Consider the following 57,671-nt stretch of genomic DNA (forward strand, 5'->3'; position numbering starts at 1 on the left):
GAGGGAACCCAATAAACATTTATTAAGATTTGTGATTACTTTCACGTTTGTCAGCAGTCTGTGGTAAAGAAGTAGTATTACGCCTTTATCTTTTCTCCTATTACCTCGACACTCCATTCTAGTTATGTTATACTGCATCCGCCTAAATAATAGGCATTTTTCTTATTTAATTTTTACTTAGAAGGAAATATAACGATGAAAAAATTAATTTTATCATTATCTTTACTTGGTGTAGCAATGAGTGCGTCTGCAGCTGATTTAGCGCCTTCTTGCAAAAAATATTTTGAAGAATATGAAGGTATGCTTAAAGCAATGCCACAAGCACAAGCTGACGCATATAAACAACAATATGAAGCTGCAAAACAACAATTTGCTGCATTACCTACCTCTGCACAAGATCAAAGTTGTACTCAAGCACTTGAGCAACTAAAACAATCTAAAGCTGCAATGGGCATTAAATAATTAAGATATATTTCTTAATTCGCCCCTCGCACGTATTTGCCTTAGTGGGGGGGGGTATTTTCACTAACCTATTATCTATAATTCTTGTTTTATTAGCTCTTTTTCTAAGTTTCTTTAATTACTTATTTTTCATCTATCTATAAATCTATTTTTACCTCTACCCTAACCAAATTCAGAAAATAAAAAAATCAGCCAACGATTTACGCCAGCTGATTGTTCAATAATAAAGATAATAATGAATAATTAGTTTTGGGTTGCTTGAATTGCTGTTAAGGCAATGGTGTAAACAATATCATCCACTAATGCACCACGAGATAGGTCATTTACTGGTTTACGCATACCTTGTAACATCGGTCCAATAGAAATTAAATCTGCTGAACGTTGTACTGCTTTATAAGTGGTATTACCGGTATTCAAATCTGGGAAGATAAATACAGTGGCTTTACCCGCTACTGGTGAATTTGGTGCTTTAGAACGCGCCACATCTTCCATAACTGCCGCATCATATTGTAATGGACCATCAATAATAAGATCTGGACGTTTCTCTTTCGCTAAACGAGTTGCTTCTTTCACTTTATCTACATCTGCACCTTTACCCGATGTTCCAGTTGAATAAGAAATCATTGCAACACGTGGGTCAATACCAAACGCTTTCGCAGAATCTGCTGATTGAATCGCAATTTCTGATAACTCTTCTGCGGTTGGATTAGGATTAATCGCACAGTCACCATATACCAATACTTGATCAGGTAATAACATAAAGAAGATAGATGATACTAATGAGCTACCCGGCGCAGTTTTGATTAATTGAAGTGGTGGGCGAATTGTATTTGCTGTGGTATGTACTGCACCAGAAACAAGACCATCAACTTCATTCGCTTCAAGCATCATAGTACCAAGAACAACGGTATCTTCGAGTTGTTCACGAGCTAATACTTCTGTCATACCTTTGTTTTTACGTAATTCAACTAAACGTGCGACATAATTTTCACGAACATCAGCAGGATTAATAATGGTAATACCTTTACCTAATTGAATACCTTGTGCTTCTGCGACACGTGCTACTGAAGTTGGATCAGCCAATAACACACACTCTGCAATACCACGTTCTGCACATAATGCAGCCGCTTTTACAGTACGAGGTTCATCCCCTTCTGGTAACACAATACGTTTTTTCGCATTACGCGCTAATTCAGTTAATTGGAAACGGAATGCTGGTGGTGATAAACGGTGTACTCTTGAAGTAGTTTCAATTAAAGAGTTAATCAATTCTTTATTGAATTGTTGTGCCATATAGTCTTTGATTGCTTCAATACGTTCTTTATCATCAGTTGGCACTTCAAGATTAAAACTTTGTAGGTTTAATGCTGTTTGCCATGTGGTACCTTCAACACGGAAAATTGGTAAGCCCGTTTCAAATGCACGTTCACAAAGTTTCGCTACATGATTTTCTAAACGATAGCCACCAGTTAATAACATTGCACCAATTTCGATACCATTCATTGCGGCTAAAGCAATCGCAACAATTACATCTGGACGATCGGCAGAAGTTACTACTAAATTACCTGGTTTAAGGTGTTCAATAACATGTGGTAAACTTCTTGCACAGAATGTAATACCACGGATACGACGTTTATTAATTTCACCTTCTCTTAAGATTGATGCACCTAAATGACGTGCAATATCAATCGCACGGCTCGCAATCAATTCTGGATTCCAATCAATACATGCTAATAGACGAATTGGGCTTTGCTCAAACAATTTGTGTACAGCTTGTGCATTCACACGGCTATGTTGGAAAGAGTCAAAAATTTCTGCAAGATCTGGACGAGTACGCCCATTTTCATCAGTTGGTGCGTTAAATTTATTAATAACCACACCTAATAAATTAGGATTATATTTACCACCAAATTGAGAAGCTGCCGCTTCAACACGTTCTTTTAACTCTACCGGTGTATCAGTTGCTGGTGCAGAAACTAAGATGATCTCAGCATCTAATGCTTGTGCAATGCGGTAGTTAATACTATTTGCATACGAGTTTTTACGTGTTGGAATCAAACCTTCAACAACAACAATTTCATTGTTTTTCGCTAATGTTTGATGACGCTCTACAATTTTTTCTAATAAAACATCAGTTTGATTTTGACCGATCATATTTTCTGCTTCACTTAACATAAATGTTTTTGCAGTATCAATAGTCGGGCTTTGATAAAGAATAGAAGTTGTTCTGTCTAATGTATCTTCACCACTAATTGGTTGAGAGATTGGTTTCATAAAACCAATTTTTGCCCCTTGTTGTTCAAGCGCTTGGATTAAACCTAAACTAACACTGGTTAAACCAACACCAGTACTGATCGGGATAAGAATAATTGTTCTGGACATAATAACCTTCTTACTAAGGAATAAAAAATAAACTGCCGATAATATTATCGGCAGTTACGAGAATTATTTTTTGATACAAAGGCGTGCAGTATCTTGCGCAATCACTAATTCTTCATTAGTTGGTAGAACCATTGCTACTGGAGAATCATCAGTGGTAATAATACCTTCATTACCAAAACGTGCTGCTAAATTACGTTCGTTATCTAATTTATAACCGAATACTTTCAAGTGATTTAAGGTTAATTCACGAACGTGTGCAGAGTTTTCACCAATACCACCAGTAAAGATAATAGCATCAAGTGGCTCACCCACAGCAGCCATATAACCGCCGATATATTTCGCTAAACGGTAACAATAAACGTCTAAAGCACGTTTTGCAGGTTCTTCTTTATCATAATTATCTTCTGCATAACGACAGTCACTGGTTACTTCTGTTAAACCAAGTAAGCCTGATTTCTTGGTAAGAGTTTGTTCAATTTCATCCATACTCATACCTAATGTTTTTGACATAAAGAAAGTTACTGCTGGGTCAACATCACCGCAACGAGTACCCATTACTAATCCTTCTAATGGTGTTAATCCCATAGATGTATCAACACATTTACCATAGCGAATTGCGGAAACAGAACCACCATTTCCTAAGTGGCAAGTAATTGCATTAATTTTATCTTCTGCAATATTTAAGCGTTTTGCAGCTTCTTTAGTCACATAATAATGGCTAGTTCCGTGTGCACCATAACGACGAACACCATGTTCTTTATACATTGAATATGGTAATGCATAAAGGAAGGCTTCTTCAGGAATAGTTTGATGGAATGCAGTATCAAACACGACCACATTTTTATCTTTTAACTCAGGGAACATTTTGAAAGATTCTTCGATCCCAATTAAGTGTGCTGGGTTGTGTAATGGCGCAAATTGAATTGCATCACGGATACCTTCAATAACGCTTTCATCAACGATAGTTGATGCTGTGAAACGTTCGCCACCATGAACAATACGGTGTCCAATAGCAGCAATGCTATCTTTAAGAGATGGATCTAATGGAAAAATGTGGTTTACGATAAAATCAAGTGCTTCACTATGTGCTGCGCCTGCACCTAATTCTGCATTTCCTTTTTCACCATGTAATTTCCATTTAATACGCGCATCTGGAAGATGGAATGCTTCTGCTAAACCAGATAGCTTCTCTTCTCCAGTTTCAGGATTTAAAATAGCAAATTTTAAAGAAGAACTTCCACAGTTAAGAATAAGAATAAGATTTTGCGTCATTGAAATAACCTATCTCTTGTTGAATGAATAGTAACCTGTTTTAATAAACTAGGCGTCTGTTTTTATTGGCGGATAGGATACACTGTTATAGTCAAAAAATAAATTTCCTCCACGGCAAAAATAAAAAATTTTTTAATTTATATAAAATAAATATAGGTTAATTCAGTAAAGTTGCTAATTAATACATCAATCTTTACCAAATTAACCAAATCTATTATTTTGTAACACTAAAATAGATAGCTTAAATTTGCTATATAGCGGTTAGATTTAACACTACTTCCTTTTTGGTATTCATATCCTAAACTATATACAAAATTGCCTCGTTTTGCTTCAATACCTACTTTACCAACAAAGTTTCCTTTATCGACAACATTATAGGTAAAACTATCTGCCACATTTGCATAGCGAACTGTTTGTTTTGCTTGACGATTACCAATATTCCAAGCATAACCTAACTCAAGTGATGGATTAACTTTCCATTCACCAGCCCTTAATGTTGCTTGATATTTCACCCCAACTGGAAGAACAAACAGATTTTGTTTATCTTGAGAATAAGATAACCCAACACTATTTGTATAATTTCCACTATCTAAATTGAGATAACGTACTCCAACATAAGGGATTAATGTATGGCTATCTGCAACTTTCCATGTTTTCTCAACAGTGGTACCAACACTAATTACCGCAGTATCTTGCGTACCCATTAAGCGATAACCTGAATTATATTGAGTAAGATCATTATCTCCTTTTACATAAGAAGCATCTGCTAATACAGCAAGACCTGCAATATTTGCTCGACCATACGCACTAAAACCGAAATATTTCGCTTTGTTGGTAGTCTCTGTTGCTAAAGTGCTATTCTTATATTTGCTATTTATATGAGTAAATGCTAATCCAACTGCATTACCCGCTTCTCGATATAAATCTAGCCCTAACACTAAACCATGATGTCTTGCATTACCATTTTCTCTAACAACACCATTTAATCCTGAAATATCGTCTTTCGTATGGATATAACGCACCCAAACGTTTTTACTATATTCAGTATCCTCGAGGGTAGAAAGATGATTTGTTAATGTTTCATTCATCAATTCTGCTGCTTTATATGCACCATATGTCACATTACCTAACGGACTCATTGCTGCCGCACTATTAAAGGCATCAATTTGCGCTGATAGTGTCGTATTTACTAAACTATTCATTGCTTTATCAAAGAACGCCTTAGCGGATGTGCCAGAATGATTTGCTAAAGTATTATTAACCACATTTTGGATTAATAAACCATTTGAACCATATACCGCACTTGCGCTTTGCAATTTTGCAGTTAAGCCAAAGCTATTTGCATTGTTATTAGCAGCACCAATTAATTTATAAAGAGATTGATAGGTTAATACATTACCATTTGCATTTGCATCTGCATTTGCTGCAACATACCAGCTATTATTTGTCTCAACATCAGTTCCACTCATAATGTTATAAGTTTCCCCATCTGAAACATTATCTAAATAAAGTTTTGCATCAGCGCCCACATTCGCTGTAACAACATTTGTTAATGCCACTGCTTGTGAACCACTCACTTTACGTCCATCTACCATTAATAATGCATTATTGCCAATGCTTAACGCCCCATAACTCACACCACTACTTGCCGTAGCTAGAGGATCAACTACAAGGCTATTATTCGCTAAATCTAAGCTACCCGCTAAATAAGCTGCTGATAAAATTGCACCATTGCCCCAAGATAATCCTGAATTATTAAATGCATTATATGCTGTCGTTGCATCAGTACCATACACAAATACCGAGTTATTACCCACAACCACTTTTGTATTATTTAGGCTATTTGTTGTAAACGATGTACCGTCAGAAATTGTTTGTCCACTTAGCCATTGAGGATCTAAGAATAATGTTGCTCCAGCAAGATCTGCTTGTTTTATACTAACTTTCCCTGCTTTAGATGATGTACCGATATTAACAACATCACTAGCAGATGCAGCAGCTAATTTATCTGCCTTAATCGTGCCCGTTAATGAGCTATTACCTTTTACCTCTAATGTTTTTCCTAAAGATAAAGTTAATGTTCCATCTTGGGTATCTAATGTGGAATCTGACAAAGAAACATTTCCATTAATGGTTGTGGTGCCTCGAGTGTTTAATTGGCTATGATTTTTAACAATCACATTTGTAGTTAAAGCTAATTGTGTCGCTGCTGTTACCTGATCATTACCAAGGTTAAGAATACCAGCATCTTTATCTGAACTACCCACAACTACATTCAAATTAGGATTAGTTTGATTACTAACTAGTAAAACCTCACCACCCTCAGTACCACCTAAGGTCACTTCATTATTTTGATTAATTGATACCACTTCTGAACCCGTTTGTAGGTCTAATTTGCCTACATTAAATCCAGAACTGACTTTCTCGGCTGAAGCGTTAATTGCTCTAACTTCTGAATCAGTTGATTCATTTGAACCAACAATTAAATTGGCAGAAGATGTTGTTACAGTGACTTTGTCTAAAGCAACATCTTTACCTAATTCAGCCATATCATTTACGGAAAGATTTTTATCGACTAACTCCCCCGTCATCACAACAGAAGAATGGGTATCCCCCGCCAAATTGTTAAATACTGTTTTAGCTTGTTTCACATAATTAATTGAATATTTTGCATCATCAAGTTTGACAATCCCACCTACAAAGCTAATTTTACCTTTGATATCCTCTTTTACAGCTAAGGTGTCGAGGTTTTCAGCTTTTGTAGCATCGCCATCATTGAAGATTTGCCCTGCAAGCGTTTTTAGCACACCGTTATCTTTTAATACCAATTTACCATTTTTACCTGCAGTGATAGTGAGATCATTGGCTAAATCTTGGCTAGTATAGCTTGCTCCAACTAAATTAACATTGCTATCACCATCAATCTTCAATAAACCACTAAAATCACCTTTGTTTAAATTAATTTGACCATTAGCAACTCCTCTAAAAGTCATACCAGTTAAAGTAGATACCTTATCATTACTAATGTTAATTATGCCTAGTTGATCATTTGTAGTTTTCCCGCCAACTTGAATACTATGTTCCTTACCACTCTTAAACATAACATTGTTTAAAGATACGATTGGAGCAGCAGTTTCACCACCTGCATAAATATCACCATCAAGGGTAAGATCGGATCCATTTAATATGGATCGATCAATACTAGCAAGAGAACCAGTAATGGTGTGACGATTCCCACTAATTGTTGCTATTGATTGTGCATCAGCCACAATATCACTGGTTAAATCATTATATAGGTTAATAATGGAACGTTCTGCAATCGCATCGATTCCACTTTTCACAACATCTTCTTCTACTGATATTTTTGTACGTAAAATCTGACCACCATAATAATTTAAGGTAGCTTGTTTAACAGGCACTTTTGAAACAGAAAACTTATTAACCCCACCTAACAGAATTGCTCCAACTTTACCACCTTTCATATTAATAACAGCGTTTTCTACTACAGATTTACTACTATCTTGTGACGCAAGGTGAGTTCTAGCATCTTTATATTCACGTTCAGACGGAATAGTAATATCATTATATATTTCTTCTTGGCAATCACCGTTACAACGCGTCATATCATCACTATCAACATCAGCATGACCTCCTGCAACTAATGAACCTTTAATTTCACCTTGATTAACAGTAATGGTGCTATTTTTTACTAATGCTTGTCCTGATTGTTCAACATAAGCACCACCAAAAATCGCTTCTGATTCATCAAATACCCCATCATTAATTGTGATATTAACATTCTCAACCGTTGATTTAGTATTCTGACCTGTAGCTCCACTGGCATATATACTCTCACCAAAAGTTCCACCATTAATCACTAAATTAGTATTTTTATCAATTACTTCAGCTTTAGCAAGGGTATGAGGAAACTCTATATAATTTGATGCCACAGACCCTACAACAATAGAATCAGGAATTTCACCACCGTTGATAATTAGCGATGTTTCCTCTGTACTCATGATGCTGGTGAATTCTTGATCAATCATATTCTGTTTATGTATGATTTCTGCAATATTTCCACCTAGAATTAGACGATTTTCAGGACTAATATTATCATCACTATCATGATCTACATCTTCTGGAGTTTTATCATAGCGATAACCATTAATCACTAAAGATGTTTTTTTAGCGATTACCGTTGCAGCACTATTTACCATTTTACTGCCGCCACTAACAACATCATCATTATATGTCATTCGTTTTAAGACAGCTTCTGTACCAATAGTTAATAATGAATTACCTAATTGAATAGGACGATTAAAAGTAAGTTGTTGATTTTCATCATCACCAATAAAGCTATTAGCAATCATTTCTTCATATAAGCCTGATTGGAGAGTAACGTTAGTATTAATACTTGAGAGTTGTTCTGTAACATCAGTTTCTGATTTAATCCACCAACCACCACCAACAGAAGCTGATTGACCGTTAGGAGTATCAGTAGAGAGATAAGTTTTGGTTTCACCTTGAGAGATTAAGCTTAATTCATTTTGTTCTTCTGGGGCAGAAGCCACACCAGTAGGTTCATTCGCTAATGCTAAATTCCCCCCCCCAGAGTAGTAAGCGTTGTGGTAAATAATGCTAAAGAAATTTGTTTACTCAAGGCCGTAGGCATCAGCAACTTATGTAATGTTTTCATATATTTTCCTTTGAGAGATTTATAACCAAAAAATTAAGATACAAGAAAAAATTATTTATTATTCAATAGTATAACTATGAATATACTTTCCTATATAAATAATTTTATATAGGTAAATCGTCTATACTCTATCAATATTAATTATCATAAACAATACCTATTTTTTAGTTTTATATCACTTTTTTCTATATTAGAATTACTACCAGAAGATATAATACTTAATCATAGAAAATGAATATAACAACTTTACAACAAGGTGTTTGCTATGCAAATTACTGGCAACAACTTAGCCATAAGTGCAAAAAGTTAAATCTTATTTTTCCTGAACCTCGTATTATCAAGGCTACTCGCTTTGCTCAACAATTATTGATGCCATTACTACTGTTTACCTTAGGTTGGCAATATTTTATGTTAGGTTATTCTATAACTAGTTTTGCAAGCACATTATTAACGATAATATTTCTCTGCTCTTTACCATTACAAGGTTTTTATTGGCTAGGCAAACGGGCTCAGAAACCATTGAATAGTGCAACATTAACTTGGTATGAAAAAATTTATCAGCAAGTGAGTTTATATGAAGCATTACCACCTATGCCTGATAAACCGACTTTTCATCATCTTGTGATGTTATTACAAAGGGCGGAAAAGCGTTTAGATACGTCTTTTTGGGAAGATATTTAGCAACATACCAACCTGTTCGGTTGGTATGTTATCAATAGGATTACCATTTTTCGGCAGCTTGTTCATCGCTGTGTCGGCTATCTAACCAACGATCTCCTGCTGGGGTAGTTTCTTTTTTCCAGAATGGTGCTTTTACTTTGAGATAATCCATAATAAATTCATTCGCTTGATATGCATTACCGCGATGAGCAGAACTTACAGCAACAGCGACAATTTCATCACCAGTATAAAGTTGCCCTACTCGATGCACAATATAAATCCGCTGCAATTCCCAACGTTGTGCTGCTTGTTCCGCAATTTCACGTAACGCTTTTTCTGTCATTGCTGGATAATGTTCTAAATATAATCCTGATACAGCTTCACCCAAATTCATATCACGAACTTTACCAATAAAAATAACTGTTGCACCAGTTTCTGCTAATTCAGAGGCCCAACGATAAATATGTTGTTGATCAAATGGATCTGTTTGAACACTAATCTTGATTTCCGCCATATTAACCTCCTGTGACAGGTGGAAAAAATGCCACTTCATCACCAGATTTAATTGGCGTATTTAATGGAACTAAATTCTGATTAACTGCAGCTAAAATTCTACCTGAATTTAGAGCAAGCTCCCAACGCTCACCACGCTTGCTTAATGCTTGGCGTAATGCTTCCACATCTGCATACACAGCAGGTAAAGATAATTCTGCTTCACCAATTAACTCTCTTGTTTGTGCAAAAAAAACAACTTTTAACATGATGCTTCCGCCTTAAAATGTCCTGATTTTCCACCTAATTTTTCTAGCAAACGGATCCCTTCAATTCGCATATCTTTTTGCACAGCTTTACACATATCATAAATTGTTAATGCAGCGACTGATGCAGCAGTTAAGGCTTCCATCTCTACTCCCGTTTTTGCCGTTAATTTGCAATAACTTTCGATTCTAATTCGGTTATGTTCTGGTTCCGCTGTTAAGGACACTTCAACCTTGCTCAATAATAAAGGGTGACATAATGGAATAAGTTCCCAAGTACGTTTAGCTGCTTGAATACCCGCAATTCGTGCGGTAGCAAATACATCACCTTTATGGTGTTTCCCTTCAATAATCATTGCTAAAGTTTCTGCTGCCATAAAAACATAAGCTTCAGCTCTTGCTTCACGTACAGTATCTGCTTTTGCAGACACATCAACCATATTTGCTTCACCAGCATGATTAATATGTGTAAATTGACTCATAATTGTTCCGTAATTGATTTTTATCCACCGATTGAAGCAAGATGATTACGAATCCCGCTATCACCTTGATGGAGGAAATGGTGTTCTCTTTTACCTTGTAAAGCGGTAATTAACGCTTGTTGTAATTCAAACTGTTGATCATCATCTTGTAACCATTGGCGAATATCAATTCCTTCCTCACCAAATAAACAGAGATGTAATTTGCCTTGCGCGGATACACGAAGTCGATTACAACTTGCACAGAAATCTTTCTCATACGGCATAATCAAACCGATTTCACCGACATAATCTGGATGTTTAAATACTTGCGCTGGTCCATCAGTATGATGTTTACGTTGTAATTGCCAACCTGCATCGAGTAATTTTTGTTTAAGAATTGCACCTGACAGGTGATGTTTAGCAAAGAAGTGATCCATATCTCCAGTTTGCATTAATTCAATAAAACGCATTTGGATGGGTTGATCTTTGACCCAATGCAAGAACTCATTAAAACCTTTCTCATTTAGGTTTTTCATTAATACCGCATTGACTTTAATTTTGTCATAGCCAACTGCAAACGCTTTTTCAATACCTTGCAAAATATCCGCTAATTTATTTTCACCTGTAATTAAATGAAATAAGCGTGGATCTAAGCTGTCCACACTCACATTGATTGAATCAACGCCTGCTGCTTTCCAAGCTGCGACATCTTTTGCCATTCGATAGCCATTAGTAGTCAATGCAATTTTTTTAATATTTTGCTGTTGACGAATCGCTTCTACAATCGGTAAAAAATCTTTACGCAAAGTCGGCTCACCGCCAGTAATCCGAACTTTTTCTGTTCCCAAATGGGCAAATGCTCTGACTAAACGTTCAATCTCAACCACACTTAAAAACATACGTTTATCGCTTGGCGGTTGATATCCATTAGGTAAACAGTAATTACATTTAAAATTACAAACATCGGTAATGGAAAGGCGAAGATAAAAATATTGTCGATTAAAGGTATCAACAAGGCGATCTTCGGTAGGGATAATAATGTGACTATTATATTGTTGCATAAACACCTTTCTAAATACGAGGGGATAGACCGTTTCCAATCTATCCGTGAAACACTTTCGTGTTTGGCATAGCCACCATATCAAAAAGACTTAGGTCAACTAGCTCGGAGTATGCTAAAAAAACTTAAACTGATTTTAAAATTTTGGATAAACGCTTGCAATAACCTATTGATGTTATCCGCAAAGGAATTATCCAATATCAAATTATTTTTTACGTTCTATCCATTGCCCATCAATATAATCCACAATCCATTTTGTGGCTTTACCATCTTTTTCTGAATTTACGTATTGACGTTTTTCTTTACGGCTAAAGCGAATTAATGCTGGATTACCTTCTGGATCAAATTGCGGTGCGTCTGCTAAATATTGTAGTTTTTCCGGTAAACGCTCACGATATTGCGCTAACTCAGCCACTTTTGCTGGACGAGTTTCACGTGATTTCGGGAAGTTATGTGCTGACATAAACACGCCACTCGCCCCATCACGTAAAACAAAATACGCATCCGCATTTTCACATTTCAATTCTGGGAATGGAATCGGATCTTCTTTTGGCGGTGCAACTTCACCATTTTTCAAAATTTTACGTGTATTATCACATTGCGTACACGCCATATATTTACCAAAACGACCTAATTTAAGATGCATATCTGCACCACATTTGTCACATTCAACAACGGGGCCATCATAGCCTTTAATCTTAAATTCGCCTTTTTCTACAATATAGCCATCGCAATTTGGATTATTACCACATACGTGTAATTTTCGATGAGCATCAATAAGATAACTATCCATTGCAGTGCCACATTTTGGACAACGTTTGCGTTCCATCAATGCTTTGGTTTCTGAATTATCATCAAGTACATTCAATAACTCTGCTTCTGGAATTAAATTAATCGTTGTTTTGCAGCGTTCTTTTGGTGGTAACGCATAACCAGTACAACCTAAAAATACGCCTGTACTTGCAGTACGAATTGCCATTGGACGACCACAAGTTGGGCAAGGAATATTAGTTTCCACCAAATGATTTAACTTCATTCCCCCTTCAAGTTCATCCAATTCTGCTTGCGATAATTGAGTAGAAAAATCTTTAAAGAATTGATTAAGTTGTTGTTTCCAATCTGCTTTACCTTCTGCAATCTGGTCTAACACATTTTCCATATTTGCAGTAAAGTCATAATTCATTAAATCTGCGAAAGATTCATTCAGACGATCGGTAACAATTTCCCCCATTTTTTCCGCATAAAAGCGACGGTTTTCTGTACGCACATAACCACGTTCTTGAATAGTAGAAATAATCGAGGCATAAGTTGATGGACGGCCAATACCGCGTTTTTCTAACTCTTTCACTAATGCCGCTTCCGTATAACGTGCTGGTGGTTTAGTAAAGTGTTGGCTTGGATTAACCGCAACCAATGTTAAGATTTCCCCTTGTTTTACTTCAGGTAAAACGCGATCTTCTGCATTTTTTCCCATTGGCGGCAATACTTTCGTCCAACCATCAAAACGCAATACACGCCCTTTTACTTTCAACGTATAATCTGCTGCACTCGCGGTTAATGTCGTCGAGTCATAATTTGCTGCTGTCATTTGACAAGCTAAGAATTGACGCCAAATCAAATCATATAAACGAATAGCGTCTTTTTCCATTCCTTGCAAATCATCTGCTTTTAAATTGATATCAGAAGGACGAATCGCTTCATGTGCTTCTTGTGCATTCTCTTTGCTGGAATAGAAGTTTGGTTTTTCTGGTAAATACGCAGCACTAAAATGTTCAGTAATATAATTTCGTGCCATTGTTAATGCATCTTGACTCAAATTAGTTGAGTCAGTACGCATATAGGTGATATAACCTGCTTCATACAAACGTTGAGCTAATAACATGGTCTTTTTCACACCAAAGCCTAAGCGTGTACTTGCAGTTTGCTGTAAGGTTGAAGTGATAAATGGTGCTTTTGCTCGAGATTGTGTCGGCTTTGTTTCAACTTCTGTGACAACGTAATTTGCTTTTTCTAACTGCGCAACAGCTGATTGTGCTGCTTGTTCATTCGCAATTTGTAATACTTTGCCTTGGTAATGTGTAACTTCAAATGGTAAAGGTTGTTGGTTAGAATTTTGTGTATCAACCGCAATTTCCCAATACTCTTCTGGTTGAAATGCTTTAATTTCACGTTCACGCTCTACCAGCAATTTTACTGCTACTGATTGTACCCGCCCGGCGGATAAGCCTCTAGCGACTTTCTTCCATAATAAAGGGGAAACCATAAAACCAACTACACGATCTAGGAAACGACGTGTTTGTTGTGCATTAACCCGATCCATATTTAATTGTTCTGGTTTGCTAAAGGCTTGGGTAATTGCATTTTTAGTAATTTCATTAAATACAACTCGGCTAAAACGTTCATCATCGCCACCAATCACTTCTCGCAAATGCCATGCGATAGCTTCTCCCTCTCTATCCAAGTCGGTTGCAAGATAAATATGGTCTGATTTTTTAGCCAATGCTTTAAGATCAGCAACAACTTTTTCTTTATCAGGCAAAATTTGATAATTCGCTTTCCAATTATGATAAGGATCAACTCCCATGCGTTTGACTAAAGCATCTTGTTCTTTTTGTTGTTTGATTACTGCTTTTTCTTCCGCACTCAGTCCTTTTGTTGAAATAGCTTTTGCTTTTTCGCCTGTTGCGCTACCAGAAGTGGGCAAATCTCGAATATGCCCAACACTTGATTTCACAACATAATTACTACCTAAATATTTATTAATTGTCTTGGCTTTTGCTGGTGATTCAACAATAACTAATGACTTGCCCATAATAAAACCTGATTTAACTCTTTCTTCTATAATAAAAACGTCAGCACTTTTAGCCTCATCTCGTTTCTACTGCCCAAGATGTTCTATCAAATTCTTTGTATGATTAATATTGAGATGAAGTTCAAAGGAAAAATTTAGTTGGCAACAATAACAGCAAACATTCAAGATAACAAGATAAACAACAGCAAAATCATGAAAGTTAGCTAGTAATTCACCAAAAACAGTAGATTTCTGCTAGGATACGCTGCGAGATAAACACCCTACAGTGAGGTTTTTCATGAAAAATGTGATCATTATTACAGGTGCTGGACGTAGAATTGGGTTAGCCTTAACACAAACTTTTGCGATGCGTGGCGAAAATGTTCTTATTTCCTATCGTCACCCTTATCCAGAATTACAACAATTACCTGCTAATGTAACACAAATTCAAGCAGACTTCTCTACCCTTGAAGGCATTGAAACTTTTATTCAATACATAAAAGCAAAATGTCATTCTATTCGAGCAATTATTCATAATGCTTCCGCTTGGCAGGCAGAACAAGATCATAATACGTTGCAACAGGACAACCAGCTATTTCACACTTTGATGAGAATTCACGCTGAACTTCCTTATCTATTAAACCGCCAACTGGCACCACAATTACAACAATTTGCTCAAGAACAACATCGTCCAGCAGATATTATTCATTTAACTGATTTTGTCGCCCTTAAAGGAAGTAAAAAACATCTCGCTTATGCAGCCAGTAAAGCAGCATTAGAAAATTTAACACTTTCATTTGCCACAAAATATGCACCACTGATTAAAGTAAATAGTATTGCGCCTGCATTAATTGCCTTTAATGATGATGATCTCGCTGAATATCGACAACAGGCTATACAAAAATCTGTGATGCAGAAAGTTGGCGGTTATCAAGAAATGATTAAAGCTGTTGATTATTTGTTATCAAGCGAATATATCACTGGTGAAACATTACAAATTACTGGTGGTCGGCACTTAAAATAAATATTAAATAATATTAATTCTTATTTTATTAATATAAATATATAAAAATTGAGATTTATTCTTTTTTAATTTCTAAATAAAAATTATTCCTATTGTTTTATATAAAAATAATTAAAAAATTGTTTTATTTTTGCTAAATAAATCGTTAAAATTCTCCTGAATTATTTACTAGAGGAATTAACTATGTTAACACCAGCAATGCTTAATAAACTAAATCAACAAATTAATTTAGAATTTTATTCTTCTAATCTCTATCTACAAATGGGAGCATGGTGCAATGAAAAAGGCTATGAAGGTGCAAGTGCATTTCTCCTTCGCCATGCAGAAGAAGAGTTACAACATATGCAAAAACTCTTTGCTTATGTTAGTGAAACCGGTGGATTACCAATCCTTGGTGAAATTGCTGCACCAAAGCATGATTTCCAATCTTTAAAACAATTATTTGAAGTAGTATTAGAACACGAAAAATTTATTACCGAACAAATTAATCAGTTAGTTGAAGTCAGCTTCACTGAAAAAGATTACTCTACTTTTAATTTCCTACAATGGTACGTAGCAGAACAACACGAGGAAGAAACTCTATTTAAACGTATCCTAGCGAAATTTACGCTTGTAGGAGAGGATCAACGTGGTCTTTATTTTGTCGATAAAGAATTGGCTGCACTTTAATTAAAGGAGAAATAGAATGTTATCGCAAAAAATTGTGAATATGCTGAATGCACAAATGAATTTAGAACTTTACTCCTCAAACCTCTATTTACAGATGAGCGCATGGTGTACTTATCAAGGCTTTGAGGGGGCTGCAAAATTCTTACGCGAGCACGCGAATGAAGAATTACAACATATGCGTAAATTATTCACTTACCTTAATGAAACTGGTGCAACTACACGTTTAGAAAAAATTGAAGCCGTACCACACGAATTTGCAGGATTAAAAGAAGTGTTTGAATTAGCTTATAAACATGAAAAACATATTACTGCAAAAATTAATGAATTAGTGTCAGCGACATTTGAAGAAAAAGATTACTCTTCATTTAATTTCTTACAATGGTACGTTGCTGAACAACATCAAGAAGAAACCTTATTCAACAGCTTCTTAGATAAACTTAACTTATTAGGCACTGACCGTAGAGGACTTTATCATTTCGACAAAGATGTATCTTCTACCTCTGCCGAATAAATCTCACTAAAAATTATTTAAGATAATCTGCACTTGAATCAAGTGCAGATTTTTTTATCCATTTTTCTGATGTGTTACAACAATACTTGCTTGTTTTTCAGATATTTCCGCTTTTTGATAATGACAACTGCGATAAAAAAACGCACTCAGTAAAATCGCCAACATCACTAAAATTTGAATTAATCGTTTTTTGGTTAATTTTTCTGCCGCCATAAAATTTCGTTTTACCTCAAAAGATGTATTTTAATACTTCTTAATAAATTTCTTTTATGATACCATTTCTTGCGTTAGATCAAAATTTTTTAGATAATGCTCGGATTTGATTGCATTATTTTATAATGAGGTTTTATAGATGAAAGGATTAGTTGAAAGCCGTGTTGGACGCAGAATTCAATCTGGCGGATGTGCAATTCATTGCCAAGATTGTAGTATCAGCCAATTATGCATTCCATTTACGCTAAATGAGCATGAGCTTGATCAATTAGATAATATTATTGAACGCAAAAAACCTATCCAGAAATCTCAAATCCTTTTTAAAGCCGGCGATGAATTGAAATCACTTTATGCTATTCGTTCTGGCACAATCAAAACTTATACTATCAGTGAAAGTGGTGAAGAACAGATTACTTCTTTCCATTTGCCGGGGGATTTAGTCGGGTTTGATGCGATTCACAGTATGCATCATCCAAGTTTTGCTCAAGCGTTAGAAACATCTATGGTTTGTGAAATTCCATTTGATATTCTAGATGACTTAGCGGGTAAAATGCCGAAATTACGCCAACAAATTATTCGCCTGATGAGTAATGAAATCTTAAGCGATCAAGAGATGATCCTATTACTTTCCAAAATGAACGCGGAAGAAAAACTTGCTGCATTTATTTATAACCTTTCTAAACGCTATTCTGCTCGTGGCTTCTCTGCCCGTGAATTCCGTTTAACTATGACTCGTGGCGATATTGGTAACTATCTTGGTTTAACTGTTGAAACTATCAGCCGTTTATTAGGTCGTTTCCAAAAAACAGGAATGTTATCTGTACAAGGTAAATATATTACGATTAATGATATGCCAGCATTAGTTGAGCTTGCGGGTTCAACCAAAGTTAAATTGAGATTATCCATTTAATTGATGAAAATGCTTGAATAGCTTGCTTTCACTATTGACCTCCTTATAATAAAAAAGAACAACTCAATAAGGAGGTTTTTTATGCATTTCAATAATATCCTTGTGGTGATTGATCCAGAAAATCAAAAACAAGCCGCCCTAGAACGTGCTTTACACCTCATCAAACAACAAAATAGTTCTCAACCTGTTACCCTTACCGCTTTCCTCACTATTTACAATCTTTCTTATGCCGTCAGTGTTACTCACTCCTCGACTGAACGTGAAGAGATGGTTGCTGCAATAATTGAAGATAAAAAATTGTGGTTAAATGAACTACTTAAAAACTACGATTTACAAAATATCAATCTCAAAATAGAAGTGGTTTGGGAAAGTAATGAAGCAGACGCAATCGAAAAAGAAATTGTCAAACATCATCATGATCTGGTGGTGAAATTTACTCACCAGGAAGATGATCTCTCCTCATTGATTTTTACACCAACTGACTGGCAATTATTACGTAAATCCTCTTCCCCAATTCTGATGGTAAAAGATGGTGATTGGCAACACCAACGCCGTATCTTAGTCGCAGTCAATGTTTCTGATGATGAACCTTATCACGATGATTTTAATAAACAATTAGTCGGATTAAGTATGAGTTTAGCGCAAAGCCTAGATAGAGGTAATATTCACCTTGTTAGTGCTTATCCGAGTGCACCTGTTGGCATTACTTTAGATTTGCCAGAATTTAGCGTACCTGATTATGGCAATAGTATTCGTGGTCAACATTTGATTAATATGAAAGCATTACGCCAACACTTTGGTATTGATGAAGATCATACTCACGTTTATGAAGGTTTGCCTGAAGAGGTAATTCCTCGTGTTGCTCAAGAAATTGGTGCGGAATTAGTGGTATTAGGGACTATCGGTCGTACAGGTCTTTCTGCTGTGTTGCTTGGTAATACTGCAGAACACGTTATTAGTCATTTAAACTGTAATCTATTAGCCATTAAACCTGCAAAAAATATCCCACCAGAAGCATAATTTTCTATGCAAAGGTCTAGCGGTAAAGCTAGACCTTTTTTTCATTAATTAAAACTGATAGCTAATTGACGCGTTAATATTACGCCCTGCTCCATAATAACAATAGTAGTCACACCCTGCTAAATAACGGCGATTTCCTACATTCTCTACATTAACTTGAGTACTCCAATTTGGTGTAAATTGATAACGTACCATTAAATCAACAATCGTTGCTGAAGGAACTTCTTTACCAGAATAAAGAGAGCCTTGGCTAGTTACACTATTACCAATATAACGTACACCAGCACCTAAAGTTAAACCACTGAACATTCCTTGATCAAAGGTATAATCTGTTTTTGCAGCAAATGTATGTTTTGGTACTCTTGGATTAAGCTCATCACCAGCAGATTTACGTGTAATTGATTTTAAATAAGTATAAGCTAAAGTCATATTCCAATTACTTATGATGTTTACATCAGCCTGAATCTCTATTCCCTTACGATAAACAGGATCTTCACTACTTCTGGTTGTACTTCCAGCTTTCATAACTAAAGCTCCCTTATCTTTTGCTCTAAATGCCGCAAATGTAATGGAGCCATCTAACCAGTTTGGTAAATATTTTATCCCTGCTTCATATTGCTGAGTAATCATTGGATTATAAAATCTATTGTCTGAACTTAATCCCATCGGCAAATTAAATGATTCACTATAACTAACATAAGGATTTAGACCAAATGGAGCTTCATACATTGCAGAAGCTGAATAAGAAGTTTGTGCATAAGACGCTGAATGCTGTTTTAAATTAGATTGATTCTGTTGGTAAATTTCTTCCTGCTGTTTTGCTCTATCGTGGCGAATACCAAAATTTAATACTAATTTATCAAAGAAACGGCTTTGATTTTGTAGATAAAGTCCTAATTGGCGAGATGTGATCTTAACGTGTGATGCTTTACTTACATCTTGATTTTGATTATATCCAGCCCAAGAATTAAATATATTGGTTGGAGTTGTTGCATACCAAGGATTTATAGGATCATACACATATCCCATAGAATCATAAATTGCATCAACATATTGATGGCGATAATCTATCCCAATACTTACAATATTTTTAAACCAATTTTGTTCAAATCCCCAATTAATATGGTTATCTAAAGCGTGAGATTTTATGATGCCATTATTATAAACAACACCACGATCTACATCGTAGGTTATTGGATTAACATAAGAGAAAGGATAAGATCCACGATGGAAATTATTGATATAATTATAACGGTAACTACTGTGCAAACTTAAATTATCAGTAAAATTATGACTAAGCTCATAACCAATACTATATTGACGATTATATTCTTTATCGTTAATTGGATCACCTAAGTTTGTTGATCGGCTAATATAACCATTTGGTGTAGAAACTAAAGAGCCAAACGCAGGTACAAAGTTATTGCTAGGAATACCTTTATCAAACTGGTAACTCGTTAATAATGTTAAACGAGTACGATCACTGATGTCCCACTCTACTGTTGGCGAAATATAGAAAGTGCTATTTTTGCTACCTTCCCACTGACCATCCTTTGCACCATATGAACTCACTAAACGATAACGTAAACTTTCATTACTATTGATCATCCCCGTATAATCCGCAGCAAAACCATATTGGGTATTATTCCCCATATTCAGCTTAAATTCGCCTTTGCCAATTTGTTCTTTATGTGGTCGTTTAGTGACATAGTTAAGCAAACCACCTGATTGAGCTGCTCCAAATGTCATTGCATCAGCACCTTTAGTCACTTCGATAGCCTCAAAAGCAAAGGTATTTGTATAAGGCGTAAAAAATCCATAACTAAATAATGGCAAACCATCTATTGCTTGGGTCACTTCTGTACCACGCACTCTAAACCAGTTTGTATTGGTATCTTCACCAAACACTTGATTAGTAAATCCTGCTTGATAACGTCCTATTTCATCAGTTTTTGTAATAGCTTGTTTATCCAACTGATCACGAGTAATCGCAATCGCAGATTTGGCTTGATATATCGGTACTTCACCCATGCGATACATAGAGCCAGCTATTACATCAATCCCCTCTAACTCTTGACTCTCTTCCGCAAATACTGGCTGTAATACCAAACATAATGTGGCAGATAACAAAGATAATTTAAAACGTTGTCCATTCATGACAAAAAAGCTCCTTAGGTTAAATTGTTTTTAGTGAATTATTTAGCGTTTACTTGAAAGGTATAAGTGCTATAAAGCTTGCGTTTTTGGCATACTTTTGCCTCTGGATAAGGCATTTCATAGCTTGCTTTGATTTTCCAAGTCCCGGCTAACGCTGGAATAAAATTGATTTTGCCTTGTGCATCAGTTTTACCTGAGAAGGCTTGTGGTTCACGGTGGTCATATACCGCTTTTTCATCTAATTTTGTGAATTCATTAGTAGTACCAATCACTACAACTTCTTTCGCAGGTTTGCCGTTATAGAGAACTTGAAAAGGCACTGCTTCTAAAGGACGGATATCAGTAGGATCGACTAATGGCACAATTTCTAACGGTAAACCTACTGGCATAATTGAGAAATCACTTACATCTACCCCTGTATTGATATAGGTTGTAGCAAACATACTAGATTCTTCGCAATAAGTCGCATCTGGCATATTTGTTAGGTTTTCTCGTTTCCAACCTTTCTCATTTTTTGACCAAAAAGTTGGTTTATAACTCGCAGAGATTTTATATTCCCCTTTTGCCAAATTTTTCTTCGTTACATAGTGATAATTCTCACCTTGTTGCATTAAGGTTTCTGAACTGCCATCTGATTTATGCAACACTAATGGATTCAAAATATTTAAACGACTTTCCGCAATTTTTTCGCCTAAAGGGAAACGATCACCATAACCTAATACTGCCTGTAATGGCTTATCCACTTCTGCTTGTAGCCCATATGCCCATAAATCATGTGCTTGTACCACAGCTGGGATGGATAATCCACATAACACGCTAATTAATGAAAGTTTTTTCATCTGTTTTCTCCTATGATAGTAAATAAAATGTGTTACAACTTACGCATTAAAATAATGAAATAGCTTCCTCCTAATAAGGTTGCTACTAAACCAGCAGGAATTTCATACGGGAATAGCCATTGCCGCCCTAACCAATCAGCAAAAATCATCACCGTTGCCCCCAATAAACTTGCAGCAATTAATTGTGATTTAGCCGTATTGAAACCGAGAGAATAAGCTAGATGAGGGGCTAATAGACCGATAAAACTTAAAGTACCAACAATTAAGGTTGCTAATAACGTCAAAACAATCGCTAAAGCAAATAGCACAATTTTGGCTAATAACAGATTCATACCAACCGCCTGTGCAACGATTGCATTCAAACTCAATAAATCTAACCAACGAGAAAAAATAAGACTAACAAGTAGCAACCCAAAAGAAAAAATGATCACCCAAACTGCAACTGGCAGTTCTGCATAATAAGTTGATCCTGCACCCCAATTCAGTAGTTGTAACGCTCTTGGATCACCGCTTGCTACTAAAATACGCAATACCGCATCAAATATTGCCGATAAGCTGATCCCAGTTAATAACACTTGTTCTGGTTGTAAGCCATTACGCTGATTAATTAACCAAATTAATCCTATGATTAACACTGCACCCAATGCACCAAATAAGAGAAATGGTTTAATTGCTACTGAACCTACAATAAAAATCTCCAGCAATACACCAAAACTGACACCTGATGTAATACCAAGTAATTCTGGGCTAGCCATTGGATTATGGCTCAAGCGTTGCAACACTACCCCAGCTAACGCTAATAACGTTCCTGCGGCAAACGCATAAGCAATCCGAGGGAAGCGTAATTCAAATAAACTATGATTCAGTGTAAACGACCAACCAATCTGATTTTGCCCAACACAAAATGCACAAACTAAACTGCATAACAGCAATATGGTTAAGAGAAGATAAGTTAAACGAGAATTTCTGATAACTAATCTATTGGCGGGTTGTTGTGCTCGCCCATAATGTTGCCGCTGCCGAAATACCAACCATAATAATAATGGCGTACCAAATAGTGCGGTAACTGATCCTGTTGGTAATTGTATCTGCCACCACTGATTAATTAATTGCAAACTTAAATCTGTGATTAATAGCAGGATTGCTGCAAAAAACGCACTACGCCACCATAAGCTAGTAAAACGATGGTTAGCAGATTGCCGAGCTAAGGTTGTTGCCGCTAACCCGATAAAAGCTAACATTCCTACGCGACTGACAACAATAGCTACCAGATAAGCCGCTAGTATAATTGCTAATAAACGTACTCGTGTAACATTAACGCCTAAACTTTTTGCACTCCCCTCTTGTAATTGTAAAACTTGTAGTGCCGGACTTAATAAATATATGCCAATTAATCCAGGCACAAGTAATGGCAATAAAGTGAGACTTGCTCGCCAACTCTCTTGTACTAAAGAGCCACTCCCCCAAACCAGCAAACCTCGACTTTCTTCTGGATAAAATAGAGTTAATAGTGCAGAAAAAGCACCAACATAAAAACTCAGCACTAAACCAGATAGCACGATTAATAATGGCGAACCTAATTGCCGCCAAGCTAATAACAAAACCAAACCGAGAGTCAATAAAGCCCCAATTACAGCAATGATTGTCGTACCAAATTGTAATAAAGCGGGAAAAAATAGTGTTGCCAAATATAGGGCAAATTGTGCACCGCCACTGACCGCCAATGTACTATCTGATGCCAACGAATTACTCATTGTTTGTTGCAACAATAATGACGCACTACCCAAACTGATCCCTGCTAAAATGGCAATCACTACACGTGGTAAAGTGAAATTAAACAGTAATAATTGTGCTATCGCTTGATCTGCTATTGCATACCATTGCCAGCTCACTACGACACTAAATAGAACAATCGCTAAGATCAACAAACTACGATTTAAATAACTTGTCATTACCATACTAATCCACCATCCAGTAATGCATCTCGTAAAGCTACACTAAATCGTTGCATTGATGGCAATGCGCCAAATGTCCATATAGCAGGTAAAATCAATGGATCTTTGGCTAAGCGTAAAGATTTCCATAATGTATTATTGGCTAACTCAAGTGGTATTTGTTGCGGATAAGGTTTGATCACAATTAAACGAGCATCAGCAAATTGTGCTAACTGATCAATCCCAATTTGAGTAAAACCCCATAGATTAACTGGCTGTTGCCACGCATTAGTTAAACCTATTTTTTCTAATACTACGCCTGGTAAACTCTGCTTCCCATAAACTCGCAAATGCCGTCCATCAATAAATTGCACGACTAATAACGGTCTATGCTTTTGCTTAGTTAACTGCTGTTTTACTGTATTCAATAACTGTTCTGTTTGCTGAATCAGCTGTTCGCCTTGCACAATATGGTCCAAACTTTGGGCTAATTGGCGAGTTGCTTTCATTTGATTATTCCAAAAATCCCCAGATTGATAAAAATTGATACGTGGAGCCTGTTGTAGTGCTGTTAAGTAGTGGCGATTTGCTTCAACCGCAGGCATAAACATATCGCCATTAGGAAATAGTTGAATTGACAATGTTGCTAATAGCTCTTTATTCGGTTGTAACCGTGAACCTAAATCAATGACCTGATCTTCTAACGCCGGCTGATTAACCCAAGTCTGATAACTCTGTTTATCCCCTACTGCAATTGGCGTAATGCCTAGTCCTAATAAGGTTTCGGCGATTGCCCAATCCAAAGTCGCTACTCTCAGTTGCTGATCTGCACGTGCTATGCTGAATATGACGGCCAATATCAACAAGGTACTACTTACCCAAATTACTTTTCGCATTTGATTCTCCCTTAGAAAAAAGCAACTGGTGTTTGATCAACTGGATGTGATTGCACTTGTAAATCAATGTGATAAATCTCTGATAATGCCTCGGGTGTCATAATCTGTTCTGGAGTCCCTTGCATTAATAATTTTCCATGCTGTAATGCGATAATTTGATCACAAAAACGGGCGGCTAGGTTAATATCATGAATAACAATAATAATGCCAAGATTGAGTTCTCGTACTAACTGCTGAATCAACTGCATCACTTCAATTTGATGCGCAATATCTAACGCTGCTAAGGGTTCATCTAATAATAGAAAACGACTTTGTTGTACTAACAACATCGCTAGCCAAACACGCGACCGCTCTCCACCAGATAACGTATCTACTAATTGATCCGCATACTCTTGCATATTAGTACGCTGTAATGCTTCTGAAATAATCTGTTGATCTTGTTTAGAATTACGTCCTAATAGACCATTCCAGGCATAACGTCCCATTTTTAATAATTCAGCAACGGTTAAATGATGTGCTTGTGGTAAATGCTGTGGTAAATACGCTACTTGGCGTGCAAATGCTTTACTTTTCCATTGTTCGATTGGGCGTTGATCAAATAACAATTCTCCAGAACAAATGGCTTGCTGGCGGGCCAGAAGTTTAATCAATGTGGATTTTCCAGACCCATTTTGCCCAATGATGCCATAGATTTTTCCTGTAGAAAAAGTCAATGATAATGGGTGTAACAAGGTTTTTTCTGCTAATGAAAAGGAAACTGAATTAAGTTCAAACACAACACACCTAACAATTAATCATCCATTATTAAAAGTTGGCGGATTTTATTTGATAACAATTCTCATTTCAATAGAAAAATTAGAATTTTTCCTGATTTATTCTTATCTAGCTAAATTATTTGGTGAAATTGGAGAAAAAATGCCCTCTTTGAGTTTAAAGAGGGCTAAGGAGGTTTTATAAGAATTAAGTATCTATGTTCTTATTCTCGCACTAACAATTCTCTGTTTTTAAATAAGTTAGACGATCGAGATTGGTAATAAAATGCCCTAATTCTTGCTGTTCTGGGCGATGAACATAAGGAATTTCGCCTAATAATGGCGCATCAATCACTTGATGTAGCAATTTAATAATTTCCGCATAATGGCGTAAGCAAGGGTTAATCCGATTTGCTACCCAACCTAATAAAGGCACACCGGCAGCCAAAATAGATTGTGCAGTTAATAAAGCATGATTCACACAACCTTCTTTAATTCCCACGACTAACACTACTGGCATTTTGTGTTCTTGTACCCATTTATCAAAGGTCATCTCTTTATTAATTGGCGTTAGCCAACCGTAAGTTCCTTCAACTAAAACTGATTGATAATGTGCAGTGAGATGTTCAAGATCTTGATCCAGTTTCGCAACATCAATATTGTTTACTTCATCTAAAGCAGCCAATACAGGTACGCTGCTTTCAGTAAAGGTATAACTATTAATTTCTTGATAAGTTACCGGCTCGTTGGTACTGCTCATTAACGTTTTTACGTCTTTATTATTTTCAGTATGATCCTCTTCTAACTCATCTTTTAATGCTTCTGTATAAATACTATCTTCTTCACCACAAGCAATCGGTTTATATCCTACGATTTTTATGCCCTTAGCTTGCAACGCTTGAATAATCGCACGACTCACGATTGTTTTTCCAACATTTGTATCCGTACCCGTTACAAAAAAACAGCTCATTATTTCTTCCTTTTATTAAAAAACTGTCGGGCATTATAATGGAGTTGTTTTTTGTAGAATTTGAGCTAACACAATTTTTCGCTGGTTTATTATAAATTCTTGGAGTTTTTTACTATTAAATTCACAATTTATTGATCTAATTAGGCATTTCTCACAATAATGGCTTTATTTTATTGTGTAATTTAACAAAGAATTTTTGCTGCGTTTGATTTTTATTATATGAAAAAATAGATTTTGTGATTATTTAGACTTCGCTCTAAAACCTAAGAGCGAAATCTAATAAATTACTATTATGATTGACGTTTCTTGCGGAAATAGTGGAAGGCTAAATAGAGAGCTAACAAACCTAATAAGATATAGATACCAGTTTGCCCTTTACTCACTTGTTCTTTAATCCAATCAATATTATGTGCACCGTGATAACCTAAATAGACCCAAACTGGTACAGAAATAATTGCTGCACAAAAATCCAAAACAACAAAGCGTACATAACTAATACGACGTGTAATTCCCGCCACCATATAAATTGGTGCTCTTAAACCAGGAAGAAAACGTGCAACAAACAACACCCGATTACCATAACGATCAAATTTTTCTCGTACTGCTCGCATCGTTTTAGGTTTTAAAATACGGCGTAATGGGCGGAAACGTAAAATTTTCACACCATAAATACGTCCGAGCCAATACATGGTACTATCACCAAGCAGCACACCAATCATACTGACTACTAGCATAATATGAGGATTAGCATAGCCTAATCCAGCGATAATCCCCCCTGAAACCAATGTAATATCTTCAGGAATTGGCACACCAAACCCACAGATAATTAATACAAATAAAACTGCGAAATAGCCATAATTGGTAAAAAATTCAACTAATAATTGCACAACAAACTTCCAAATAAAAAATAAAAACTTTACCTAAAATTATTGAGATTTCCTCTTTTTTCGGGGTGTTATTTTGCCCTCTTTAACAAGGAATTACTACCTAAAATCTCTGAATTATTGATGTAGATAACAAAAATTTCTTTCAATAGGATAAAATCATCTCTCTAAATAAGATAAGTCATCCATAAACCAAGAAAAACATTGCATTTTCAATCAATTTCTCTATAATGCCCCCGCTGATTTTGTTCAGCACTTAATTTTGTCAAGCTGCTGGGTCGCCTGTAGCTTGTTTTGTTTAACAACCTAATCGGTTTTAACTAAAAGAGAAATAAAAATGTTTAAATTTAACGCTGAAGTTCGTCAAGCGCAAGGAAAGGGTGCGAGCCGCCGCTTGCGTAGAAATGGTCAAATTCCTGCTATCGTGTATGGCGGTGAAGAACCAGCAGTATCTATCGTATTGAGCCACGATGAATTAAATAATGCTCAAGTACAAGATGCTTTCTATTCTGAAGTAATTACTTTGGTTATTGATGGTAAAGAAGTTGCTGTTAAAGCACAAGCTATGCAACGTCACCACTTCAAACCAAAACTTCTTCACATTGACTTCAAACGTGTTTAATTCACATTGAAAAAAACACCAACAGCAATGTTGGTGTTTTTTTATCTAAAACGTTAATCTTTTTCTTTAAACAATGATGAAAAAAGTTGCTCTCGGCATTAGCTATGATGGCTCTCGCTATTTTGGCTGGCAAAAACAACAATCCGTAGCAAGTATTCAAGGCGAATTAGAACGTGCATTAAGCATTGTTGCTAATGGACCTATTGAAATTTTTTGTGCTGGGCGTACTGATGCTGGTGTTCATGCTACTGGGCAAGTCGTTCACTTTATAACTCAAGCCACTCGTCCACTACAAGCTTGGACATTCGGTACTAATGTGCATTTACCACCTGATATTGCGGTAACGTGGGCTAGCGAAGTTGCCGAAGATTTTCATGCTCGCTTTAGTGCACTTTCTCGACGTTACCGTTATATCATTTATAACCATATTCAACGCCCTGCGATTCTGGCAAACGGCATAACTCATTATCATCAACCACTTGATGCTGAATTAATGCATCAAGCAGGACAGTTTCTATTAGGAGAAAATGATTTTAGTTCTTTCCGAGCTGCGCAATGCCAGTCAAAATCACCTAATCGAAATATTCACCATTTACAGGTTTCACGCAAAGGCCACTATATTATAGTCGATATTCAAGCTAATGCCTTTGTTCACCATATGGTGAGAAATATTGTTGGTAGCTTGTTAGAGGTCGGATCTGGTAAACAACCTCCAGAATGGATTGCTTGGTTATTACAACAAAAAGATCGTACTCTAGCAGCACCAACCGCTAAAGCAGCTGGTTTGTACTTAGTTGAAGTACGTTATCCATCACAATTTGAGCTACCCAAAAATGCGGTTGGCCCACTTTTTTTAGCTGATGCAGTTGGGTAATCTGAATGAAAAGATACTCAATTCATTAAATTTGTGCTTTAATAACGCCGCATTCGCTATCATCCCAACATTGGAGATAAAGTAAATTATGAGCTGGATTGAAAGAATTTTTAATAAAAACCCAATTTCAGGTGCACGTAAATCTAACGTTCCTGAAGGTATTTGGACAAAATGTACAGGCTGTGAACAAGTTTTATATCGTGAAGAACTTAGTCGTAATTTAGAAGTTTGTCCAAAATGTGGTCACCATATGCGAATTGATGCGCGTACTCGCCTACTCGCGCTTTTAGACCAAGATAGCGCAGTTGAGTTAGCAGCAGATCTTGAACCACAAGATATTTTGAAATTTAAAGACTTAAAACGGTATAAAGATCGTCTTTCTGCTGCACAAAAACAAACTGGTGAGAAAGATGCTTTAATCGTTTTTTCTGGAAAATTATATGAAATGCCGATTGTTGCTGCTGCTTCTAACTTTGATTTTATGGGCGGTTCAATGGGATCAGTTGTTGGGGCAAAATTTGTCAAAGCCGCTGAAAAAGCATTAGAAGATAATTGTCCATTTGTCTGTTTCTCTGCAAGTGGCGGTGCACGTATGCAAGAAGCCTTAATTTCATTAATGCAAATGGCGAAAACCAGTGCTGTATTAGCGAAGATGCGTGAAAAAGGCGTGCCTTTTATTTCTGTACTCACTGATCCAACCTTAGGTGGTGTTTCCGCAAGTTTCGCTATGCTTGGTGATATTAATATTGCTGAACCAAAGGCCTTAATTGGTTTTGCTGGTCCACGTGTAATTGAGCAAACTGTACGTGAAAAACTACCTGAAGGATTCCAACGTAGTGAATTCTTATTGGAAAAAGGCGCAATTGATATGATCGTACATCGCAAAGATATGCGTCAAACCTTAGCGAGTATTTTGGCTAAATTAACTAACCAACCTTCTCCATTTAAAACACCTGAAGTGATGGTAGAGGAAGCTGAATAATCATTCTCTTTTTTGCACCACTTAGTTATCCGTGGTGCAAATTTCTCCCTTTCTAATATCAAATAAAGGTAATAAAAACGAGTTTTTGCTCTATTCCTTATTGAGAAATCCGTATACTACTTTATATAATAAGTTCTCATTTCTTTCCTAAAATCATCACTATGTTTGCAATCCAAGAAGCCTATAAAGCCGGGCTATTACAAAAAAAATATTGGCTAAATAATCTTGTCGCTGGCGTGATTGTCGGTGTTGTTGCATTACCTCTTGCTATGGCATTCGCTATTGCATCTGGTGTTAAACCTGAACAAGGAATTTACACTTCTATTATTGCTGGGTTAGCTGTTTCGCTGTTTGGTGGTAGTCGATTACAAATTGCTGGGCCAACAGGTGCTTTTATTATTGTATTATCAGGCATTACAGCACAATACGGTGTAGAAGGATTGCAAATTGCTACCTTGATGGCAGGAATTATTCTGTTTGCATTAGGCATTAGCAAAATGGGAGCAATCATTAAGTTTATTCCTGCACCAGTAATTGTTGGTTTTACTGCTGGGATCGGTGTAATTATTTGGGTAGGCCAATGGCGTAATTTCTTTGGATTGCCAGCAATTACAGGACAACATTTTCATCAACAAGTTTGGCAGCTATTACATGTTTTGCCACAGCTCCATTTAGCGACTACCCTATTAGCGTTGGCTGCCTTATTGCTAGTCTTATACGCACCAAAAATCAAATATCTGCATCGGATTCCCGGCCCATTAGTCGCATTAGTCGTCATCACGTTAGTTCAACAATTCGCACAATTTAATGGTGTCAAAACGATAGGTAGTGTCTTTGGCGGAATCCCGCAAGGCTTACCAAAATTTGAAGTTCCTCGTTTAGAATGGACTCAAATGATTACCTTGATTGGCCCGGCATTTACCATCGCAATGCTTGGTGCGATTGAATCTTTACTTTCTGCTGTTGTTGCAGACGGTATGGCTGGAACAAAGCATCAATCCAACCAAGAACTTATCGGTCAAGGAATTGCCAATATATTAGCGCCATTATTTGGTGGTTTTGCCGCAACTGGCGCAATTGCTCGTACCGCAACCAATATTCGTAACGGTGGTAATAGCCCTTTAGCGGGTATCATTCACGCTATCACTTTAGTCGTGATTTTAGTCGTGTTAGCACCTCTTGCGGCTAATATTCCATTAGCTGCACTCGCCGCTATTCTGTTCGTAGTTGCGTGGAATATGAGTGAAGCTAGACGTTTTATTAATATGGTAAAACGTGCTCCTCGTGCTGATGTGGTGATCTTATTAATTACATTCTTTTTAACTGTTTTTGCTGATTTAGTTATCGCAGTTAATATTGGCGTTATCTTAGCAACACTCTACTTCCTAAAACGTATGGCTTCTAGTGTAGAAATTTCGCCAAGTAGTGCGCATGAAATCAATCAAGAGCTTGCTCGTCAAGGTGAAAAAGATACGTTACCAGAATCTGCATTGGTGTTTGCATTAGAAGGCCCTTTCTTCTTTGGTGCGGTAGAAAATTTTGAACGTGCCTTAGCAGGAACAAATACTGATGCGAAATTTTTGATTATTCGTTTAAAATGGGTACCATTTATTGATATGACCGGTATTCAGGCATTAGAAGATGTCATCCGTTCATTACATCGTCGCAATGTGATCGTTATGTTCTCTGGGGCAAATAAACGGGTTGATCGTGAACTGAAAAAATCAGGCATTATTCAATTAATTGGGGAACAACACTATTTTCCTCATTTTGAGCAAGCCTTGGAACACGTTATTGAATTAGATAAACAAGATAAGCAACAGCAGGCTTAATCAGCAATCATTAGTAGTTAAAGTAATATGGCAGAAAATTCACCTAAACAGGCACCAAAGAAAAAAGGCCCTGTACTCAAGGATAAATTTTTCTCTTTTTCGATTAAATTGGGAATTACCGCCGCTTTTATGATCGGCTTTTATGGTATCTATTTAGATGGCAAAATTCGTTCTAAAATGGATGGCCAAATTTGGCAGTTACCTGCTGAAGTCTATGGACAAATCCCAAGTATCAAGCAAGAAACCCAACCCTCTTTAGAAGAAGTTAAGCAAAACTTATTAGAAAATGGTTATCGTCAAACTTCGCTAATCGCTGCACCTGGTGATTTTAAGATTGATCAGGATACCATTGTTTTAATTCGGCGTGCCTTTGCATTTCCTGATCAGCCAGAACCTCAACGTGTATTACGTTTACGGTTTCAACAGCAAAAATTGAGTGCGATAGAAGATCTTGTTACGCGTAAGATTGTGCCTGATTTTCGGCTCTCTCCTAAATTGATTGCCATGTTAAATTCAGAGGATGAAGAACGGTTAGCTATACCCTTACAACAATATCCACGTTTTCTGATTGATACTCTTATCTTAACCGAAGATCGTAATTTCTTTTCACATGATGGCGTGAGCTTTATTGGAATTGCACGTGCATTAGTGAATAATCTGAAAGCGGGCCATACTGTACAAGGCGGTAGCACACTTACTCAACAACTTGTCAAAAATCTCTTCCTCAGTAATGAAAGAACATTGACCCGTAAATTTAATGAAATCATTATGGCGATTATGCTCGATGCACATTACGATAAAAATCGTATCCTTGAAACTTATCTCAATGAAATCTATTTGGGACAAAGTGGTGATACACAAATTCACGGGTTTGCACTCGCTAGTCAATTCTATTTCGGTCGCCCTATTCAAGAGATCAATCTTGATCAAATTGCTTTACTAGTAGGTATGGTAAAAGGACCTTCGCTATATAACCCTTGGCGTAATCCTGAAAATGCTAAAAAACGCCGTAATACAGTGTTACAGCTGATGTTAGAACACAATATTATTGATAACGCACTATATCAGATGTTGAGCCAACGTCCGCTGGGGGTACAAACACAGCGTCCAATTCAACAACCACAACCGGGCTTTATGCAGGCAGTCCGTCAAGAATTAAATCAATTACTTGGTAATAAGAAACTGAATTATTTGTCAGGTGCTAGAATTTTTACAACACTTGATCCTGAACTACAACGCCAAGCTGAAAATGCCATTATTAGTGGTACAAATCAATTAAAACTACAACATAAAATTCCAGACTTAGAAGCAGCAATGTTAATTGCTAACTATCATACTGGAGAGATTCAAGCATTAGTTGCTGGTACTGATGTGCATTATGCTGGCTTTAACCGAGTTTTATCAGCAAAACGACAAATTGGGTCTTTAGTTAAACCCTCTGTTTATTTAACGGCGCTTTCTTATCCAGAGCGTTTTGCCTTAAATACGCCAATTAAAAACCAACCAATCAGTATTCCATTAAAAGGACAACCTGCTTGGCAACCTCGTAACTATGATCGTAAATATAGTGGTTCTGTTACTTTATTAAGTGCATTGGTACGTTCACTAAATATTCCAACTGTTAATATCGGTATGGCAGTAGGGCTAGATAATATTATTCGCAATCAAAAAAGTATGGGATGGGATCAGGCCAAAATTCCACGCGTCCCCTCTATGCTGTTAGGATCTTATGCAATCTCCCCTTATGATGTAACCAAGTTATATCAAGTCATTGCCAATAAAGGCGCAAAAGTACCTTTAACAACAATTCGCTATATTGTGGAACGTGATGGTCATCAGTTTTATCAACGCACAGTAAATCCTGAACAAGTTGTCGCTGAAGAAGCAACAATCGAAACCTTATTTGCAATGCAGCAAGTGGTTGATCGTGGTACAGCACGAAGTTTACAGCCAGATTTTGCTTCATTGCATTTAGCTGGTAAAACAGGAACAACTAACGACGGGCGTGATACTTGGTTTGTGGGAATTGATGGAAATAATGTCACAACTGTTTGGGCTGGATTAGATAATAACCGCAAAACTAAATTAACCGGTGCTTCTGGCGCATTACAAATTTATAAATCTTTATTAGGCAATATTGACGTTCAACCCTTAAAACTACCATTAACCTCTACATTAAAATGGGTCAGAGTTGATAGTCATGGCAGCTGGGCTTGTAATGGGGGTGGACAAGAGATCCCTGTTTGGATTAATCATCACCCTTGTGGTTCCGCAACAGATACGCCGGCAGAAGATAACCAGCCAAGTATCTGGGATGCGTTACAGCTAAATGATTCTGTTGATGAAGCTACCGAAGATAATACGCCTGATAGTAATCCACCAGATGGCGGTGCACTGGTTGAGGAAGCTGTTCCTGTTCATTGATATTTGGGAGTAGGAGAGGTTATCCCCCTCCTACTCTTTTTTATATACAATTTTGCGACTAATAAACTAGACCTCGTTTTATAATGGGTTACTTCCTATATCTTTAAGCAACATAAAATAACTCGGTCTAATTTTTATTTAAGTCCTACTACACCGCTACATCTTCAATTTATTTTGTACAATTTTAGCCTGTGCTAAGAAACGTTGGCGTTCCTTACTTGCCATTGTATTGTTCATTCCTGGTAATTTAACACGCATTGGATTAACCGCTACACCATTTACATGAAACTCATAATGCAAATGTGGTCCAGTCGAACGTCCGGTATTACCTGACAATGCAATCCGTTGTCCTTTTTTCACTGACTGCCCTTGTTTCACTAACGGTCTGCTTAAATGCATATAGACAGTTTGATACTCTCGACCATGACGTAGCATTATATAACGGCCTGCACCACCAGCTTGATATGACACTTTAATCACTACACCATCCGCTGGCGCAATAACTGGTGTGCCAACTGGCATCGAGAAATCGACACCTTTATGCGGCGCAATTCGACCAGTAACCGGATTTTTGCGTCGTGGATTAAATTGTGAAGAGATTCGATATTGGCGTTGTGTTGGATAACGAGAAAATCCTTTACCAAGCGTTTCACCATGGTTATTGTAATAACGTCCATTTTCCGCTTGGATTGCATAATAACTTTTACCACGGCTAATAATATGAATACCAATGACATTCCCTTGCCCCGTTAATTTATCGTTCAGATATTCACGATTTACTAAAATCGCATAACGGTCGCCTTTCTGTAATTTAGTTAAACTTAACTGCCATTGTAACGCATTGATTAATTGATAAATTTGCTTAGAATCCAAGCCATCTTGGCGTAAATGGGTATAAAGATTACCATCAATATCCCCTTTCAAGACTTCTTCTTTCCAAACGCTTTTCTTTTGAATGACTTGCATCACAAAATGGCCATCTGTATGGCGTTCATAAACGCGTTCTTCTTTACGCGATACTAGCCAATTCAAATATTGTAAATCGCCATCTTTTGATAAAATCCAATAAAATTGCTGCCCAGTTTGTAGATTTTTTAAGGTAGGATCTAATTGATATAATTCGTTAATTACATCCGTATCTAAACCACTTGAACCCAAGACATCATTTAATTTATCGCCATCTGCTACAGTGTAAGCAAATTGATTAGTAATTCTTAAGGCTTCACCTGCTGCATCTAATAGTTCATTTAATGCATCTTTGGCATCTTCTGGTAATTCATCATCACTAAATACGGTTTCATCTGATAATTGATCATCAAAATTCTCACCATGTGTATTCTGATTATCCACATTATCACTGCTAACATCACTCTCCGTACCTTCTGTATTTTGATCTGCTACGGTTGTTTCTGTGTTTTCTTCACTACTACTTTTTTCCGAATTATTTTGTTCTGAACTGTTCTTTTCAGCGGCAATTTCTTTATTTTCTGTTTGTTCTGTCACCGTAGGTTTACTGATATCAACACTTGTTGATGGAATTACTGTTTTAGTATCTGGTGTTTTAGTTTGATGATGTAAAAAATAAATAATCGATGAAAAGCAAAGTAATGCAATCGCAAAAAGCACTATTCTTATTGTTATCTTCTTCTTTAAGCGATCTCTTGCTAATTTAATATGTTGCATTCAAATAACCTAAATGGGTAAAACTTAATCATTTTATAAGAACTAAAATAAGACATAATATTAGCTGAAAAATTCCCAAAAGAATGGATTAATTTTTTTGAATGAATAAATCTTCGGCATTATCGAAAAAATTATTTGATCCGATAAACGATTTGCATAAAATACAGACCGTTTTTTTAAAGGTATCATCATTATGCAACAATTAAACTCTCCTTTAGTTGAACTCAAACATATCTCCGTTCAGTTCAATAATCAAACAGCACTACAAGATATCTCTTTATCGATCCAACCACGTTCAATTACTACCATTGTTGGACCTAATGGTGGTGGCAAATCGACATTACTGAAAGTATTATTAAAATTGATTACACCGCAACAAGGGAGTGTATATTACGCACCAAATACAAAAATTGGTTATGTTCCACAAAAAATTCATATTGATGCTACGTTTCCAATCACAGTTAGCAAATTTCTTTCACTTAAACCAAAAACAAGCAAGCAAGATATTGAACAATCTCTAAAATTGCTCTCTATTAGTCATTTAGCCGATCATACGATGCAAAAACTTTCTGGTGGTGAAATGCAGCGTGTATTATTGGCGCGAGCTATATTAAATAAACCCAATCTTTTAGTATTAGATGAGCCAACACAAGGTGTTGATGTCGTTGGACAGAATGAACTTTATGAATTAATTAACCAAATGCGTGAACGATTCGATTGTGCTGTATTAATGGTTTCACATGATCTGCATTTAGTCATGGCAAAAACAGATCATGTTCTTTGTATTAATCAACATCTATGTTGTCAAGGTGCACCTGATTCGATCAGCTCACATCCACATTTTATTGATTTCTTTAATAATCAACGTGAACAAAATGTTGCGATTTATACACACCACCATAACCATAAACACAATTTACATGGTGATGTTTGTTGCTCTGCAACACACCGTTCACCTGATTGCCAACATCAACAACAATAAGGCATACAAATGTTTGAAATTATTTTTCCTGCTTGGCTAACTGGGATGATTCTCTCTTTAATCACTGCCCCACTCGGTGCTTTTGTGGTTTGGCGGAAAATGGCCTATTTTGGCGATACGTTGTCACATTCTGCTTTACTTGGCATTGCTCTGGGCATTGCATTAAATCTTAATCCTTATCTCGCTATCTTAATTTTGATTGTTATATTGGCACTTGTTTTAGTATGGCTAGAAAACAATACTCACTTTGCAGTTGATACTCTACTCGGCATTATTGCCCACACAAGCCTTTCACTTGGTGTAGTCACTATTGGTTTAATTGGCGGTATTCGAGTCGATTTAATGAATTATTTATTTGGTGATCTCTTAGCAATTAATTATCAAGATTTACTCTGGATTGGCATTGGTGTTGTCTTAGTGCTAGTAATTTTATGCTATTACTGGTCAGCATTGATTTCTGCTACAGTAAATCCAGAATTAGCTCAAATTGAAGGCGTTAATGTAAAAAAAGGGCGAGTCATTTTAATGCTATTAACAGCGATTACGATTGCCTTAAGTATGAAATTTGTTGGTGCGTTAATTATTACATCATTATTGATTATTCCAGCTGCAACTGCTCGTCGCTTTGCCAAAACCCCTGAAAGTATGGCATTTATTGCTATTGCTATTAGTATGATCGCTGTCACTGGTGGTCTTTTACTCTCCGCATTTTATGATACTGCGGCGGGACCATCAGTAGTCATTTGTTCTTCTCTATTATTTGTGCTTTCTCTATTTAAGAAACAACAGGAGTAAGTATGCCGACTAAACTTTTAGAAAATCGTGCAGATATCGAGCTATTGGTTAATACTTTTTATGATCATGTACGCGCCGATCCACGAATTGGCTATATGTTTGATCATCTTAAAGGCAAACATTGGCAAGCGCATTTAGAAAAAATGTACCGTTTCTGGGAAAGCAATATTTTTGACTTAGAAAGTTACCAAGGAAACCCAATGTTAGCCCACATCAAACTGCATAATCGCCAACCTATGAGCGAAGAGATGTTTGCTGTTTGGCTAACACACTGGCAAGATACAGTACATCAATTATTTCATGGTGAGAAAGCGGAAAAAGCACTATTTCGTGCTGCTACGATTAAAGATTTAATGCAGCAACGAGTGCTGACTGATGAACTTCCGATGTTTATGAAGCGGATTCGTCCAACCAAAGGCTAAATAAGGAAATCAAATGAGTTATTGTGATTACGTCAATCAATTAGCCGATGGTCAAGATCCTTTCAATAAACATTATCACGATCACCATTATGGTTTCCCGATTACTGATGATAATGAGCTTTTCGCTCGTTTAGTTTTAGAAATTAATCAAGCTGGTTTAAGTTGGACAACTATCTTAAAAAAAGAAGCTGGATTTCGCCAAGCCTATGATCAATTTGAGATTGCTAAAGTCGCAGCTTATAGCGACCAAGATCGCCAGCGGTTATTAAATAATCCTGAGATTATTCGTAATCGTTTAAAAATAAATGCTGCAATCTATAATGCCCAACAAATTCAGCAATTACAGCAGCAATTTGGTTCTTTTAAACAGTGGCTCGATCTACATCACCCTAAACCATTGACGGAGTGGGTAAAGCTATTTAAACGCCATTTTAAATTTGTTGGTGGTGAGATTGTGAATGAGTTTTTGATGAGTTGTGGCTATCTACCCAATGCACATGATGAAAACTGCCCTATTTATCAAAAAATTTTACAAACTGATGTGCCTTGGAAACAGAAGCAATAATTTTTCTCTATGGAGGTATTTTCAACAAATTTGAAAATACCTCCTTGTTTTTATGTTAAAGATCTACCTTCAATCCAGTCTTTTCTGCAACATCTTCTGCAATTTTTCGCAAATTCTCTGCACTTTGATGTAAATCCACCAACTCTTCATCAGTAAAACGATATTTAGGAATTTTGCCAATCCCATCGCGGTTAATAATCATCGGCACACTAATAACAATATTGTGAATCCCATATTCCCCCGTTAATACTGTTCCTACGGGTAATACAGAATATTCATTGATATTGATAGCACGAATAATTCTAAACACACTAGCGGCAATACCATGATTCGTATTCAGTTTTAAACCAAACACTTTAAGCCCTTCTTGTTTTACTTCATCAAGTAATTGTTGCGGATCAATCACTGGATAACCATTATTACGGCAAAAGTCTTCTACTTTTTGTCCAGCAATATTCATTAAACTCCAAGGTAAAATACTATTCGCCCCATGTTCTCCCAGGATAAAACCAAAAATATTCTTAGGATCGATTTGTACTTTATCTGCTACTAATTTCATTAATCTAGCACTGTCCACAACACAACCAGCACTAATTACACGTTCTCGCGGATAAGAAGTATTGCAAGCAATAAAATGAGTGACAATGTCACAAGGATTACTCACAATAATTAGAATTGCATTTGGTGAATATTTTTCTAATTGTTTTGCAATATCTACTCCAATTTTAGCATTAATTTGCGCTAACTCTAGGCGATCCTGCCCGACTTTAATTTGGGCTCCTGCAGTAATCACAATAATATCGCTATCAGCAGTATCTTCATATTCACCGCTGATGACTCGTGTATTTTTCGCAAAGGTCAATGAAGACATATGGCTGAAATCCATCTGTTCGCCTTTACAGCGATCTTTATTTAAATCAACCAGTACAACCTCACTACATTCTCCCATATTGAGAATAAAACTTGCTATCTCGACCCCGACAGCCCCAGTTCCAATAATAGAAATTTTACGCATAATGTTTACTACTCTGTTGTGTTTACAATTATTATCAAATATTCAATTTAATATTTGAGTTAAAAGAAAATTGGAGTCAATAAATGACATTACTATTATTTAATTAATTTTGTTAAAGGCAAAAATAATGTATCTTGTTTGTCCATAAACTGGATAAATCCTAGTTTTTTATAAAATTCAACAGCTTTAATATCTTTCGCTTCTACCAATAATGCTGCAATTCCTAGCTTAGCCTCTCTTACTTTGCTAATTGCATCAGCAATCAAAAATTTACCAAATCCTTGCCGAGTAAAATTACGATCAATCGCAAGCCTGCCAATTAAAGTTGCCGGTATCATAGGATACCTAATCTGCTTCTTAATCCGAGAAATAGGAATATCTGCTACATTAATTGATGTGGCAGATAACGTATAATAACCGATGATTTTTTCTAGCTTTTTATTAATTAATACAAAACATTTGGTTAATTCTTTCTTCTCGTCTTGTGAAGCTTGTGTCTGAAAATAAAGGTTCAAAATTTGTGAATCACTACAAAAGGCTTGTTTGCTCAAAATAAGATCTGATAAAGCGACAATATCTAAATCAATTAGAATACCTCTATCCATTTCTATTCATCCAGTATCTATTATTGCTTTTGAGAAAGAAATGCATTGTGCATATCCATCGCTTCTTGCATAGACGCATTAAAATCCGTATCTGCGTTTAGTGCATCTACTAATAGTTTTTGATCCTGTATGCTGAGCATTAGAGATTGGTGCTGAGAAATTGTTTTTACTGAAGCTTGATACACAACATCAACTACAAAATCTGTCAATGATCGACCTGTAATCGCGGCTGCTTGTTTAAATAACTCATATAATTCAACATTGACTTTCGCTTCAAGTCTTGCTTTTGTCGTTTTTTTCATAGATTTTCCCCTTTTTCCTGATAGGGTTCTATTATTATACAAACAAAATATACGGTCAATAGCCGTATAAAATTAGTTATTTCCGGATACTCTCAATATAAAATACCTCGCTTAGCATAAAATTATGTTTACTTTTCCTTTTTAAGAGTAAAAAGAAACTCACCAATAATGGTGAGTTTCATCTTCATCAAATAGCATCTAAATAACAGAATTAAGAAAGGTATTTTGCTTTTAATTCTTTTGCAAATGCAACTTTTTCTGGCGTTAACTCTTTTGTCATTGGTTCACGACAATAACCTGCATCCACACCATCTAATTTGAGCAATTCTTTGATAGTGAGGTATAAACCATTTGATAAAATACCTTCAATTAAATCGTTTGTAACGTGTTGAATTACACGTGCTTCCGCAATCTTACCTTGTTGTGCATATTCAAAAATTTGTCTTGCACGTACACCATTAACGTTAAAGGTACTACCAATTGCTCCGTCCACACCTAATACCGCAGCAGAAAGCATCATTTCATCAAAACCAGCCCAAATAAGGTGATCTGGATACGCTTTTTTTACACGTTCTAATAAGTAGAAATCACCTGCGGTAAATTTCACACCAATTACTTTTGGATTTTTGTAAAGTTCACCAAATTGTTCTACACCAATATTAACACCAGTTAAGAATGGAATTGAGTAAACAATCATATTGTTACCAGTTTCTGCAATAATGGTGTCATAGTAGTTCTTAATTTCAGCAAAGCTGAATTTATAGTAGAACGGAGTTACCGCTGACAAGCAGTCATAGCCTAATTCAGTAGCATATTTACCCAATTCCACAGATTCATGTAGATTAACGCTACCTACTTGTGCAATTAATGCAACTTGGTCTTTAGCTTCATCTTTTGCGATACGGAAGATCTCTTTTTTCTCTTCAGTAGAAAGCATAAAGTTTTCGCCGGTACTACCACCCACATATAAACCATCAATTTTCATTTTATCGATGTTATAGCGAATAATTTCACGCAAACCTTTTTCATTAATTGAGCCATCTGCATTGAATGACACTAATAATGCACTAATGATACCTTTTAAGTTTTTCATGTTGTTTCCTTTCCTTATGACAAGAGAGTTATTTGATTCGTTGTTCTAAAATTACATTAATTGTTTTTTGCTTCGCCTGAATTGCACTTTGTTCTTCCTTACGCACTAACAATGCATAAATTAAATCCATCACGAACAGTTGCGCTATTTTGGTACCAATAGAATCGCCTTGCATCTGTCCTTGGCGATTACCATTGATTAATACATAGTCTGCCACTTCGGTAATAGGCGAACGCAAATTGTGCGTTAATGCAATTGTTTTCGCTTCGTTCTTTTGTGCAATCTTCAAAGTACGAATAATTTCTTCGGAATAACCAGAATGGCTAATACCAATCACGACATCCCCTTTCTTCATTAATGACGCTTGCATATACATAAAATGGTTATTGGTTGTTGCATCCACTTGTAACCCAATACGCATCAATTTATGTTTCACGTCTTCAGCCGTAATCCCTGATGAACCTACACCAAATAAGAAAATACGTTTTGCTTGTTGTAATTCATCTACCACACGTTCTAGCTGTTCAAAATCTAATAGATTAATTGTTTCTCCCACAACATTTACTAATGCAGTTTGCAATTTTTTTGCAATTTCCAATGCACTATCTTCAGCAGAAACATCTGTATCTAATAATGTTTGATTTTGTTTTTCTTGAGTTGCTAACTCAATCGCTAATTCAAGTTTAAAATCGGTATAACCTTTAAACCCAAGTGTGCGACAGAAACGAATAAAGGTAGCTTCGCCAACATTTAATTGTGCAGAAACTTCTGATAATGATGATTGGCTAAGTAAATTTGGAGATGCCAATATTGCGGATGCAATTCGTTTTTCTGTTTTAGTTAAACTATTTTGCAAAGCACCAATGGTATCTAGGATTTTACCGCTTTCTGACATTCCGACCTCCTTACAGGATTAAAGTAAACCCACAGGGACTTTTAGCACTAATTTTTTAAGATGTTGCACTTGTTGATCGACATTGCAGCATGGTTTATGCGGCTCATATGGGAAAAAGATAGCAAACATTTTTGGACGCAAAACGACTTCATTTTTAGCTTCAATATCTGGTGTTAATTGATAATCGTCTTGTTCATCATATTCAGTATAAAGTGAAAGATCTGGATAAACTGGACTACATTGAATCGCTTCTTTTCCACTGATCAAAACTTGGATATCTAAATACTTACGATGAATTTCTGCTTTTTTACTTTCTGCTGCGCAAGTATCTAGTTCCATAACGTTCATATAAACTTGATCGGTAATATCATGACGACCAGTTTCTAATCCAGCTAGGTCAATGGTTTGAAGATAATCTAATGCATCACCAATCGCCTTTGGTAAGCCTAATTTATAATCTTGTTTTGTTAAATCACCAATAAACATATTCTGTTATCCTTATTTTAATTTTTCTTGATTTTGTTCAACCCACCATGCAGCGCCAATTAAACCTGCATCTTGTCCATGGAAAGCACGTTCAACTTGGCATTGATAGAATCTAGGTTGTTGCTGTAAATAGGTTTGTACTAATGGTAGATATCCATCTGCTAACCCAACACTACCACCAATAACCACTTTTTGAATATCTAACCCGATCACTAGATCCGCAATTAAATTGGCAATGGTTTTCGCAGAACGGTGTACAACCTCACTCGCTAATGGATCCTGCTGACGGAAACGCTCAAATACTTCTTTCGGTGAACATGAGTTTTCCCACACACTGGCAGCAGCTTCAATCGCACGCCCAGATGCAATCGCTTCTACACAACCACGACGTCCACAACCACACACAGGCCCATTTGGATCCGCTAATGTGTGACCAATATGCCCTGCAACACCATTAGGTTCTGTTAATAATTGACGTTGTAGAATAATACCACCACCCACGCCAGTAGAAACGGTGATAAATACAAAATTTTCTACTTGATTAATGTCCTGTTCTTTATATTCTGCACAAGCAGCTGCTTGAACATCATTTAATAGACCTATTGGTTTATCAGTATGACGAGCAATGCTCTCTTTTAATGGAAATTCAGCTAAACCACCTAAGTTTTTTGGATTTAATGCTGTTAATACACCATTATTAATAATGCCTGTCGAAGCTACTGCCACACAATCAAATTGTCCTTGATACTGTTTTACAACGTGTGCCAATGCTTGATGCATTCCCTCAGCGGCATTTTGTTGTGGAGTAACAATTTGCTGACGCTGTACGACTTTGCCCTCTTTTACTAAAGCTGCTGCAATTTTTGTACCGCCAATATCTAACGCAAGAACTTGCATATCCTTTCCTTATTATTGATTGGCAGATTTCACTGTATTAGCAAACCAGCTCACAATATGCTCTAAACGTGTTAATGCAGAACCAACTGTAACGGAATGCGCGCCGATCTCAATCGCTTTTTTCGCTAATTCAGGCGTATTGTAACGTCCTTCAGCCATCACTCGACAACCTGCTTTCGCTAAATCAATGACTAATTGATAATCCGGTTCTGCTGGTACTGGACCACCAGTATAGCCTGACATAGTACTTCCAATCAGATCTACCCCTAATTTTTGACAAAACATTCCTTCTTCAAAGGTAGAACAATCCGCCATCGAAAGTAATCCTAATTCTTTAATTCGTTTTACTGTTTCTTCAATACTGGTCGGGCGGTTACGGAAAGTACCATCAAAAGCAATAATATCTGCTCCTGCTGCGGCTAACGCTTCAACATCGTCTAAAAATGGGGTAATCCGTACTGGGCTATCTGGTAAATCGCGTTTTACAATCCCAATAATAGGTACATTAACCACTCTACGGGTTGCTTTTAAATTATCAACACCTTCAATTCGTAATCCTGCTGCACCACCAATCACAGAGGCTTGTGCCATCGCAGCGACAATTTCTGGGTGATCCATTGGACCATCATCAACAGGTTGGCAAGAAGCAATTAAGCCGTGCTTAATCACTTCAAGAATATGTTGTTGATCTAAATTTGACATATAAACTCCAGTAAACTTAATAAAAAAGAAGTTAGACTTCATTATGCTGTGTAATTTACTCTTATGTCGTCTTTAGAACAAGAAAAATAATTTTTTTTTGAGATCTAGATCATAAATTTTAGACGGGAAAATGGAGGAAAATTGCTATCAAATGAAGGGAGTTAGACTCCCTTGCTTCATTTTTAACCATTTTATACTGTCGATATAGCAAAAATACGTAATAAACCGATTATAAATAATCTAAATGTACATCATCAAACATCTTACGAATTGCATTGTTATCACGTATTTGCTCTGCTTGCTCAACCTGTGGGCGAGTTAAATGTGGTGCAAATAATTGGATAAAATCATATGTATAACGCCGTAAAAAAGCCCCTTTCTTAAATGCAATTTGCGTCATACTTGCTTTAAATAAATGGCTTGCATCAATAGCCACTAAATCACTATCACTTTCAGCATAAGCCATTGATGCCATAATTCCTACGCCAAGTCCTAGTCGTACATAGGTTTTAATTACGTCAGCATCTGTTGCTGTAAATACCGTATTAGGTAAAATCCCTTCTCGACTAAAGGCTTCATCTAAATCAGAACGTCCTGTAAAGCCAAAAATATAAGTCACTAATGGATATTTACCTAATTCTTCAATAGTTAATTCATCAACTTGTGCGAGTGGATGATCTTTTTTCACAATTACCGAACGATTCCACATATAACAAGGCAATAAAATCGCATCTTCAAACAGATATTGTGCTTCAGTAATAATCGCTAAATCAATTTCACCTGATAACAATAGCTCATAAATTTGTTGTGGTGATCCTTGATGAATATGCAAACTCACATCTGGATAACGTTTGACGAATTGTTTCACCACCTCAGGCAATTTATAGCGTGCTTGAGTATTTGTGGTTGCAATACGTAATGTTCCCACATCTGGGCGTTTATGTTCATCAGCAATTGCTTTGATACTCTGCTCTTTTACCAGTAACTCACGAGCAATCGCCACAATCTTTTCCCCAGTTGAAGTTAAACATTGAATATGTTTGCCGTTACGTTCAAAAATGGGTAATCCTAACTCATCTTCGAGCAATTTAACTTGCTTACTAATACCAGGCTGGGAAGTATAAAGCGACTTTGCCGCATCGGTAATATTCAAATTATGATTTGCAATTTCAACAATATAACGCAGTTGTTGTAACTTCATTGCTTCCCTCTCCTTATTGAATTAGCGTTGTTGATAACGTTTTTTTCTCAACGCATGTTGTTTTACAGCTTTACGAATTTGATTTGATTTAAATTTACGTGGATTTTTGATATCTAATTTACTTTCTGTTTCTAATTGTAAACCCACTAATTGGCGTAAATAATTCACTTTATCTAATGGTAGTTCTTCCCAACCACCACGAGGTAAACCACGCATCAGTTCAATATTGCCATAACGAGTACGAATTAAGCGGCTAACTTGAATCCCTTGTGACTCCCATAAGCGACGCACTTCACGATTACGTCCCTCAGTTAAAGTAACCGAGAACCATTGATTCATACCTTGCCCACCTTGTGGTGTAATTTTTTTGAAACTCGCAGGTCCATCCTCTAACTGTACGCCTTTGCGTAATTGCGCTAACATTTTTTCTGTTACATCACCAAAAACCCGTACAGAATATTCACGCTCGACTTCCTTACTTGGGTGCATTAAGCGATTTGCTAATTCACCATCTGTGGTAAATAGCAATAATCCTGATGTATTAATATCTAAACGCCCCACTGCAATCCAGCGTCCATTGCTAATTTTAGGTAAACGTTCAAATACAGTAGCTCGCCCCTCTGGATCATGACGAGTACATAACTCTCCTTCAGGCTTATAATACATAAGAACTCGGCAAATTTCTTTGCGTACTGGGATCAATGATACCAATTGTCCATCTACACGAATCTTTGTATCTGTTTTTACTTCAACACGTTCTCCCAAAGTCGCAATCACGCCATCAACACTAACACGTCCAGCGGCAATAATCGTCTCAATCTCACGGCGAGAGCCTAATCCTGTTCTTGCTAATACTTTCTGCAATTTTTCGCCAACAATTTTCGCTGGTTTGGTTTGATTTTCTTGGGTCGTTTTTGTTTTTGCTAGTTGCATAAATCCTCTTGTCGTCTTCTCAGACGTCTGCATCAAAATAATCAAAACTTAAATGAAAGGTGCAGTGCTACCACTCCCCTCACGTAAAATAACTGGCGGTTCCACAGTTAAATCCACCACAGTTGTTGGATCTTGACCTAAATAACCCCCATGAATAATTAAATCTACTTGGTTTTCTAATAAATTACGAATTTCCTCTGGATCAGAAAGCGTAAAATACTCCTCGCCTGGTACCATTAATGAGCAAGATAAAATCGGCTCACCTAAAGTATTTAATAAAGCCAATGCAATATTATTATCTGGCACACGAATCCCTATTGTTTTACGCTTTGAGGTCATTAATCGTCTTGGTAATTCCTTCGTGGCAGTCAAAATAAATGTATAACGACCTGGTGTATTATTCTTAATTAAACGATAAACGCTATTAGTCACTAAAGAGTAATTCGATAATTCAGATAAATCGCTACACACTAATGTAAAATTATGCCCTTCTGGTAGCTGACGAATACGAATAATTCGATCCATCGCATGTTTGTCGCCAATCATACACCCCAATGCATACCCAGAATCGGTTGGATAAATAATCACTCCACCATTACGTAAAATCTCAACAGCTTGATTTATCAAACGTTGTTGTGGATTATCTGGGTGAATATAGAAGAATTGACTCATAATACATCTCCTTTGTTATTACAACAAAACGGCTTATTATATAACGCATTTCTTCACAGAATAAGTCTAAGTAACAGAATTAATTTACTTGACGCCAAACGGCTTTCACTGTTTCTGGAATCGTTAAATTCCGTCCTAACTCAATCCAGCCACAGGGATAATGGAAATCTGATCCTACTGATGCTAATAAATCCAGCTCTTCTAACCATTTAATCAACATTTTTTGCTGATTATGATCAACTCCACCAGCAATTTCTACGGCATCTCCTTGCCATTGTTTAAAATCCATAATCAAAGAATGAATTTTATTATTTGTCATTTGATAACGCATTGGATGTGCCACTACCGCCACGCCACCAGCTTGATGGATAACCTTAATTGCCGTAGGAATATCACACCAATTTGCCTTAACATGGCAAGGCTTCCCTTGAGATAAATAACGTTTAAACGCTTGTCCTTCATTACTAACCAAACCAATATTCACCAAATAACGTGCATAATGTGCACGGGTGACTTCTCCTGTGGTTAAGGCTTGTGCTTCAGCGAATGCATTGGGTAAACCAAACTTTTTAAATTTCTCACCAATTTCTACTGCTCTTGCATGACGCAAACGGGCTTGTTCCGCTAATAATGCTGTCATGGCTGGGTGTGTTTCATCAAAATCTAAGCCAACAATATGGATTGTTTTTTCTTGCCATAACGTTGAAATTTCTACACCGCTAATTAATGTAATTTGCTGTTGCTGCGCAGCACGTCGAGCTTCAGCAATCCCATCTATCGTATCATGATCAGTGAGGGCTAATACCTCTAACTGCTGTTCTTTCGCACGTAAAATCAATTCTGTTGGCGTTAATACACCATCAGAAGCGCTACTATGGGTATGAAGATCTAATCTTGTAGTAGAGAGTTCAGATAATCGCATTAGTGTTATATCGTTAATTAAGCGTATTGTTTAAATATCATTTCAGGCACTTCGACTTCAATCATTAAAGCTTCAAGTCGATTAAGATGAATTCGGAATGGATGACCAAAATAATAGGTAGTTGGTGGTAAAACGACTTGTTGTTCGAGCAAAATCACCTCAGCAATATTATCTTCAATATTTGCAACTAGTACGTTTGCCCAAGATTCCATCGCGTTAATAAAACAACGAGCTAAACAAGGCTCTGTAACAATTTGTTGATCATCTACAATTCGGAAAAACCAGTTTTGTGGTTGCTTTGGTAATAAGAAATGTTGGCAGGCAATCGCACTATACGCCAATCGCTGGCAAATTTCTTCTGAGAATTGTAAAGGTTCTAAGAGATCTAAAAACAGCGCAACTTTATCAAGATCAGCTAATAAGAATTGACTTGTCGTTAAACCATCTCCATTTAATACCTGTTTTGTTAATGTTGTTTCAACCAGTGTATCATTTGGCAGAACAGCGGTAAGGCAATCACGCACCGCATCATAACGCCATTTACACATATTATTGAATAACATTAATCCATTCCCTCAAAAATAAATAATAAAATTTTCTAACTGTCTGATTATATGCTAAAAAACCGAATAATGTGATGAAAAAATCACTTTTTTATAAATTTTTTATAAAATTTTTGCCATATTTAGTGCCATTATCAATTAATAAACAGCATTAAGTTCTTTTGATGACTTAATCCCTTCAATTACCCATTTTGTGGTAGGATAACTTACTTATTCTTACTCATTTTGGAGAATTATTGTGTTTCCGATGGAATGGCTCCCTGCGCAAATCAATCCACAACTTTTCATTGTCCTATTATTACTAATTGCAGCAATTTGGCTGTTTATTGCTAACAAAATCCGAATGGATGTCGTTGCTTTATTAGTATTAGTCGTTTTTAGTCTTACTGGTATTTTAACCGTCCCTGAAATTCTTGCTGGATTTAGCGATCCAAATGTGGTGTTGATTGCACTACTATTTATTGTGGGTGAAGCGCTATTACGCACTGGTATTGCTTATCAGGTAAGTGATTGGCTGTTGCGTATCGCTAATAATAATGAAGTTAAAGTTTTAATTTTATTGATGTTAGCTGTATGTGGACTTGGAGCGTTTATGAGCTCCACTGGAATTGTTGCAATCTTTATCCCTGTGGTGCTTGCTATTTGCCGTCGTATGCAAATTTCTCCAAAACAGCTGATGATGCCATTAAGTATTGCAGGGCTAATTAGTGGCATGATGACCTTAATTGCAACGCCACCTAATTTAATTGCTAATGCTGAATTAGTAAAAGCAGGATGGCCAGCATTAAGTTTTTTCTCTTTTACCCCAATTGGCATAATGATTTTAGGACTGGGTATTATTTATCTACTAGTTGCACGCCATCTATTAGATAGTGGAAATCCTGAAGATCTCAAACAGAACTATAATCGTACTTCGATGAATGATTTAATTGAAAGTTATCAACTTTCTACGCGCGCACGCCAAGTTATTGTATTGCCTGATTCTCCATTTATTGGTAAAACCTTAGATGAATTACATCTCCACTCTCGTTATCATATTTTGATTATTGCGATTGAGCGCTGGCGTCGTATCAGACGCATTGTCGTAACACCATCTGCACTCACTGAATTAAGAGCTAAAGATATTTTGTTGTTTGATGTGACCAATACAGAATTAGATTGGCTCGATTTTTGTCAGCAACATCATCTAAAGCCAATTGAAGTAAGAGGCCAATACTTTAGTGAGAAAGCGAAAAGTGTAGGTATGGCAGAAATTTCACCGATTCCTGAAAGTGCTTTACTTGGTAAAATGGTGCGTGAAATTCGCTTCCAAAATAAATATGGTTTAACCATTGCTGGCGTGAAACGAGGACATACCTTGCTACAAACCGATATCGCTGAAGTTGAATTTACTGTTGGCGATCAATATGTCGTGATTGGTGAATGGAAACAAATTCAAGCATTACAAAGTAAAAATCAGGATTTCTTTTTATTAAATTCACCTGCTGAAATTGAGCAAGTAGCACCTGCGCTTAGCCAAGCTCCGCATGCACTCTTTTCCGTTGCCATTATGGTAGGGTTAATGGTTTCGGGCGTTGTTTCTAACGTAATTGCGGCTTTAATTACCTGTATTTTATTAGCAAAATTCCGTTGTATTGATGCAAAAAGCGCCTATAACGCCATCCATTGGCCAAGCCTCATTTTAATTGTTGGAATGATGCCTTTTGCAACAGCATTAACTAAAACAGGTGGAATTAATCTCGCCGTTGATGCGCTATTACAATTCGTTGGTGGTTGGGGTATCCATGCGATTTTAGCCAGCTTATTTATTCTGTGTGCGATTATTAGCTCATTTATCTCAAACACCGCCACCGCTATTTTAATGGCACCAATTGCTGTCGCTATGGCTGCTAAGCTCGATATATCTCCAGTTCCTTTTGTGATTACCATTGCCATTTCTGCTTCTGCTGCCTTTATGACGCCTGTCGCCTCTCCTGTCAATACGATGGTTCTTGGTCCTGGTGGTTATAAATTTAGTGATTTCTTAAAAGTAGGCATTCCTTTTACCATATTGGTAATGCTCGCAACTATTTTTGTTGTGCCTATTTTATTTAAATAAGATGACAAGAGGGGTAATTTCCCCTCTTTTTACTTAATCTGACTTACTAAGTCTTGGATTAGTTTTGGACCGTGATAGATCAGACCAGAATAGAGTTGTAATAATTCTGCACCAGCAGCGATTTTCTGTTGTGCACTTGCAACACTATCAATACCACCACTGCCAATAATCGGGATCTCCCCTTTTAGCTCTTGATATAAGCGGGCAATAATTTTGGTACTTAATTCCTGTAACGGCTTACCACTTAACCCACCTTGTTGTTCTGCATTCGGTAATCCTGTGACATTGTCACGAGATAAAGTCGTATTGGTTGCAATTACGCCATCAAATTGATGACGGCGTAGGCTATCTGCAATCGCTACTAATTCTGCTTCTGTTAGATCTGGGGCTATTTTTAACGCAATTGGCACATATTTATTATGCTTCTCCGCTAATTGGTGTTGTTTCTCTTTGATTCCAGTCAGTAAATCTTCTAATAATTCACCATATTGTAGCTGGCGTAATCCCGGTGAATTTGGCGAAGAGATATTCACTGTAATATAGTCTGCATAGGTATAAACTTTATCTAAACAAAGTAGGTAATCCTCTTTCCCTTTTTCGACTGGAGTAAAAGTATTTTTACCAATATTGATGCCTAATGTGCCGTCATAACGAGATTTCTTAATATTTTCAATAACCTTATCAACACCTTCATTATTAAAGCCATTCCGATTAATAATCCCCTCTGCCGATAGCAAACGAAATTGACGCGGTTTTGGATTTCCCGGCTGTAGTAAAGGTGTAACAGTGCCTACTTCAATAAAGCCAAAACCTAATGCACCAAATCCATCTATCGCTTCTGCATTTTTATCTGCCCCCGCCGCTAATCCAATCGGATTTTTAAAAGTGATCCCCATACACTGCTTCGGTGTACCCACTGTATGCAAATATTTTTCTATTAAGCATTTGGCTGGGCTTCTACCAACTTTCCCTAAAATTTGGATTGTTAATTCGTGGGCAGTTTCCGCATCAAGTGAAAATAATCCTTTACGAATTAATGAATACATACTCGTTTACCTCTCTGGATAGATGACTGTAATGTTTAATAAAATAATCTTATAAAAAAAGAGATACCAATCTGGTATCTCTTTTCCCTATTACTGTAATGCTTTCTCGATTTTTTCAAATAAATCTTTAGAAAGATTTTCCACTTCTCGTAAGCGTTCTAAACCACGTTTCATTAAAGTTTGACGCTGATTATCATAACGGGCAAAACGAATTAATGGTTCGATTAAACGTGCTGCAATTTGAGGATTTGAACTATTTAAACGAATCAAAATATCCACTAAGAAACGATAACCAGAACCATCAATCATATGGAATGCATTTAGATTATGTGCACAGAAACTTCCTACTAATGCACGTAATCGGTTTGGATTATTAAAGTTGAAACTTGGGTGTTCCATTAAATTAATTACTAAATCCAACACATTATCATCTGGTCGGGTCGCTTGAATTGCAAACCATTTATCCATCACCAAGCCATCATGTTGCCATTTCTGTTCAAAATCCACTAAGAGATCATCTCGGCAAGGTAATTGTGCTTGAGCCGCCAAACTTAATGCGGCTAACGTATCTGTCATATTATTAGCGTGTGTATAATGCTTCGCGACTAAAGTATTACCAAAATCGGTGAAAGCAAGATAACTAAGACAAACATTGTTAAAACTGCGTAATGCAATACTTTCACGATCAACCTGATACTGTTCTGTTTGCGTATGATTATATAAGCGGAGGAAGCTGTCTTTCAGGGTTTGTGCAATTGTTTTTTGCATAAAACTACGTACCGCACGAATACCGACAGGATCAATCGTTTTAAATAGTTCTGCAAACTCGGTTTCTTTTGGCAAAGTAAAAATTAATGCAGTTAATTCAATATCTTGTTGGTAATTTTCTAATAAGTGATACAGCGCTTGAATAAATTCAGGTGATAACTGTAATTCTTGATGTTGCTGATAACGTTGTAAATTTTGACGTAATTCATTTGCTAATAACATTTGTACTGCATCCCAACGCACAAAGCCATTTTCTGCAAACTTCATCAAGGTAATTAACTGCGCATTACTATATGGAAAATCTAATTTCACTGGCGCAGAAAACTCTTCTAGCAATGCTGGCACTGGTCGTTGATAGACTGGTGAGAACTCAAATGTTTGTTCATATTGAGTAACATTTAGCACATCATTAGTTAATGCTTGACCTTGTAAATTTAACGGTAATTTTTCGCCTGCTTCACTATACAATGCGATACGTAATGGAATATGCAAATTCACTTTTTCCATTTGATCCATTGTCGGTGGGGTCATTTGTGATACATGCAAACGATAGGTTAAGGTATTTGCATCATATTCATCTGTGATAGTCAATTCTGGCGTGCCTGATTGGCTATACCAACGGCGGAATTGGGTTAAATCAATTCCTGACGCACGTTCCATTGCAGAAACAAAATCCTCACAAGTCGCTGCAGTACCATCATTTTCTGCAATATATAGCTTCATCCCTGCTTGGAATTTTTCTTCACCCAATAGGGTATGAATCATACGAATCACTTCTGCCCCTTTTTCATAGACAGTCACGGTATAGAAGTTATTCATTTCAATCACTTTTTCTGGGCGAATTGGATGCGCCATTGGGCTAGCATCTTCAGCAAATTGCACTGCACGTAAAAACTTCACATTATTAATACGATTGACAGTACGTGAGCCTGTGTCAGAAGAAAATTCTTGATCACGGAAAACGGTCAATCCTTCTTTTAGACTAAGTTGAAACCAGTCACGACAAGTAACACGGTTTCCAGTCCAGTTATGGAAATATTCATGAGCAATCACACGCTCGACATCAAGATAATCTGTATCAGTTGCAGTTTGTGGGTTAGCTAACACAAATTTAGAGTTAAAAATATTTAAGCCTTTATTCTCCATCGCTCCCATATTGAAGAAATCAACCGCAACGATCATATAAATATCTAAATCGTATTCAAGATCAAAGCGTTGTTCATCCCATTTCATTGATTTTTTCAAACTTGCCATCGCCCAATCAGCACGGTTTAAATTGCCTTTATCAACATACAATTCTAAGGCAACTTCTCGACCACTTTTCGTAATAAACGTATCACGTAATAGATCAAAATCACCTGCGACTAATGCAAATAAATAGCTTGGTTTTGGAAACGGATCTTGCCACTCAATCCAGTGATAACCATTATCTAATTCGCCTTGGCGAACACGATTCCCATTAGAAAGTAAGAATGGGTATTTACTCTTATCTGCAATAATACGTGTGGTATAACGTGCTAACACATCTGGACGATCAAGCATATAGGTAATTTGACGGAAACCTTCTGCCTCACATTGAGTACAAAGTGCATCACCTGATTGATAAAGTCCTTGTAATGACGTGTTATGTGCTGGAGATAATAGGGTAACAATTTCTAATTCAAATTTATCTGCTGTTACATCTGCAACATCTAGGGTTAAACTTTCATTGTCTTGTTGGTAATTGGTGAAATCTTGATTATTTAATTTAATCGATGCGAATTGAAAACTGTGGCCATCAAGGCGTAAGCTGGTTGCTTCTGGGTTTAATTTATGTACCAATGTTTTCGCTGTCACCTTGGTCTGTTCTGGGTCTAAACGAAATTCAAGAAAAATATCACTAATCGTAAAATCGGGTTTCTTATAATCTTTTCTATACTTAGCTTTTGGTAACATAAACTTGTCCATCCATAAAACACAAAAAAACGTGTGCTAGGATAAGATTTTCTGGCTGAAGTTGCAATCAACTTTCAAGGATTTCCAATGGTTTCTCTCTATTTTCTCTCTATCTATAACCTATAACAAAATTTCTTACACAGAATTATTCCTGTCATATTTCCCTGTTAGGCAAGAAATGCTATTCTTATCCCCCTCAATGTTCAAAAGGAAAATACTATGGCAAAAACTGAAATCGCTATTGTGATGGGCTCAAAAAGTGATTGGAGTACCATGCAAGAAGCGGCATCTATTCTCGATCAATTACACGTTCCCTACCATGTTGAAATTGTTTCAGCTCACCGTACCCCTGATAAACTATTCCAATTCGCCGAAAATGCTCAACAAAATGGCTATAAAGTAATTATTGCTGGCGCTGGCGGTGCTGCACATTTACCAGGTATGCTCGCAGCGAAAACATTAGTGCCTGTATTAGGTGTACCGGTTAAAAGCTCGATGCTAAGTGGGGTAGATAGTTTATATTCGATCGTGCAAATGCCAAAAGGTATTCCTGTTGGAACATTAGCGATTGGCCCAGCGGGTGCTGCAAATGCGGGGTTACTTGCTGCACAAATTCTTGCTGTTTTTGATGCTCAATTAAGTAATCGTTTGCGTGAGTTCCGTCAGCAACAAACTGACGATGTGTTAAACAATCCTGATCCTAGACTTATCAATCAATAATTATGCAACAGAGTTCTCTTTATCCAACAATTTATGTTTTAGGTAGTGGTCAATTGGGCAGAATGTTACGCTATGCTGGCGCACCACTTGATATTCATGTCGTACCACTTGATTTCCATCAACAACCTTTTCCATTAGATAACAATGCGATTGTGACTGCAGAAATCGAACGTTGGCCCGAAACTGAATTAACTCACCTTCTTGCCTCTCACCCTAATTTTATTAATCAAAAAGTTTTTGCTCGGTTAGCGGATCGATTAACCCAAAAACAATTACTCGATCAACTTGGTCTTGCTACTTCACCTTGGTTACATCTGACTAAAGAAACCCCTTGGTCACAAGTGTGGCAACAAGTTGCTAATAAAGTCGTCGTAAAACGTCGTACTGGTGGTTATGATGGGCGTGGTCAATGGATTGTTGACCAGCATAATACAGAAATAATTACTAAGGATCTTTTTGATCAAACTATTGCCGAAGCCTTTATTCCATTTGATGGTGAAGTTTCTTTAGTGGGTGCTCGTTTTGCTGATGGACGAACTTACTTTTATCCGATAACGCAAAATTTACAGCAACAAGGTATTTTACGTTACAGTGTCATTGCAACAACGAATCCACATCCATTGCAAGCTGAAGCAGAAGCAATGCTCGGTAAAATCATGCAACATCTCGATTATGTTGGTGTAATGGCAATGGAGTGTTTTGTGGTAAATGGTCATCTATTAATTAATGAACTTGCACCTCGTGTTCACAATAGTGGACATTGGACACAATTTGGTGCCAATATCAGTCAATTTGAACTTCATTTACGTGCATTATTAAATTTACCGACACCAACACTTACAGCACGAATGCCAACGGTTATGGTTAATCTGATTGGTACGCCTCATAACCCTGATTGGTTGGCTTTACCTTATTCTCAATTACATTGGTATGGCAAAGAGGTGCGTCCAGGAAGAAAATTGGGGCATATTAATATTGCTCATCAACAACCAGAGCAACTTAGCCAGATCTTGTCTGAGCTTGCACCATTATTACCAGAAGATTATCAATCTGGTCTAGCTTGGGCACAACAACAGCTATTAGTAGATTAAAGTTATCTCAGCACCAAGAAAGTGCTTGTCAAAGCCTTAAGTTTGGCGTTATAAATGACAACCTATTCAAACACAGCAAATGATATTAGAGGAAAATCCGATGTTTAAACATATTGAAGCAGCACCAGCAGATCCAATTCTTGGATTAGGAGAAGCATTTAAAGCTGAAACTCGTAGTAACAAAGTGAATTTAGGGATTGGTGTTTATAAAGATGCCAATGGGCAAACACCAATTGTTAAAGCAGTAAAAGAAGCAGAAAAACGCTTACTGGCAAATGAAAATACAAAAAACTATCTTGGAATTGATGGCTTAGCAGAATTCAATCGTCAAACTCAAATCTTACTTTTCGGTGCAGATCACGACATTATTAAAAATAAACGTGCAAAAACAGCTCAAAGTTTAGGTGGTACTGGTGCATTACGTATTGCAGCAGAATTTATCAAGCGTCAAACTTCAGCCAAAAATGTTTGGATTAGTGCACCAACATGGCCAAACCACAATGCTATTTTTAAAGCGGTTGGTATGAATATCTGTGATTATCGTTATTACGATAAAACCACTCACGGTTTAGATTGGGAAGGTATGTTAGCTGACTTAGCTAACGCACAAGCAGGTGATGTTGTGTTATTCCACGGTTGCTGTCATAACCCAACTGGTATTGACCCTACACCAGAGCAATGGGCAACTTTAGCAAAAATGTCTGCTGAAAAAGGTTGGTTACCTTTGTTCGATTTCGCTTATCAAGGTTTCGCTAATGGTCTAGAAGAAGATGCGATTGGTTTACGTACGTTTGCTGCAAACCACCAAGAATTATTAATTTCTAGTTCATATTCTAAAAACTTTGGTTTATACAACGAACGTGTTGGTGCCTTTACTTTAGTTGCCTCTGATGAAGAAGTAGCAACTCGTGCATTTAGCCAAGTTAAAACAATTATTCGTACTCTTTACTCTAACCCAGCTTCTCACGGTGCAAGTGCGGTTGCAACTGTGTTAAGCGACGCTGATTTAAAAGCACAATGGGTAGCAGAACTTGATGAAATGCGTGCCAGAATTAAGACAATGCGTCAAAAATTCGTTGAGCTTTTAGCTAAACATGGTGCAAAACAAAACTTTGACTTTATTATTCAGCAAAATGGTATGTTCTCCTTTAGCGGTCTTTCACCAGAACAAGTGGATCGTTTAAGAGAAGAATTTGCGATTTATGCTGTGCGCTCAGGTCGTATC

General features: G+C 36.7%; 52 protein-coding genes and 1 riboswitch (1 of these 53 running past the window's edge). Of the genes, 20 read left to right on the plus strand and 32 right to left on the minus strand.

The annotated features are described in order from the left end of the window. The first annotated feature begins 195 nt into the window (after positions 1-195). Positions 196-462 carry a DUF5339 family protein gene (locus QV06_RS01990; protein ID WP_065236715.1) on the plus strand — a complete coding sequence of 89 codons (267 nt, stop codon included), beginning with the start codon at positions 196-198 and terminating at the stop codon, positions 460-462. Positions 463-705: 243 nt separating this feature from the next. Here the strand turns inward: QV06_RS01990 and pta are convergent, their stop codons facing one another. The 3 genes from pta to QV06_RS02005 all read right to left on the minus strand — a co-directional run bounded on the left by pta (position 706) and on the right by QV06_RS02005 (position 8,687). Then, positions 706-2,844: a phosphate acetyltransferase gene (pta, locus tag QV06_RS01995; protein WP_065236716.1), complete on the minus strand. Its 2,139-nt coding sequence runs from the start codon at positions 2,842-2,844 to the stop codon at positions 706-708. Positions 2,845-2,907: 63 nt separating this feature from the next. Further along, complete coding sequence (locus QV06_RS02000) at positions 2,908-4,116, minus strand: acetate kinase (protein ID WP_065236717.1); 1,209 nt, start codon at positions 4,114-4,116, stop codon at positions 2,908-2,910. Positions 4,117-4,343: 227 nt separating this feature from the next. Beyond that, positions 4,344-8,687 carry an autotransporter outer membrane beta-barrel domain-containing protein gene (locus QV06_RS02005; protein WP_065236718.1) on the minus strand — a complete coding sequence of 1,448 codons (4,344 nt, stop codon included), beginning with the start codon at positions 8,685-8,687 and terminating at the stop codon, positions 4,344-4,346. A gap of 356 nt (positions 8,688-9,043) precedes the next feature. Between QV06_RS02005 and yfbV the strand changes: the two genes are divergently transcribed. After that, positions 9,044-9,493 (plus strand): terminus macrodomain insulation protein YfbV, encoded by a 450-nt coding sequence (yfbV, locus tag QV06_RS02010; protein WP_065236719.1) that lies wholly within the window; start codon positions 9,044-9,046, stop codon positions 9,491-9,493. Between the two features lie 40 nt (positions 9,494-9,533). On the opposite strand, the gene moaE is transcribed toward yfbV, so the two are convergent. From moaE to topA, 5 genes are all read right to left on the minus strand, one after another. Then, positions 9,534-9,986 carry a molybdopterin synthase catalytic subunit MoaE gene (gene moaE, locus QV06_RS02015; protein ID WP_065236720.1) on the minus strand — a complete coding sequence of 151 codons (453 nt, stop codon included), beginning with the start codon at positions 9,984-9,986 and terminating at the stop codon, positions 9,534-9,536. A 1-nt stretch (position 9,987) separates the two neighbouring features. Then, positions 9,988-10,233, minus strand: a complete 246-nt coding sequence (moaD, locus tag QV06_RS02020) for a molybdopterin synthase sulfur carrier subunit (protein ID WP_065236721.1) — start codon at positions 10,231-10,233, stop codon at positions 9,988-9,990. After that, positions 10,227-10,712 carry a cyclic pyranopterin monophosphate synthase MoaC gene (moaC, locus tag QV06_RS02025; RefSeq protein WP_065234129.1) on the minus strand — a complete coding sequence of 162 codons (486 nt, stop codon included), beginning with the start codon at positions 10,710-10,712 and terminating at the stop codon, positions 10,227-10,229. Before moaC ends, moaD begins: the two co-directional genes overlap by 7 nt. A 20-nt stretch (positions 10,713-10,732) precedes the next feature. Beyond that, positions 10,733-11,752, minus strand: a complete 1,020-nt coding sequence (gene moaA / locus QV06_RS02030; protein WP_065236722.1) for a GTP 3',8-cyclase MoaA — start codon at positions 11,750-11,752, stop codon at positions 10,733-10,735. Beyond that, positions 11,740-11,874, minus strand: a riboswitch (molybdenum cofactor riboswitch). Its footprint overlaps the gene before it by 13 nt. Positions 11,875-11,956: 82 nt before the next feature. After that, positions 11,957-14,563, minus strand: a complete 2,607-nt coding sequence (gene topA / locus QV06_RS02035; protein ID WP_065236723.1) for a type I DNA topoisomerase — start codon at positions 14,561-14,563, stop codon at positions 11,957-11,959. A gap of 277 nt (positions 14,564-14,840) precedes the next feature. Between topA and folM the strand changes: the two genes are divergently transcribed. The 3 genes from folM (at position 14,841) to ftnA (QV06_RS02050) (ending at position 16,746) form a co-directional block, all read left to right on the plus strand. Beyond that, positions 14,841-15,566 carry a dihydromonapterin reductase gene (gene folM, locus QV06_RS02040; RefSeq protein ID WP_065236724.1) on the plus strand — a complete coding sequence of 242 codons (726 nt, stop codon included), beginning with the start codon at positions 14,841-14,843 and terminating at the stop codon, positions 15,564-15,566. A gap of 183 nt (positions 15,567-15,749) precedes the next feature. Beyond that, entirely contained in the window at positions 15,750-16,235 is a 486-nt protein-coding gene (gene ftnA, locus QV06_RS02045) for a non-heme ferritin (RefSeq protein WP_065236725.1), read from the plus strand. 16 nt (positions 16,236-16,251) lie between these two features. Then, positions 16,252-16,746 carry a non-heme ferritin gene (gene ftnA, locus QV06_RS02050; RefSeq protein ID WP_065236726.1) on the plus strand — a complete coding sequence of 165 codons (495 nt, stop codon included), beginning with the start codon at positions 16,252-16,254 and terminating at the stop codon, positions 16,744-16,746. A gap of 54 nt (positions 16,747-16,800) precedes the next feature. On the opposite strand, the gene QV06_RS11760 is transcribed toward ftnA (QV06_RS02050), so the two are convergent. Continuing rightward, positions 16,801-16,959, minus strand: coding sequence for a hypothetical protein (locus QV06_RS11760; protein WP_167348596.1), 159 nt, complete (start codon positions 16,957-16,959; stop codon positions 16,801-16,803). 139 nt (positions 16,960-17,098) lie between these two features. Here QV06_RS11760 and QV06_RS02055 point away from each other — a divergent pair, with 139 nt between their 5' ends. Both QV06_RS02055 and uspE read left to right on the plus strand, forming a co-directional pair. Then, entirely contained in the window at positions 17,099-17,869 is a 771-nt protein-coding gene (locus QV06_RS02055) for an FNR family transcription factor (protein ID WP_065234123.1), read from the plus strand. Positions 17,870-17,950: 81 nt separating this feature from the next. Beyond that, entirely contained in the window at positions 17,951-18,889 is a 939-nt protein-coding gene (gene uspE / locus QV06_RS02060) for a universal stress protein UspE (RefSeq protein ID WP_065236727.1), read from the plus strand. Positions 18,890-18,937: 48 nt separating this feature from the next. Here the strand turns inward: uspE and QV06_RS02065 are convergent, their stop codons facing one another. The 7 genes from QV06_RS02065 to QV06_RS02095 all read right to left on the minus strand — a co-directional run bounded on the left by QV06_RS02065 (position 18,938) and on the right by QV06_RS02095 (position 27,324). Beyond that, positions 18,938-21,046, minus strand: coding sequence for a TonB-dependent siderophore receptor (locus QV06_RS02065; protein WP_065236728.1), 2,109 nt, complete (start codon positions 21,044-21,046; stop codon positions 18,938-18,940). Between the two features lie 38 nt (positions 21,047-21,084). Further along, a complete protein-coding gene (locus tag QV06_RS02070; protein ID WP_065236729.1) occupies positions 21,085-21,885 on the minus strand; it encodes a DUF4198 domain-containing protein in 801 nt (266 codons plus the stop codon). 32 nt (positions 21,886-21,917) lie between these two features. Continuing rightward, positions 21,918-23,843 carry a Fe(3+)-hydroxamate ABC transporter permease FhuB gene (gene fhuB, locus QV06_RS02075; protein WP_245174225.1) on the minus strand — a complete coding sequence of 642 codons (1,926 nt, stop codon included), beginning with the start codon at positions 23,841-23,843 and terminating at the stop codon, positions 21,918-21,920. After that, complete coding sequence (locus tag QV06_RS02080) at positions 23,837-24,715, minus strand: ABC transporter substrate-binding protein (RefSeq protein ID WP_065236730.1); 879 nt, start codon at positions 24,713-24,715, stop codon at positions 23,837-23,839. Before QV06_RS02080 ends, fhuB begins: the two co-directional genes overlap by 7 nt. Before the next feature lie 11 nt (positions 24,716-24,726). Continuing rightward, on the minus strand, positions 24,727-25,491 hold the full coding sequence (locus QV06_RS02085; RefSeq protein WP_065236731.1) for an ABC transporter ATP-binding protein: 765 nt from the start codon (positions 25,489-25,491) through the stop codon (positions 24,727-24,729). Positions 25,492-25,702: 211 nt separating this feature from the next. Next, positions 25,703-26,437, minus strand: a complete 735-nt coding sequence (gene bioD / locus QV06_RS02090; protein ID WP_065233819.1) for a dethiobiotin synthase — start codon at positions 26,435-26,437, stop codon at positions 25,703-25,705. A gap of 290 nt (positions 26,438-26,727) precedes the next feature. Beyond that, positions 26,728-27,324, minus strand: coding sequence for a DedA family protein (locus QV06_RS02095; RefSeq protein WP_065236732.1), 597 nt, complete (start codon positions 27,322-27,324; stop codon positions 26,728-26,730). 334 nt (positions 27,325-27,658) lie between these two features. On the opposite strand from QV06_RS02095, the gene rplY reads away from it, so the two are divergent. The 5 genes from rplY to mrcB all read left to right on the plus strand — a co-directional run bounded on the left by rplY (position 27,659) and on the right by mrcB (position 34,055). Beyond that, on the plus strand, positions 27,659-27,943 hold the full coding sequence (gene rplY, locus QV06_RS02100; RefSeq protein ID WP_065233821.1) for a 50S ribosomal protein L25: 285 nt from the start codon (positions 27,659-27,661) through the stop codon (positions 27,941-27,943). Between the two features lie 76 nt (positions 27,944-28,019). Further along, a complete protein-coding gene (gene truA / locus QV06_RS02105) occupies positions 28,020-28,817 on the plus strand; it encodes a tRNA pseudouridine(38-40) synthase TruA (RefSeq protein ID WP_065236733.1) in 798 nt (265 codons plus the stop codon). Positions 28,818-28,905: 88 nt separating this feature from the next. Then, positions 28,906-29,799: an acetyl-CoA carboxylase, carboxyltransferase subunit beta gene (gene accD / locus QV06_RS02110; protein WP_065236734.1), complete on the plus strand. Its 894-nt coding sequence runs from the start codon at positions 28,906-28,908 to the stop codon at positions 29,797-29,799. 161 nt (positions 29,800-29,960) lie between these two features. After that, entirely contained in the window at positions 29,961-31,631 is a 1,671-nt protein-coding gene (locus QV06_RS02115) for a SulP family inorganic anion transporter (protein ID WP_065236735.1), read from the plus strand. A gap of 27 nt (positions 31,632-31,658) precedes the next feature. Beyond that, entirely contained in the window at positions 31,659-34,055 is a 2,397-nt protein-coding gene (mrcB, locus tag QV06_RS02120) for a penicillin-binding protein 1B (RefSeq protein WP_065236736.1), read from the plus strand. Positions 34,056-34,211: 156 nt separating this feature from the next. Here mrcB and mepM read toward each other — a convergent pair whose 3' ends face one another. Then, complete coding sequence (gene mepM, locus QV06_RS02125; RefSeq protein ID WP_065236737.1) at positions 34,212-35,738, minus strand: murein DD-endopeptidase MepM; 1,527 nt, start codon at positions 35,736-35,738, stop codon at positions 34,212-34,214. 187 nt (positions 35,739-35,925) lie between these two features. On the opposite strand from mepM, the gene znuC reads away from it, so the two are divergent. From znuC to QV06_RS02145, 4 genes are read left to right on the plus strand one after another with little or no spacing between them, the layout of a single operon-like run. Further along, positions 35,926-36,720, plus strand: coding sequence for a zinc ABC transporter ATP-binding protein ZnuC (gene znuC, locus QV06_RS02130; RefSeq protein WP_413789423.1), 795 nt, complete (start codon positions 35,926-35,928; stop codon positions 36,718-36,720). A 9-nt stretch (positions 36,721-36,729) separates the two neighbouring features. Beyond that, entirely contained in the window at positions 36,730-37,515 is a 786-nt protein-coding gene (znuB, locus tag QV06_RS02135; protein ID WP_065236738.1) for a zinc ABC transporter permease subunit ZnuB, read from the plus strand. Between the two features lie 2 nt (positions 37,516-37,517). Beyond that, positions 37,518-37,937 carry a group III truncated hemoglobin gene (locus QV06_RS02140; protein ID WP_065236739.1) on the plus strand — a complete coding sequence of 140 codons (420 nt, stop codon included), beginning with the start codon at positions 37,518-37,520 and terminating at the stop codon, positions 37,935-37,937. Positions 37,938-37,950: 13 nt separating this feature from the next. After that, positions 37,951-38,502, plus strand: a complete 552-nt coding sequence (locus QV06_RS02145; protein ID WP_065236740.1) for a DNA-3-methyladenine glycosylase I — start codon at positions 37,951-37,953, stop codon at positions 38,500-38,502. A gap of 55 nt (positions 38,503-38,557) precedes the next feature. Here the strand turns inward: QV06_RS02145 and QV06_RS02150 are convergent, their stop codons facing one another. From QV06_RS02150 to QV06_RS02210, 13 genes are all read right to left on the minus strand, one after another. Continuing rightward, positions 38,558-39,517, minus strand: coding sequence for a lactate/malate family dehydrogenase (locus QV06_RS02150; RefSeq protein ID WP_065233831.1), 960 nt, complete (start codon positions 39,515-39,517; stop codon positions 38,558-38,560). 95 nt (positions 39,518-39,612) lie between these two features. Continuing rightward, positions 39,613-40,122: a GNAT family N-acetyltransferase gene (locus QV06_RS02155; protein WP_065236741.1), complete on the minus strand. Its 510-nt coding sequence runs from the start codon at positions 40,120-40,122 to the stop codon at positions 39,613-39,615. Between the two features lie 20 nt (positions 40,123-40,142). After that, complete coding sequence (locus QV06_RS02160) at positions 40,143-40,424, minus strand: DUF1778 domain-containing protein (protein ID WP_065236742.1); 282 nt, start codon at positions 40,422-40,424, stop codon at positions 40,143-40,145. 211 nt (positions 40,425-40,635) lie between these two features. After that, a complete protein-coding gene (gene nanA / locus QV06_RS02165) occupies positions 40,636-41,517 on the minus strand; it encodes an N-acetylneuraminate lyase (protein ID WP_065236743.1) in 882 nt (293 codons plus the stop codon). Positions 41,518-41,545: 28 nt separating this feature from the next. Beyond that, positions 41,546-42,412, minus strand: a complete 867-nt coding sequence (locus QV06_RS02170) for a MurR/RpiR family transcriptional regulator (protein WP_065234802.1) — start codon at positions 42,410-42,412, stop codon at positions 41,546-41,548. Positions 42,413-42,430: 18 nt separating this feature from the next. After that, positions 42,431-42,898 carry an N-acetylneuraminate anomerase gene (gene nanQ / locus QV06_RS02175; protein WP_065236744.1) on the minus strand — a complete coding sequence of 156 codons (468 nt, stop codon included), beginning with the start codon at positions 42,896-42,898 and terminating at the stop codon, positions 42,431-42,433. Between the two features lie 12 nt (positions 42,899-42,910). Next, positions 42,911-43,795 carry an N-acetylmannosamine kinase gene (locus QV06_RS02180; RefSeq protein WP_065236745.1) on the minus strand — a complete coding sequence of 295 codons (885 nt, stop codon included), beginning with the start codon at positions 43,793-43,795 and terminating at the stop codon, positions 42,911-42,913. A gap of 12 nt (positions 43,796-43,807) precedes the next feature. Then, a complete protein-coding gene (locus tag QV06_RS02185; RefSeq protein ID WP_065236746.1) occupies positions 43,808-44,497 on the minus strand; it encodes an N-acetylmannosamine-6-phosphate 2-epimerase in 690 nt (229 codons plus the stop codon). A gap of 229 nt (positions 44,498-44,726) precedes the next feature. Beyond that, positions 44,727-45,698 carry an HTH-type transcriptional regulator CysB gene (gene cysB, locus QV06_RS02190; protein WP_065236747.1) on the minus strand — a complete coding sequence of 324 codons (972 nt, stop codon included), beginning with the start codon at positions 45,696-45,698 and terminating at the stop codon, positions 44,727-44,729. 21 nt (positions 45,699-45,719) lie between these two features. Beyond that, the gene (gene rluB, locus QV06_RS02195; protein WP_065236748.1) at positions 45,720-46,631 is read right to left on the minus strand and encodes a 23S rRNA pseudouridine(2605) synthase RluB; all 912 of its coding nucleotides are present in this window, start codon (positions 46,629-46,631) and stop codon (positions 45,720-45,722) included. 48 nt (positions 46,632-46,679) lie between these two features. Further along, a complete protein-coding gene (locus tag QV06_RS02200; RefSeq protein ID WP_065234796.1) occupies positions 46,680-47,303 on the minus strand; it encodes an L-threonylcarbamoyladenylate synthase in 624 nt (207 codons plus the stop codon). A 79-nt stretch (positions 47,304-47,382) separates the two neighbouring features. After that, positions 47,383-48,225, minus strand: coding sequence for a PHP domain-containing protein (locus QV06_RS02205; protein ID WP_065236749.1), 843 nt, complete (start codon positions 48,223-48,225; stop codon positions 47,383-47,385). Positions 48,226-48,242: 17 nt separating this feature from the next. Beyond that, complete coding sequence (locus QV06_RS02210; RefSeq protein ID WP_065236750.1) at positions 48,243-48,788, minus strand: cell division protein ZapC domain-containing protein; 546 nt, start codon at positions 48,786-48,788, stop codon at positions 48,243-48,245. Positions 48,789-49,035: 247 nt separating this feature from the next. Between QV06_RS02210 and QV06_RS02215 the strand changes: the two genes are divergently transcribed. Further along, the gene (locus QV06_RS02215) at positions 49,036-50,886 is read left to right on the plus strand and encodes an SLC13 family permease (RefSeq protein ID WP_065236795.1); all 1,851 of its coding nucleotides are present in this window, start codon (positions 49,036-49,038) and stop codon (positions 50,884-50,886) included. A gap of 29 nt (positions 50,887-50,915) precedes the next feature. Here QV06_RS02215 and pyrD read toward each other — a convergent pair whose 3' ends face one another. Next, the gene (gene pyrD / locus QV06_RS02220) at positions 50,916-51,932 is read right to left on the minus strand and encodes a quinone-dependent dihydroorotate dehydrogenase (protein WP_065236751.1); all 1,017 of its coding nucleotides are present in this window, start codon (positions 51,930-51,932) and stop codon (positions 50,916-50,918) included. 90 nt (positions 51,933-52,022) lie between these two features. Further along, a complete protein-coding gene (gene pepN / locus QV06_RS02225; RefSeq protein WP_065236752.1) occupies positions 52,023-54,635 on the minus strand; it encodes an aminopeptidase N in 2,613 nt (870 codons plus the stop codon). 219 nt (positions 54,636-54,854) lie between these two features. Here pepN and purE point away from each other — a divergent pair, with 219 nt between their 5' ends. The 3 genes from purE to QV06_RS02240 form a co-directional block, all read left to right on the plus strand. Next, positions 54,855-55,355, plus strand: coding sequence for a 5-(carboxyamino)imidazole ribonucleotide mutase (gene purE, locus QV06_RS02230; RefSeq protein WP_065235307.1), 501 nt, complete (start codon positions 54,855-54,857; stop codon positions 55,353-55,355). Between the two features lie 2 nt (positions 55,356-55,357). Continuing rightward, positions 55,358-56,446, plus strand: a complete 1,089-nt coding sequence (gene purK, locus QV06_RS02235; protein WP_065236753.1) for a 5-(carboxyamino)imidazole ribonucleotide synthase — start codon at positions 55,358-55,360, stop codon at positions 56,444-56,446. A 100-nt stretch (positions 56,447-56,546) separates the two neighbouring features. Then, on the plus strand, positions 56,547-57,671 hold the 5' portion of the coding sequence (locus QV06_RS02240; RefSeq protein WP_065236754.1) for an amino acid aminotransferase. It continues 66 nt past the right edge of the window; only the first 1,125 of its 1,191 coding nucleotides appear in the window; it begins with the start codon at positions 56,547-56,549; the stop codon falls past the right edge of the window.

This window comes from Gallibacterium genomosp. 3 (assembly GCF_001678475.1).
In the GTDB taxonomy this organism is placed as follows: domain Bacteria; phylum Pseudomonadota; class Gammaproteobacteria; order Enterobacterales; family Pasteurellaceae; genus Gallibacterium; species Gallibacterium faecale.

Bases quoted from the DNA above. Each gene is read 5' to 3' on its own strand.
- QV06_RS01990 (WP_065236715.1), top strand. From the start codon at position 196: ATGAAAAAATTAATTTTATCATTATCTTTACTTGGTGTAGCAATGAGT.
- pta (WP_065236716.1), bottom strand. From the start codon at position 2,844: ATGTCCAGAACAATTATTCTTATCCCGATCAGTACTGGTGTTGGTTTA.
- QV06_RS02000 (WP_065236717.1), bottom strand. From the start codon at position 4,116: ATGACGCAAAATCTTATTCTTATTCTTAACTGTGGAAGTTCTTCTTTA.
- yfbV (WP_065236719.1), top strand. From the start codon at position 9,044: ATGAATATAACAACTTTACAACAAGGTGTTTGCTATGCAAATTACTGG.
- moaE (WP_065236720.1), bottom strand. From the start codon at position 9,986: ATGGCGGAAATCAAGATTAGTGTTCAAACAGATCCATTTGATCAACAA.
- moaD (WP_065236721.1), bottom strand. From the start codon at position 10,233: ATGTTAAAAGTTGTTTTTTTTGCACAAACAAGAGAGTTAATTGGTGAA.
- moaC (WP_065234129.1), bottom strand. From the start codon at position 10,712: ATGAGTCAATTTACACATATTAATCATGCTGGTGAAGCAAATATGGTT.
- moaA (WP_065236722.1), bottom strand. From the start codon at position 11,752: ATGCAACAATATAATAGTCACATTATTATCCCTACCGAAGATCGCCTT.
- topA (WP_065236723.1), bottom strand. From the start codon at position 14,563: ATGGGCAAGTCATTAGTTATTGTTGAATCACCAGCAAAAGCCAAGACA.
- folM (WP_065236724.1), top strand. From the start codon at position 14,841: ATGAAAAATGTGATCATTATTACAGGTGCTGGACGTAGAATTGGGTTA.
- ftnA (WP_065236725.1), top strand. From the start codon at position 15,750: ATGTTAACACCAGCAATGCTTAATAAACTAAATCAACAAATTAATTTA.
- ftnA (WP_065236726.1), top strand. From the start codon at position 16,252: ATGTTATCGCAAAAAATTGTGAATATGCTGAATGCACAAATGAATTTA.
- QV06_RS11760 (WP_167348596.1), bottom strand. From the start codon at position 16,959: ATGGCGGCAGAAAAATTAACCAAAAAACGATTAATTCAAATTTTAGTG.
- QV06_RS02055 (WP_065234123.1), top strand. From the start codon at position 17,099: ATGAAAGGATTAGTTGAAAGCCGTGTTGGACGCAGAATTCAATCTGGC.
- uspE (WP_065236727.1), top strand. From the start codon at position 17,951: ATGCATTTCAATAATATCCTTGTGGTGATTGATCCAGAAAATCAAAAA.
- QV06_RS02065 (WP_065236728.1), bottom strand. From the start codon at position 21,046: ATGAATGGACAACGTTTTAAATTATCTTTGTTATCTGCCACATTATGT.
- QV06_RS02070 (WP_065236729.1), bottom strand. From the start codon at position 21,885: ATGAAAAAACTTTCATTAATTAGCGTGTTATGTGGATTATCCATCCCA.
- fhuB (WP_245174225.1), bottom strand. From the start codon at position 23,843: ATGGTAATGACAAGTTATTTAAATCGTAGTTTGTTGATCTTAGCGATT.
- QV06_RS02080 (WP_065236730.1), bottom strand. From the start codon at position 24,715: ATGCGAAAAGTAATTTGGGTAAGTAGTACCTTGTTGATATTGGCCGTC.
- bioD (WP_065233819.1), bottom strand. From the start codon at position 26,437: ATGAGCTGTTTTTTTGTAACGGGTACGGATACAAATGTTGGAAAAACA.
- rplY (WP_065233821.1), top strand. From the start codon at position 27,659: ATGTTTAAATTTAACGCTGAAGTTCGTCAAGCGCAAGGAAAGGGTGCG.
- truA (WP_065236733.1), top strand. From the start codon at position 28,020: ATGAAAAAAGTTGCTCTCGGCATTAGCTATGATGGCTCTCGCTATTTT.
- accD (WP_065236734.1), top strand. From the start codon at position 28,906: ATGAGCTGGATTGAAAGAATTTTTAATAAAAACCCAATTTCAGGTGCA.
- QV06_RS02115 (WP_065236735.1), top strand. From the start codon at position 29,961: ATGTTTGCAATCCAAGAAGCCTATAAAGCCGGGCTATTACAAAAAAAA.
- mrcB (WP_065236736.1), top strand. From the start codon at position 31,659: ATGGCAGAAAATTCACCTAAACAGGCACCAAAGAAAAAAGGCCCTGTA.
- mepM (WP_065236737.1), bottom strand. From the start codon at position 35,738: ATGCAACATATTAAATTAGCAAGAGATCGCTTAAAGAAGAAGATAACA.
- znuB (WP_065236738.1), top strand. From the start codon at position 36,730: ATGTTTGAAATTATTTTTCCTGCTTGGCTAACTGGGATGATTCTCTCT.
- QV06_RS02140 (WP_065236739.1), top strand. From the start codon at position 37,518: ATGCCGACTAAACTTTTAGAAAATCGTGCAGATATCGAGCTATTGGTT.
- QV06_RS02145 (WP_065236740.1), top strand. From the start codon at position 37,951: ATGAGTTATTGTGATTACGTCAATCAATTAGCCGATGGTCAAGATCCT.
- QV06_RS02150 (WP_065233831.1), bottom strand. From the start codon at position 39,517: ATGCGTAAAATTTCTATTATTGGAACTGGGGCTGTCGGGGTCGAGATA.
- QV06_RS02155 (WP_065236741.1), bottom strand. From the start codon at position 40,122: ATGGATAGAGGTATTCTAATTGATTTAGATATTGTCGCTTTATCAGAT.
- QV06_RS02160 (WP_065236742.1), bottom strand. From the start codon at position 40,424: ATGAAAAAAACGACAAAAGCAAGACTTGAAGCGAAAGTCAATGTTGAA.
- nanA (WP_065236743.1), bottom strand. From the start codon at position 41,517: ATGAAAAACTTAAAAGGTATCATTAGTGCATTATTAGTGTCATTCAAT.
- QV06_RS02170 (WP_065234802.1), bottom strand. From the start codon at position 42,412: ATGTCAGAAAGCGGTAAAATCCTAGATACCATTGGTGCTTTGCAAAAT.
- nanQ (WP_065236744.1), bottom strand. From the start codon at position 42,898: ATGTTTATTGGTGATTTAACAAAACAAGATTATAAATTAGGCTTACCA.
- QV06_RS02180 (WP_065236745.1), bottom strand. From the start codon at position 43,795: ATGCAAGTTCTTGCGTTAGATATTGGCGGTACAAAAATTGCAGCAGCT.
- QV06_RS02185 (WP_065236746.1), bottom strand. From the start codon at position 44,497: ATGTCAAATTTAGATCAACAACATATTCTTGAAGTGATTAAGCACGGC.
- cysB (WP_065236747.1), bottom strand. From the start codon at position 45,698: ATGAAGTTACAACAACTGCGTTATATTGTTGAAATTGCAAATCATAAT.
- rluB (WP_065236748.1), bottom strand. From the start codon at position 46,631: ATGCAACTAGCAAAAACAAAAACGACCCAAGAAAATCAAACCAAACCA.
- QV06_RS02200 (WP_065234796.1), bottom strand. From the start codon at position 47,303: ATGAGTCAATTCTTCTATATTCACCCAGATAATCCACAACAACGTTTG.
- QV06_RS02205 (WP_065236749.1), bottom strand. From the start codon at position 48,225: ATGCGATTATCTGAACTCTCTACTACAAGATTAGATCTTCATACCCAT.
- QV06_RS02210 (WP_065236750.1), bottom strand. From the start codon at position 48,788: ATGTTATTCAATAATATGTGTAAATGGCGTTATGATGCGGTGCGTGAT.
- QV06_RS02215 (WP_065236795.1), top strand. From the start codon at position 49,036: ATGGAATGGCTCCCTGCGCAAATCAATCCACAACTTTTCATTGTCCTA.
- pyrD (WP_065236751.1), bottom strand. From the start codon at position 51,932: ATGTATTCATTAATTCGTAAAGGATTATTTTCACTTGATGCGGAAACT.
- pepN (WP_065236752.1), bottom strand. From the start codon at position 54,635: ATGTTACCAAAAGCTAAGTATAGAAAAGATTATAAGAAACCCGATTTT.
- purE (WP_065235307.1), top strand. From the start codon at position 54,855: ATGGCAAAAACTGAAATCGCTATTGTGATGGGCTCAAAAAGTGATTGG.
- purK (WP_065236753.1), top strand. From the start codon at position 55,358: ATGCAACAGAGTTCTCTTTATCCAACAATTTATGTTTTAGGTAGTGGT.